Below are 57,671 nucleotides of genomic sequence, written 5' to 3'. Positions count from 1 at the left end.
GCGGGTGGGGTTGTCGGTGAACTCCATGAGGAGTTTGATGCCTTCACCGGGACCGGGAGAGAAGGTGTTCTTGCCCATGCCGCCGATGGTGACGAGCTTGCTCACGCGGTGCGGTTCGTCGATCGCGACCTTGGTGGCGACGATGCCGCCCATGGAGTTGCCGATCATGTGGACCGGTCCGAGGCCGAGGCCATCGAGGAACATCCCGACCGATGCCTGCGCCATCATCATCGGGTGGTCGGGGCCGGGATCGCTGACGCCGAATCCGGGGAACTCGAGAACGTAGCAGTGGAAGTACTCCGCGAAGTCCGCGAGAACGCCACGGTAGTTACGCCAACCGGTGACACCGGGGCCCGATCCGTGCAGCAGCAGGAGCGGCGGGCCGTCGCCGGCTTCGTGGTACCGGAGCACACCGAGATCGGTCTGCAGTTCCTTCAGAGTTCCCTCGTAGCTCAGTTCAGTCGTCATGGTCCGAACGGTGCCATCAGTACCGCTGAGCTGCTATGACCCGTCCCGATCAGCGAGACAAGTCGATCGAAATACGTCAGATCCAGTGGTCGGACGACGCTGCCAGCAGGCGATCCATCGTCTCCGCCGAGAACGTATTGGTCGGAACGGGAGGCGTCTTGCGGCCGCGGCGAGGAGCACCCAGTTCGGGGTACAACGTCCGCGAGACCTCACGAGCCGCGTCGACGACCAGCGGAGCAACTCGCTCGAGCTGAGCGGTCCGCATGTCGCCACACAACGCGATGCTGCCGACGGGACCCTCGTGTCCGCGAATTGCCGAAGCCACGCACGCGACTCCACGCGCCGACTCCCCGCGTTCGAAGGCCAGTCCCCGACGCTGACGGATGCGGTTCAGTTCCTGATGGAGCACAGCGACGTCGGTGATCGTGTTCTCGGTGCAGCGGGGAAGAGCCGACCCGAACAGAGCGTCGACGCGCTCGGGGTCGATCCATGCCAGCATCGCCTTGCCGCCGGCCGTCGAATGAGCGAGCACTCTGCCGCCGACGCGGGACGGCAGGGCCGCGGCAAACCGTCCGCCGACCTTGTCGAGGTAGACACTCTCGCGTCCGTCGAGCACCGACAGGTGAACGACCATGCCGGTCTGCAGGTGCAGTTCGTGCAGAAGCGGTGCTGCGGCTTCGCGGATCTGGCTGTGGCCGCCGTCGCCACCACCGAGGCCGAGTGCGCGGCGCCCGAGGCAGTAGCCGAACGATGCGTGATCGACCCAGTCCAGCTTGACGAGCTGATCGAGAATGCGGTGGACGGTGGACCGCGGCAACTGAGTACGGCACGCGACCTCTTCCAGCGTCAGCCGCGCGGCACGGCCGTCGAAGGCGTCGAGAATCAGCGTCATCCGCTCGACCATCGACGGCGGCAGATCCTTCTTGGGTTGCCCACCGGCAGTCTGGACGGTGGACAGTGTGTCGTTCATGTCAACGATGGTCATGGACGCCTCCCGAAAACTGGAATTGATTCTACCGACTATAACCCAGGTCACAGTTCCTGGAAAGTGAATCCACCTTTTCGATCCCGATCAGCGGTAATTCCCCTGCTGCCGCGCGAGCAGGAGGGCTATAAACGCCCGATGCACCTGGGAATCGTCACGCCGGTCCTGATTCAGCACCCGAGCACACGTTCGGAGTGGGAGGCGAGTGCCGACATCGGTGAGATCGCCACAGTGGCCGCTACGGCGGATCGACTCGGTTTCCATCATCTGACCTGCAGTGAGCACGTAGCAGTTCCCGAAGAGATTGCCACCGAACGCGGCGGAACCTATTGGGATCCACTCGCCACACTGGGCTATCTGGCCGCCCGCACGTCGCGAATCCTCTTGGCGACGCAGGTGCTGGTACTGGGTTATCACCACCCACTCGAGATCGCCAAGCGCTACGGAACACTGGATCGCGTCAGCAACGGACGCCTGATACTCGGGCTCGGAGTCGGAACTCTGAAACAAGAATTCGATCTCATAAATGCTCCGTTCGTCGACCGGGGAGCGCGTGCCGACGATGCTCTGGCAGCACTTCGTGCATCACTGTCGACGCCGAGTCCGGAGTATCACGGCGAGTTCTACGACTACTCCGGATTCGTCGTCGAACCCCATGCCGTCCAGAAGCGCGTACCCCTGTGGATCGGCGGCCGGACCAAGAGGTCGTTGCGCCGGGCCACCACACACGGCGACGGATGGGTTCCGTTCGGGCTGCGATTCTCCGAACTGAAGGAAATGCTCGACGCCACGACGCTCCCCGACGGATTCGACGTCGTCCTCCCCGCCGGCGCTCCGCTCGACCCCCTCGGCAATCCCGAATCCACGCTTCGTGCCCTCACTCGCGTCCGCGACGCCGGGGCGACCATCGCCAGTTGCTCGATCGGCGCTCGAAACGTCGAGCACTACTGCGAACAGCTAGAAGAACTTCACCGAATCGCCCTCACCGAGGGCCTCGCTTTCACCACTTCCTGATCCGTCAACCTTCCCGAGCAAAGGACGTACCCATGACCGACACGACCGCCCTGATCGAATCTCTGCTGGCCCGAGTGGAATTGCTCGAGGACAAGCTCGCGATCACCGAACTGCTGACCACCTACAGCCCCGCCGTCGACAGTGGATCAGCCGACGAGGTCGCGAACCTGTGGCTCGAGGACGGCGTCTACGACGTCGACACCGGCGCGATGCACGGCCGCGGCGAACTCCGGGCCATGGTTCACAGCGCCTCTCACCAGAACTGGATCATGAACGGCGCGGCGCACATGATGACGCCAGCGCACATCCGCATCGACGGCAACAAGGCCGTCGCAACCTGCCATTCGCAATTGGTCATCAAGGACCCCGAGAACCCGACGGGGTTCAAGGTCCTCCGTATCACCGCGAACCGCTGGGAACTGATCAAGACGGACGGCGAGTGGAAGGTCGAACTGCGTACCAACGCCCTCCTCGACGGACGGCCCGAGGCCCGCGCTCTCCTGGCCGCCGGGGTGACGGCCTAACCCCCTGTGCGCGGTTAAGGACCCTCTGCGGTCGCTAACCGCACACAGCTGTTGAAAGTTCGGCTCCCCGAACTCTATAGTTCACTTATTCGAACCAACAGGTCCGAGTACGTGTGACCAGGAGACCGATGAGCACCAGTACGCAAGAGCCGACGACTCCGCGCCGACGACCTACGGGGAGATCCATCGCTCTGCTCGGTCCGGCGTTCGTCGCGGCAATCGCGTACGTCGATCCGGGCAACGTCGCCGCCAACCTCACAGCCGGCGCGAAGTACGGCTATCTCCTCATCTGGGTGCTCGTCCTCGCCAACGCGATGGCCGTCCTGGTGCAGTATCTGTCCGCGAAACTCGGGTTGGTCTCCGGCAGATCCTTGCCCGAGATGCTCGGTCAGCGGCTACGCAAGAACAACCGTCGCGCGTTCTGGCTCCAGGCCGAGATGATGGCGATCGCGACCGACGTCGCCGAAGTCATCGGCGGCGCCATCGCACTCAACCTGCTCTTCAACATCCCGCTCTTCCTCGGCGGGCTGATCACCGGATGCGTGTCGATGGTGATCCTGACGATTCAAAGTCGGCGCGGACAGCGCACTTTCGAGTTCGTGGTCATGGGATTGCTGGCCATCATCACGATCGGCTTCCTGACCGGGCTCGCCTTCACCGACGTCTCCGGCAGCGAAGCAGTCGCGGGACTGGTGCCCCGCTTCGAAGGCACCGAGACCGTACTGCTCGCCGCCAGCATGCTCGGCGCCACGGTCATGCCGCACGCGATCTACCTTCACTCCGCATTGGCACGTGATCGCCACGGCCACATCAAACCCGGGCCACGGTTGCAGCGACTACTCAAAGTCACCCGTTGGGATGTCGTCGTCGCCTTGATCATCGCGGGCGGCGTGAACATCGGCATGCTGCTTCTGGCCGCTTCGGCTCTGCGCGGAGTACCCGGCACCGACACCATCGACGGCGCGCATGCCGCGATCGAGAATTCGCTCGGCCCGGGCGTGGCCGTTGTCTTCGCAATCGGGCTCCTCGCCTCCGGACTCGCGTCGACCTCCGTGGGATGCGCAGCCGGCGCCGAGATCATGCACGGTCTTCTGGCCATTCGCATTCCGGTGATCACACGCCGAATCGTCACTCTCATCCCGGCGCTGATCGTTCTCGGACTCGGCGTCGACCCGACGCTGGCGCTCGTGCTCAGCCAAGTGGTCTTGAGCCTGTGCATCCCCTTCGCGATCATCCCGCTGGTGCGAATGACCTCGGACCCCGAACTCATGGGCGACGCGCGAAATGCCCCGATCACGACCGTCGCGGCGTGGATTGCGGCGGGCTTGATCGTTGCACTCAACGTCGCTCTGCTGGTTCTGACGGTGACAGGCTAGAGCACCGGAGCCACCCAACGCGTCCCTCACAAACGCGCTGGACGGCTCCGGCCGGACTAGGAGGCTTGCTCGGCGAGAGTGGCCTTGGCCCAGCGGTAATCGGCCTTTCCGCTGGGAGAACGCCTGATCGACGGAACGTTCATGACGGTGCGCGGCACTTTGTACCGAGCGACCTGCGACGCGCAATGCTCACCGATCTCGGCAGCGTCCGGGACGTCGAAGCCTTCGCGGGTCGTGATGACCGCCGCGACGCGCTCACCGAACTTCGCATCCGGAATTCCCGCGACCAGAGCGTCGAGCACAGCCGGGTGACTCTTGAGTGCCTGCTCGACCTCCTCGGGATACACCTTCTCCCCACCGGTGTTGATGCACTGAGAACCACGTCCCAGCAGGACGATCGAGCCGTCGGCTTCGACACGTCCGACGTCGCCGAGCACCGACATCCGCACCCCGTCGATCACCGGGAACGTAGCCGCCGTCTTGACCGGATCATTGAAGTAGCCGACCGGCACGTGACCACTGCGAGCGATGTACCCGGTCTCGGGAGATCCCGGCTCCAGCGGCCGCATCCTTTCGTCCACGACGCGGGTCTCGTCGCGAGCCGCGATGCGCATCAAGCCGTCTTCGCCGATCTCGAGATTGCCGTCGACGCCCGACTCCGAGGAGCCGAATCCGTCGCGGATCACCAGGTTCGGGAGTATGGACTTGAGCTGCTCGCGCAGGGAGAGCGAGAACAATGCTCCGCCCGACGAGACCATTCCGACCGTGCTGAGATCGTAATCCGCAGCATTGGCAGCCAATTCGTCTGCGAGCGGACGCGCCATCGCATCTCCGACAACGGTGATGGAGACGGCCTTCTCACTCCCGGCGAGCTGCAGGGTCGTCTTCGCGTCGAAGCGCGCCATGAGAATTGCGTTGGCGCCCATGAAGAATCCGGTGAACAGCGAGTACGACGCTGCGCCGTGCATCAACGGTGCAGTGCTGAGCATGTTCATCGCGGGCACGTTCGGGACCGCGGCGTACAGAGCTTCAGCGGTGGTGTGCGGCGGACCGAACGGATTTCCGCCGGTGAGCGCCGCGAAGTAGAAATCCTCGTGACGCCACATGACACCCTTGGGCATACCCGTCGTGCCACCGGTGTAGATGACGAAGAGGTCGTCGTTGCTGCGGGGCGCGAAGTCACGAGTAGCGGGCTGCTCCGCGGCAGCGTCGGCATATCGAACGACGTCGACGCCTTCGATGTCGCGGACCACCGACCCACCGACGACAACGACGTGTTTAATTCCGGGCGCGGCCGGGAGGACAGTCTCCACGACGGGAACGAACTCCTCGTCCACGATCAGCGCTACCGACTGCGAATCGTTGTACAGGTAGGTCAGTTCGGCGTCGACGTAGCGATAGTTGACGTTGATCGGGACTGCGCGAATCTTGAGGCAGCCGAGCAAACTCTCGACGAACTCGATGCTGTTGCGCATGTGCAGAGCGACGTGATCACCCGGCCCGACACCGACGCTCGCCAAGTGGCGGGCAATGCGGTTCGATCCCTCGTCCAGTTCGACGTAGGTGCGACGACGGCCATCGCACACGAGTGCGGTGCGGTCCGGAATCAAATCCGAAATGCCCTCGTACAGATCTGCCAAATTCAGTGACACTACTGGTGCCTTCCTTGATGTCCGGCCCGGGGAGTTCGGGACCGACCGTACTGCGTTTTCGGTGAGAACTATCCGACCCTGGTGCCGACGAATGCGGCCAAGAACTGGGCGGATTCACCCGTTGCGCCACCAGAAGTCGCGAAAGCCGATCCCGCCGTGAGGATCTCCGACGGCGGTGTGGGATGGGGACGTTTCTGGGTGTCGACAACCATGGTGGCTCCGGGACAGGATCGGTGGTGACGCAAGGCGCGTACGCGGTGGGGTCGCCGCGTCGACCCAAAATGGCATGCGCCGCTCGTGACCCAGATCACCGCTCCCGCTCAGTGAGACTACTCGTCTTTCGGCCGATCTTCTGCTCAAAACTAGAACTAATTCTGATTTTGCTCGAATGATTTTTTCGGAACGACAACCGAACTCTCGACTTCAAATTAGAATGAATACTAATTTTGCTGAACCTACTCGCCAGACCGGATCGAAGGAGCACGACATGACGCAATCACTGAGCTTGGAAGGCAAAGTTGCCGCCGTCACCGGCGCCGGCGCCGGCCTGGGTCGCGCCGAGGCACTCGGGCTCGCCGCTGCCGGCGCAGCCGTCATCGTCAACGACATGGGCGCAGCGGCCAACGACGTGGTCGACGAGATCAAGGCAGCAGGCGGACAGGCACTCGCCATCACCGGCGACGTCTCCGATTGGTCACTCGGCGGGCGCATCATCGAAGAGGCCGTCAAGAACTTCGGATCCTTCGACATCCTCGTCAACAATGCAGGCATCCTGCGCGACAAGATGATCTTCAACCTGACCGAATCCGATTGGGACGACGTCATCCGCGTACACCTCAAGGGTCACGCCGCCACCTCACACGCAGCCGCAGTCCACTGGCGCGCAGCCAGCAAGGCCGCCGACGCACCGGTCTACGGCCGCATTATCAATACCTCTTCCGAAGCCTTTCTCTTCGGCAGCGCCGGACAGCCCAACTACTCGGCAGCCAAGGCCGGTATCACCGCGCTGACGCTCTCGAGCGCAGCAGGTCTCTCCCGCTACGGCGTCCGCACCAACGCGATCTGCCCCCGCGCCCGCACCGCCATGACGGCAGAAGCCTTCGGCGAGAACAACACCGGCGTCGTCGGCCTCGATCCGCTTGCACCCGAGCGCGTCGCGACCCTGGTCAGCTACCTCGCATCCCCCGATTCCGACGAGATCAACGGTCAGGTATTCGTCGTCTACGGCAAGATGGTGGCGTTGATGGAAGCACCCAAGGTCGAGAATCGTTTCGACGCAGCCGGATCCGCGTTCACGGTCGAAGAACTCGGTGGCCAGCTCTCGTCCTACTTCTCCGGCCGTGGGCCGTACGAGACCTACGCCGCCTACAGCGTCGCCGGCCTCGAAAAGATCGCACTTGCAGTCGACGAGACCGCAACAGTTTAAGCAGCACTGACGAAGAGGAGCGTTTTCATGAGGTTGAACGGCAAGGTAGCGATCGTCACCGGCGGCGCCGGTGGAATCGGTCGCGCCATCACCCGAGTCTTCGCCCGTGAAGGCGCGAAGGTCCTGTTCGTCGACATCAACGACGAGCAGGGCCAGGCCCTCGAACAAGAACTGGCCGGCTCCGGTAAGTTTCTGAACGTCGACCTTGCTGCTGCCGGTTCGGCCGAGCAGATCCGTGACGCTGCGCTCGCGGCTTTCGGCAAGCTCGACATCCTGGTGAACAACGCTCACGCGTCCCGTCAGGCTCCGTTGCTCGAAACCACGCAGGACATGTTCGACCTGTCCTTCAACACCGGTTTCTACCCCGTTGTCCACCTGATGCAGGCGTGCCACGACGAACTCGCGAAGACCAAGGGTTCGGTCGTCAACTTCGCATCGGGTTCAGGTTTGGACGGAATGCCCACCCAGACGTCCTACGCTGCGGCCAAGGAAGCTGTGCGAGGCCTGACGCGCGTCGTCGCCAACGAGTGGGCGCCGGAAGGCATTCGGGTCAACGTGGTCTGCCCGTTCGCTGCCACCGAAGGCGTCGTCAAGTGGCAGGAAGCCTTCCCCGAACGTGCAGCCGCATCGGTTGCCAAGGTACCGCTCGGACGCATCGGGGATCCCGAAACCGACATCGCTCCTGTCGTGGTGTTCCTGGCGAGCGACGATTCCCAGTACATGACCGGACAGACGTTGATGGCCGACGGCGGCAGCATCAAACTGCGCTGAGCCGAAATTCTTCTCGGTGGGACTCAGCTCACCGAGAAGAGCTTGGCAGCGTTGTCGTGCACGACGGCTCGCAGCCACTCGTCTCCGAGATCGAAGCGCGTAACCGCTTGCAAGGCCGTGAGATACGGGTACGGGATGTTGGGGAAGTCGCTGCCGAACAGGATGCGGTCCTGCATGTCGACGAGCCGTGACACGTCGGCCTTCGGGAAGGCACACTGCTCTTCCGTGAAGTCGGTGAAGGCCATGGTCGTATCCAGGCGAACGTTGCCGTAAGCCTCTGCCAGATCGAGGAATTCGCTGTACTCGGGCATCCCCATGTGCGCGACGATCAACGACAGGCGCGGGTACCGTGACAACAGCGAAGCAATGCGATCGGGCCCCGTGTACTCCCCCGGCGCCGGTCCCGATCCACAGTGGATCACGATAGGCGTCTCGGAGTCCTCGAGCTGACCCCAGACCTTGTCGAGCAGAGGGTCGTTCGGATCGTAGTTGCCGACCTGGATGTGGGACTTGAAGATTCGCGCACCCGACTCCAACGCCTTCCCGACGTACGACGCTGCCGACTCCTCGGGATAGAAAGTGGCCGTGTGCAGGCAATCGGGTGTTTGCGCGGCAAACTCGACGGCCCACTGGTTGAGCCACTCGGCCATCGCGTGCTTGTGCGGGTAGATCATGGACGTGAAAGCTCGGACGCCGAACTCGCGGAGACGGTGTACCCGTTCCTCCTCGGCAAGGCGGTAGGCGATGGGCCATGGTCGCCCGATCATCGGGCCCGCCGAATCGAAGTAACCCCACACCTTGTCCATGACGCTCTTCGGCATGAAATGGGTATGGACGTCGATCACGCCCGGAACACCCAACTCGCGCCAGAAAGCCCGAACCTCGGCGATCTCTTCCGGTCCGGTCGATGGGACCTCTTCGGTACACACGTCTGACACCCCTTTCGTTCGCTCGACCATACCGAGCGCCGTCGCGCTCACCGGGACAGGTCGTTGACGGCCCGCCATGAGCACCCGAGTGTGAACCCATCTTGCCGATCACCGTTGGAGGTTGAATGTCTCAGGCCGAGTCCGAAGTGGGGTTGATCAGTGCCGTCGAGGAACTGCTCGCAATCGAGGAAATCAAACGTGTCTTCGCCGCACGCCTACGCTGCATGGACACCAAGCAGTGGCACGTCTACCCGACCCTGCACACCGCAGACGTCGTCAGCGAGACGTGGGGCGGACTCCCGACGGACAAGCAACCCAAGACCGGTGACACCTCGAACCAGGTAGTGGGCATCGACAAACTCACCGCCGCAATTCGGAACATGCTCGACGGCGACATCCCCCTCACCACGGCACACCACGCACACACTCCCGAAATCGTGCTGACCTCGCCCACCACCGCAACCGGTATCTGGGCGATGGAGGACATGCTGTGGTGGAACGACGGCGAGAAAGAACTGCATCTACACGGCTACGGCCACTACCACGAGGAATACCGCAAAGAAGACGGCAGGTGGCTGATCAGCTACCGAACGCTCACGCGGCTCCGCGTCGACCAGGACCCCGGATTCTTCCGATTCATGAAAGCGCTGTGACGAAGTGACCAACCCGCTGTTCCAACCGCTCCGCATCCGTTCGCTCGAATTGTCCAACCGCATAGTCATGTCGCCGATGACGCGCACGTACTCCATCGAGGGCGTGCCCGGGCGCGACGTCGCCGACTACTACCGCCGACGCGCCGAGGGCGGAACCGGACTGATCGTCACCGAGGGCGTCGCGATCGATCACGAGACTGCTGTCGATCACGCCAATGTCCCCAACCTCCACACCCCTGCCGCTCAGGCCGGCTGGCGCAAGGTGGTCGACGACGTGCACGCTGCGGGCGGCAAGATCGTGCCTCAGCTCTGGCACGTCGGACCGCTGTGGGGTGCGATGACGCAAATGGACCCCTCACTCAAGCCGATGCGCCCCTCCGGCGAATGGGGCCCACTCGGCGTCACCTCGTACTCTGCTGCCTACGTCGAGCGCGCACAGGCGAGCACCGAAGCGATGACCGAGCAGGACATCCAGGACGTCATCGACGCGTACGTCCGCAGCGCCAAGCACGCCGTCGAACTCGGCTTCGACGGCATCGCGATCCACGGCGGTCACGGCTACCTCCTCGACTCCTTCTTCTGGGAGGGCACCAACCAGCGCGACGACGCGTGGGGCGGCGACCTGGAGCGTCGTACCAAGTTCCCGGCCGCCGTCGTCGCTGCGATCCGCGCGGCCATCGGACCGGATCTGCCGATCATCTACCGTTTCTCGCAGCACAAGCAGCAGGATTTCACCGCCAAGATCGCGGAAACTCCCGAGGAGTTGGGCGTCATCCTGGGCGCGCTGGTCGACGCCGGAGTCGACGTTCTCGACGCCAGCATCAGGCGTTTCGACGTCCCGGCCTTCGAAGGCAGCGATCTCTCGCTAGCGGGTTGGGCGAAGAAGCTGACCGGCGCTGTCACGATGGCGGTCGGCAGCGTCGGGATCGGAAAGTCGCTGCGGGACAGCCGCATCGAAGGCGTTGCGCCGGTGGTGGACAACATCCCACAGCTCGAGGAGCGCATCGGCAGCGGTGAGTTCGATCTGATCGCGATCGGCCGCCTCCATCTCGCCGATCCGGCGTTGGCGTCGACCCTGCGCGACGGTGGTCCGCTGCCCGCGTTCGATCGAGCGGTGCATGAGGGCAGCTTGATCTAGGGGCTCCGCCCCCTGTGCGCCTTTCCGGTAGTTCGCACTACCGACAAGGCGCACAGGGCCGAAGGCCTTTATGTTCGACCTATGACTACCTTCAACGCCTGGGTCGCCCGCGAAAGCGACGGCACCATCGACTTCGCCCCCGAAACCGTCGACGAGTCCTTCCTCCCCGCAGGTGAGGTCACCATTCGCGTCGAGTATTCGAGCGTCAACTACAAGGACGCGCTCGCGGTCACCCCGAAAGGCGGGGTAGTTCGCGAGTACCCGATCGTCCCCGGCATCGACGTCGCCGGCGAGGTCATTGCCTCCGAGTCCGACGCATTCGCCCCAGGCGACAAGGTCGTCGCACATGGTTACGAGATCGGGACCGCCCGCAACGGCGGCTACGCCGAGATCGCCCGTTTGCCTGCCGAGTGGGTCGTGAAGCTCGACGGCATTTCCACCGCCGACGCTGCTGCGATCGGCACGGCAGGATTCACCGCGGCCATGAGTGTCCAAGCCATTCTGGCCAGCGGAGTGACGCCCGCCGACGGTCCCGTCCTGGTGACGGGCGCGAGCGGCGGAGTCGGCACCGTCAGTGTCGACCTTCTGGCAAGCGCAGGCTTCGACGTGGTCGCCTCCAGCGGCAAGCCCGGCGCGGCAGACCTTCTGGTCTCACTCGGTGCGTCTTCGGTGATCGGCCGGCTCCCCGAGGATCCCGACGCCAAGCCTCGCCCGCTCGGAAAATCTCAGTGGGCGGCGGCCGTCGACTGCGTCGGTGGAAAGACCCTCGCTCACGTTCTGAGCACGATCAACTACGGCGGTGTTGTGGCCGCCAGCGGATTGACCGGTGGCGCCGCGCTGCCTACGACCGTGCTGCCGTTCATTCTCCGCGGAGTCTCACTGCTGGGCATGGACTCGGTATTGATGCCGATCGAACCCCGTCGCGCGCTGTGGGCCCGTCTGGGCTCCGACCTCGCACCACGTCATCTGCAAGAGATCACGAACCTCGTTGCCGTCCGCGACGTCGTCTCGGTGATCGATCAGGTACGCGAAGGCAAGTACACCGGCCGTGCGCTGGTTCAGGTTGCCGCCGGTTTCTGAACCGCTCAGAAAAGTGTGAACAGATCTGCCGGCTCTTCGGCCGTCGTGGACTTCTCTTTGTACGGAGAGTTCACGGCGGTCGGCTCCTTCTTCACCGGGGCAGCAAGCGGCACCGACGCGATGTCCCCCGAGACGATGGCGCGTGCGGCTTCGCCGGCCAGCTTGTCTGCCATCTCGTTGTAGTGGTTGCCCACATGCCCGCGCACCCAGCGGAAGCGCACCGGTCCGACACGATCGGTGATGGCTCGATCGATACTCTGCACCAATTCGAGGTTCTTGACCGCCCCGCCGCTCGCGGTCTTCCAGCCCTTGCGCTTCCAGCTGGGCAACCATTCGGAAGCGCACTTGATGGCGTACTGCGAGTCGGATTCGATGAGCAGAGGATCTGCACCGGGATGGGCGACGACGGCCTCGAACAGAGCACGCAACTCGGCAATCTGGTTGGTGCCGGACGCTTCTCCGCCGGACATGCTCGGACCCTCGTGATTGACCCACGCCCAGCCGATAGCCCCGCCGGGGTTTCGCAGACAGGATCCGTCGGTGCTCACGATGATCATGGCTCGGACAATACGTTGCGCCACCGACACACGCCTTAACGGAGGATGGACGGTGGCGATACGCTGACCTCGATGACGCCGCTATCTCCGGTCGACGAAGTCACGGTGACTTCTCAGCGACCACTCGATGCCGCGCTGACGCTCAGCCCGCATCAGCGCGGACCCGGCGACCCCGCACATCGGCGGTCCGCCGACGGAGCGATCTGGCGAGTTTCCCGCCAACTTTCGGGTCCTGTGACCTACCGCATCACTCAGTCGGATCGCCACTCGGTGCGGGTGCAGGCGTGGGGTCCCGGCGCCACGGAATTACTGATCGGCGCCGAAGCGTTGCTCGGTCTCGACGACGAAGCCGAAGATTTCGCCCCCGAACATCCCAAGCTCGCCGAAGCTCATCGACGCTTCCCGCATCTGCGCATCGGCCGCACCGGCCGCGTCATGGAAGCTCTCGTTCCCGCGATCCTCGAGCAACGCGTCCACGGCATCGACGCGTTTGCCGCGTGGCGCCGCCTGCTGACCAAGTTCGGTGAGCGCCCGCCCGGCCCGGCACCCGACGGAATGCGAGTTCCACTCACCGCGGACCAATGGCGTCGAATGCCGTCATGGGAGTTCCATCGCGCGAACGTCGATCCCGCGAGGTCCAAGACGATCGTTCAGTGTGCTCGCGTCGCCGACCGCCTCGAGCAGGCATCCACGTTCCCCCGGGCCGAAGCGACCAAACGATTGCGAGCGGTGCCCGGCGTCGGAATCTGGACTGCCGCCGAAGTGGCTCAGCGCGCCTTCGGCGATTCCGATGCACTCTCGGTCGGCGACTACCACCTCGCTGCCGTCGTCGGGTGGTCACTGCTGGGTGAACCGATAGACGACGCCGAGATGGTGGAGTACCTCGCGCCCCTTCAACCGCATCGATACCGCGCCGTGAGGCTTCTGCAGGTCAGCGGCCAAGCCGTCAAACCCAAGTTCGGTCCGCGAACTGCCGTTGCCGACCACCGCTGGCACTGAGCACCAGGAGATAAAGAATGTCGACCCGATACGCACACATCGCCTTCTCCCCCGCTGCGGTGGAGCGTCAGCGGTCGACCGGGAGTTTCACCGTCTACGGTTCGAAACTCGATCAGCCCGACGAAGGCCCGATGGAATTCGATTTCCGCGCTCAGGGATTCGTGAAATCCGTGGATTCCTTCTTCATGTCCACGGTGACGCCCGACGGGTGGCCGTACGTCCAACATCGCGGCGGCCCGCGCGGATTCCTGCATGTGTTGGGTCCGAATCGAATCGGATTCGCCGATCTTCCCGGCAATCAGCAATTCGTGACACTCGGCAATCTGGAAGCGAACAATCGCATCTCACTGTTCGTCATCGACTACCCGACGCGGACGAGATTGAAGATCTACGGGCGTGCGCAGGTGATCGAGGCGGACCAGGACCCTGCACTACTGCAACAGCTCTTGCAAGTTCCCGGCGGCACCATGACCGCAAAAGCCCAGCGTTCCATCGTCATCGAGGTCGAAGCGTTCGACTGGAACTGCAGTCGAAACATCACACCTCGCTTCGACAAGGAGCGCATGGACGAATCCCTCGCTCTGGCACGCCAACCCCTGCAAGCCGAGGTCGACCGGCTCACAGCCGAGGTCGAGGAATTGCGCGCGCGTTTGTCGAAGAACGAATGAGACTGGGCGGTTTCAGGGCACCCGGAGTCGGGTAGCCACCAAACACGGCCCGTCGCGCGGAGACGACGGGTCCCGTTGTGCCCGAGGAGGTCCGCACGATCGATCCAGACGGTGGAGTTCTGGCTAACGAACTGCACCGCCACCATTCACGACTGGTTCCACACAGACAGATTGGCCGTCCCCATGAAACTGTCCCGAACTCTCACCATGTCCGTTCTCGTTGTCGCCGCAGTCGGCGCCGGAGCCGGCACCGCGGTCGCAGCGCCCCCGAATGCGGGCTTCGATCCGTCCCAGCCCCTACTGACCCCGACCGCCGAGTCGAACAGCCAGGCGGCGCTGATGCTCTTCCCAGGTAACGATCCGAAGCAAGCCGCGTTCGACACGATGGCCAACGAGGTCAATATCGGCTGGAACAACGGCGGCTTGCAGTCGACGCTCATCGGAGCCAACCTCGGCGTCGGAATCGGCTGCCTGTCGATCTTCCCGAACTTCATCGCCGGCTGCATCGTCGGTGGAGTCATCGGCACGGTTGCCGGAGTCGGCGCGGGAATCACCAACGGAAACCCGAACGCTGCGCCGGCCGTCGAGAAGTTCTTCGCGACTCCTTGAGAGACGCTCAGCTGTGCGTGTGCCCGGGGGTGGGTGTCTCGTCGTGAAAATGTGTGGCGCCGATCGAATGCAACAGCTGGTGAACGGTGTCGTCTGCCAGTTGGTATCGCATCGATCGGCCGTCGCGCGTCGCGCTCACCCACCCCTGGCTACGCAGTAGGCGCAGCGCATGTGAGACCGCAGTGCCGCTCATCCCCAGCGCCACGGACAGATCCGTGACGCAGATCCCCGGTGCGTGGTGAAGGCAGAGCAGCAGACGCAGACGGTTTGCGTCGGAGAGCAGCTCGAAGCGACCGGACCAACTGGTGACGTCCAGACCCTCGAGTGCAGCCCTGGCGCGACGAACATCCTCGATGCTCAGCGCGCCGCTGGTGTCTGCTGCACCTGCATTCGTCAACCGACTGCCTCCGTAGAACTTCCGATCCCCCGCCGCAAGTGTACCCAGAAGCGAACCCCGTCAGGCGGACTCCACCACGGCCGCCATACCCTGGCCACCGCCGATACACATGGTCAACAGTGCTTTTCCGCCGCCGCGTCGGCCGAGTTCGTGAAGCGCGGTCGTTGCCATACGCGCACCCGTCGCTCCCACGGGGTGCCCTAGTGAGATGCCGGAACCGTTGACGTTCAGGCGATCGAGGTCCTCGAAGCCCCATTCCTTCACGACGCCGAGAACCTGGCACGCAAACGCCTCGTTCAGCTCGACCAGATCGAAGTCGTCAAAGCCTGCCCCTGTTCGAGCAAACAGTTTCGAGACGGCGGCAACCGGCCCGAGGCCCATCAGCCCCGGTTCACAACCGGCCGCGGCCCAGCTGTCGAGGAACCCGATGGGTTCCAGCCCCAGCTCGTCCAGACGATCCTCGGCGACCACCAACATCGCTGCCGCAGCGTCGTTCTGCTGGCTGGCGTTACCGGCGGTCACGACGCCTCCCTGTGTCACCGCACGCAGCCGTGCCAGGGTTTCGAGTGAGGTATCCGGACGGATCCCCTCGTCAGCACGAAACTGTGTGACGTTCCCTTTTCGATCAGTCTGTTCGACGGCAACGATTTCGGCATCGAATCGGCCGGAATCTCTTGCCAGTGTTGCTTTTCGGTGACTCTCGACAGCGAAGGCGTCCGACTCTTCCCGCGTGATCCCGCAGCGCGCCGCGACGTTCTCGGCCGTTTCGATCATTCCGCTGATCCGGCCGAATCGCCACTCGGGTTGCGAGCGCTCGCGGCCACGATCGAGGCGGTCGAACAGTTGCAGCCCACCGGATTTGGTTCCCCACCGCGCTCCGGTGGTGTAGTGCTCGATCCCGCTCATCGATTCGACGCCACCCGCGAGAACCACGTCGGCCGCACCCGTCTGGACCATCATGGCTGCGGTAACGATGGCCTGCAGACCCGTTCCACATCGGCGATCGGTCTGGAAGCCGGCTACCGAAATCGGCAACCCGGCTTCGAGCGCCGCCCACCTGCCGATGCACGGTGCCTCCGAATTGGCATACGACTGCCCCATCGCGACGTCGTCGATGCGAGACGGATCGATTCCGCTGCGACGCACGGTCTCCTTGACGACAGTGGCAGCCAAACTTTCCGCAGACACGTCACGAAGTGCCCCTCCGAACCGGCCCACCGCGGTTCTGACCGGCGCGACCAATGCTGCTCGTTTCACAACTGACCTCGAATCTCGTTCTGGAAGAATGGAAAAGGAATCAGGAGACCAACAGGCGCACGGTATCCGCCACCAGCGCAGGCTTACCCGCTCCTTCGATTTCGATCGTGTACCGCACGACAATCGTCGCGCCCTTCGCGGAGCGCTCGAAAGAAAGAATCTCCGCACCGGCTCGCACCGAAGAACCGACCTTGACCGGTTCGGGGAATCGCACCTTGTTGCTGCCGTAGTTCACGGTCATGGAGATTCCGTCGACACGCATCACCTGAGCACCGAGCACTGGCAACAACGAAAGAGTCAGATAGCCGTGGGCGATGGTGCCGCCGTACGGACCCTGCGCTGCCCGCTCGGGATCCACGTGAATCCACTGGTGATCCTCGGTGGCGTCGGCGAACTTGTCGATCCGATCCTGCGTGACCGGGAACCACGCGCTGTAGCCCAAGTGCTCACCGACAGCTGTCTCCACGTCGTCGATTCCATTGAAAATTCGCATAGTTCTCTCCTGAAAGGTGTTGAACAGCAAAGAAAAGCAACAGCGCCGCGGCGCAGTTCTAATGTGCGCCCCGGCGCAGTGTCACCCGATACGTGTACTGCTCCGGCAAGAAGTAGCTCACCGACAACTCGTTGGCAACGCCCTGCGCGTTGGAGTACAAACGGTCCACCCGCAACATGGCGTGGCCGATTTCGCAACCGACGTCCCTGGCAACGTCCGCCGTTGCCGGGGACACCGTGATCGACTGTGCTGCTTCGACGATCGGACTGTCGATCAGCGGCTCCAGCAAGCCGATCACCGTATTGGCGCTCACCGCACCGGCCGCCATGGCGGGCAGGTCGATGATCTGCCGAGCAACGGCCTCCGGCAGATGCGCCGTCGTCTGAACGAACGGAACTCCCTCGTGTATCCGTCGGAAGACCACGGTGTACACGACGTCGGTGTCGAGCCGAAGCCGACTGGCCGCCTCGATGTCCACGCGCCGTTGCAGCGGTGCCACAACTTCCATCGTCGTGTCCCGCGAAAGGTTCATGAGATCTTCGATGGATCCGAGATGACGGAGATAGCGGCCGCTGTTCTCGGTCACGAACGTGCCGCGCCCGGGTACTCGGTACACGATGCCCTCGGCAACCAGGTCGTGAAAGGCTCGGCGGACTGTCTGCCGACTCACGCCGTGATGCTGCGCCAGTTCGGATTCGGTGGGCAGTTGAATGCCGTCGCGGTAGGTACCGGCAGAGATCTGCTGACGAAGCTCACGAGAGAGGCGTTGGTACGCCGGCTCCGTCTCTCTTTCCTTACCGCTCATAGCGACATGATCCTACTTGCTCACCGCTCCGTCACAGACCGCCGCGGGCAACCAGCTGCGAAACGATCACGTTGCGCTGAATTTCGTTGGTTCCCTCCCCGACGATCATCAGTGGTGCATCACGGAAATACCGCTCGACGTCGTACTCCGTCGAGTAGCCGTAGCCGCCGTGGATGCGGACGGCGGACAACGCGATTTCCATCGCCACCTCGGAGGCGTACAGCTTGGCCATGCCTGCCTCCATGTCACAGCGCTCGCCGCTGTCGTACATCTGCGCCGCGTGCCAGGTCAACTGCCGCGCGGCGGTCAGTTTCGTTGCCATGTCGGCGAGGTAATTGCCGATCGACTGGTGCTTCCAGATCGGCTGGCCGAAGCTCTCGCGCTGTTGCGCGTAGGCAAGTGAATCCTCGAGAGCGGCCGTGGCGACGCCCAGTGCGCGGCAAGCCACCTGGATACGGCCGGTCTCCAGCCCCTTCATCATCTGGGCGAAGCCCTTTCCGGGAGCACCGCCCAGAATGGCCGACTCGGAGATGCGGTAATTGTCGAAGGACAGTTCGCAACTCTCGACGCCCTTGTATCCGAGCTTCGGGAGGTCGCGAGAGACGGTCAGCCCTTCGCCGTGCTCGACGAGGACGATCGAGATGCCCGCATGACGAGGGCTTGCGCTGGGATCGGTCTTGCACAGTAATGCGATCACGCCGGACCGGCGGGCATTGGTGATCCATGTCTTTGCGCCGTTGATGATCAGATCTGTGCCGTCACTCTTGGCGTTGGTCGTCATGGCCTGCAGATCGGAGCCTCCGCCGGGCTCGGTGAGCGCCATGGTTGCCCGGATCTCGCCGGTTGCCATTCGCGGCAGGTACTTCACCTTCTGCTCTTCGGTACCGAACAGCGAGATGAGCTTCGCGACCACCGTGTGTCCACCCATCGCTCCCGCCAAGGACATCCACCCTCGCGACAGTTCCTGCGTCACCTGCGCATAACAAGGCATCGACACCGGCGATCCGCCGTACTCCTCGGGAATCGCGAGGCCGTAGATCCCGATCTGCTTCATCTGATCGATCCACTTCTCGGGATACTCGTTCGCGTGCTCCACCTCCTGGACCGTGGGCTTGACCTCTCGGTCGACGAACCGGCGCACGGTTTCGATCAGAAATGTCTCTTCGTCGTTGAGCTTGAGCATGAATCCGCCTCGACTTGAAAAAGTTTGTACGGCCATATTTCGATATTGTTCGCGCAATGTCAATACCGGCCTTGACATCGATACGCAGCAACTGCCAGCATCGAGGCAGTTCGGTGCACATCAACGCCGTTCACGGCAGCTCATCTATTTCGCAACTGGCCGTACATTTGATCCCCAGATCGAGGTAATCGACACACATGGACGAGAACCACTACCGCGCGACCAGACGCCGCGCGTCCCTGGTCGCACCGGGTTCGGACGAGCGCAAGGCCCGCAAAGCACTCTCTTCGTGCGCGGACGAGGTCATTCTCGACCTCGAAGATGCCGTCACTTCGTCGAACAAGGACCTGGCACGAACCCTCGTGAGCTCCTTGGTGCTCGAGTTCGGTGGGGCGCGCACCATCTCGGTCCGAATCAACGGCCTGACCACGCCGTGGGCCCGCGACGACCTGATCGCCTGCGGCAGCCTCGAGGAATCGCTGACGAGCGTGATCGTCCCGAAGGTCGAGTCCGCCGACGAACTACTCGAGGCCGAGCGCATCCTCTTCACTGCCGGTGGGCACCACACCACCCTGCAAGCCCTGATCGAAACTCCGCTCGGCGTCCAGAATGCCGACTCCATCGCCCGCGCGACTCCTCGTCTCCAGGCCGCGATCATCGGATACGCCGATCTCGGTGCAGCGCTGGGTCGCTCACGCTCGGCACTGCCTGAACACTGGCTTGCCATTCAGGACAGAATCCTAATTGCCTGCCGCGCAGCCGGCGTCGCAGCAATCGACGGGCCCTTCCTCGGCATCACCGACGACGACGCTTTCCGACACGCCGCGCACTGGACCAGCGCTCTCGGGTTCGACGGCAAATGGGTCATCCACCCGGCGCAAATCGACTCGGCCACTATCGCATTCACCCCCTCGGACGACGCCGTCCGTGACGCCAGACGGGTACTGACCGCACTCGAAGAGGCCGAAAACCTGGGTTCGGGTGCCGCCCAGCTCGACGGCCAGATGCTCGACGAGGCAGTGGCCGTGGCAGCGCGTCGTACGCTTGCCCGAGCCGAAGGAGTCACTGTATGAGCGAGCACTACGCCGGAGGACCGTACTTCGACGACCTCACCCACGGACAGGTATTCGACGAAGCCCCCGCGGTCACGTTGACCAGTGGACTCGCCGCCGCCCATCAGGCGATCCTCGGCGACCGCATGCGCCTTCCGCTCGACGCACATCTGTCGTCGAGTGTCACGGGTTCCGCTGCACCAGTGGCGAATCCAGGTCTCGTCACCGACATCGCCATCGGCCAGTCGACCGTGGTCACACACCACGTCAAGGCAAACCTCTTCTACCGTGGACTGCGATTCCACCGCTTCCCGGTGCTCGGCGACACCCTGTACACACGAACCGAGGTGGTCGGGCTGAGGGAGAACTCGGCCAAGCCGGGACGCGCTTCCACCGGTCTTGCCGCGCTGCGGATGACGTCCACCGACCAGAACGGCAACACGGTCCTCGACTTCTACCGCTGCGCCATGCTCCCACTGAGCCCCGATCCGATCGAGGCGCGAGTTCGCCACGCCGACGACCTCGGGGCGATCGGTCCGTCCGAACCGGATCCGTACCTGTCACCTGACGGCTGGGACCTCGACACGTATCGAGAGCGAGTACCCGGCAGGCACTTCGAATCCGACCTGTTGGGTTCGGTGTTTCGCAGCAGCGGCGACGTCGTCTCCAGCGCCCCCGAGCTTGCCCGGCTGAGCTTGAACATCGCAGCGACGCACCACGACGAGCGCGTCGGCGCCCACGGTCGCCTCGTCTACGGCGGCCACACCATCGGGATTGCACTCGCCCAGGCAACCCGCGCTCTGCCGAACTTGGTGACAGTGCTCGGGTGGCACTCGTGCGATCACACCGGGCCCGTGCACGAGGGCGATACCCTCACCAGCGAACTACACGTCGAAGGCTCGTCGCCCCTCGAACATGGAACCGCAGTGCAGCTACGTTCACTCGTGTTCTCTCACAATGCTTCTGCAGCACACACCCCGGTCCTCGACTGGCGTTTCACTGTGTTGATGGCATGAGCACACACTTTTCCACCACGGAGGAACACAGATGAATCAGACCCTTGGCCCGTTGTCCGGGCTTCGAATCGTCGAGGTCTCGAGCTTTGTCGCCGCACCCCTGTGCGGACTGACTCTCTCCCAGCTCGGCGCCGAGGTGATCCGGATCGACCCGATCGGCGGTGCCTCCGATTACAAGCGCTGGCCAGTCACCGACAACGGTGAAAGCATCTACTGGACCGGACTCAACAAAGGTAAACGGTCACTGTCAGTGGACATGCGCGCCGAGCGCGGCCAAGAACTGATTCGGCAGCTGGTCACGGCTCCGGGACCCGGCGGGGGAATCCTGGTCACCAATGCCGGCGGACGCACCTGGATGGGCCACGACTCCCTGGCCCAATTGCGTAGCGACGTCATCACCCTCGAGGTTCTCGGACGCCGCGACGGCAGCCCCGGCGTCGACTACACGGTCAACGCCGCGTTGGGATTCCCACAGATCACCGGCCCCGCGGACTACGCCGGAGTTGTCAATCACGCCTTGCCGGCCTGGGACGTCGCGTGCGGGCTCTACGCCGCCCTGTCGATCACTGCCGCTGTGCGCCAACGTGACTCGACCGGACACGGCACGCAGATCACGCTGCCACTCGAAGACGTCGCATTGGCCACCGCGGGAACCCTCGGCTACCTCACCGAAGTACAGGTGAACGGCCGCAGTCGCGAGTCCGGCGGGAACGCCGTCTACGGCACGTACGGAATCGATTTCGTCTCCAGCGACAACGACCGGTTCATGATCGTTGCACTCACTACTCGCCATTTCCGTGACCTTGCGTCGGTCACCGGCACCGCGGCGGCTGTCGACGCCGTCGAAGCCGCCCTCGGAGCCGACTTCTCCACCGAAGCGGACCGCTACCGTCATCGAGAGGTCCTGACAGCCCTGTTCTCACACTGGTTCCGGGAACACAGCGCCGCCGAGATCACTGCCGCGCTGGACCAGTCGTCAGTACTGTTCGAGAGGTACCGTGGTTTCGAGGAGGTTGTGAAATCCGGTGAACTCGAGAACAACCCGATGTTCTCCGCACTCGACCAGCCTCGAATCGGAAGTTATCTCGCTGCCGCCAACCCGGCGTCGTTCGACGGCACGCATCTGAGCACCGGACCGGCCTCCGAGGTCGGCGGCGATTCGGTCGCGGTGCTCACCGACATCCTCGGAACCACCGCTGATCACGCCTCGACGCTCATTGCGGACGGCGTTGTCGGGGTTCCGGCGAACTGACCCACTCACGAACGTATTTCGGCCTCGGAACACAGTTCCGAGGCCGAAAACATGCAACGAGCAATTCAGAGACCAAGATCCTTCGCGATGATGGTCTTCATGACTTCACTTGTGCCACCGTAGATTCGCGTGACACGTGTATCGGCGTAGAGGCGTGCGATCGGATACTCCGTGATGTACCCGTATCCGCCATGGAGTTGGAGGCACTTGTCGATCACTCGACCTGCCGCCTCGGTGCAGAACAGTTTCGCCTTCGCTGCATCGGGAATCGTCAGCGTGCCACGGTCATGACATTCGAGTGCGTTGTCGGACACCAACTGGATGGCATCGACCTCGGTGGCACATTCGGCCAGAACGAATTTGGTGTTCTGGAATGCCGCAACCGGCTTGCCGAACACCTTGCGGTCCTTGACGTAGTCGACGGCAAAGCGAAGCGCTGCACTGGCAGTGGCGGCCGCTCCGAATGCGATAGTCAGGCGCTCCTGAGCCAGGTTGTGGGTCAGGTAGCTGAATCCGTCGCCTTCTTCTCCGAGCCTGTCCTCGACGGGTACCTGTACGTCGACAAACGAAAGCTCCGCGGTGTCGGAGGTCTTGAGACCGATCTTGTTGATCTTGCGCCCCACCGAGTATCCGGGCGACGACGTGTCGACCACCAGAATCGACAACCCGGTGCGTCGGTTCTCCGCTGTGCTGGGCGCGGTGCGGCACACCACCAGGACGCGATCGGCAAGTACCCCGCCGGTGATGAACGTCTTGGAACCGTTGACCACGTAGTGCGTACCGTCCTCCGACAGCTTGGCCGTCGTCGCGATGTTCGCCAGATCCGACCCTGTTCCCGGTTCGGTCATCGCGATCGCGAACATCAGATCTCCGGAAGCGAAGCCCGGCAACCAGCGACTCTTCTGCTCGTCGTTCGCGTACTCGAGCAGGTAGGGCAGGATCAGGTTCGTATGCACCGACTGCGAGCCGAAGGAAGCCCCGGCGGCAGCAACTTCCTCGGCGACGACGACGTTGAACTTGAGCGACTTCTCGCCGCCTCCGCCGTATTCCTCCGGCACCTGAATTCCGAGTACGCCCAGCTCTCCGAGTCGTCGGTAGAAATCGCGGGGCGGGTGACCGTCCTCTTCCCACTTCTCGTGGACCGGGGTTACTTCCTTCGCGATGAAATCGCGGACGGTAGCCCGGAATGCCTCGTGATCCTCGTTGAACACGGTGCGCTGCATGTATGAACTCCAGTCGGTCGAGGGAACAGGGTGATCCTGATCTCACCTTGCCTCAATGTTCCGCATCCGATCCAACACTCATCGGCTATTGCTCCGATAGGGCGTACCAATATGGTCTGACCTGCGATACATAGGCAACCGCTATCGTTCCGATCATCGACGCGACATTGCCCAAAGTGATCCAGAACACGTTGAATGGGTCAGCCGGCAAACACAACACCATCGATCGCTTCGAGGCCGCGCTTCGAGCACGATCGCATCCGCCCACCAGTCTCGAAGGGACGCCACGTGACCCCCATCGCGCCACAGCGTAACGACGTCCAGCCCGAAGCAACAGCAACGCCAGATTCGTCAGCAGTCCCCGTCTTCGGTACCCGCAAGCGTGCGTGGACGATGACCGGGCTCGTCGTCTTCCTCTACATCGTCAACTACGCGGACAAGGCAGTCCTCGGAATCATCGCTCAGCCCCTCGCTCGTGAGCTCGGACTGAAGTCTTCGCAAATCGGCATGGTCGGCTCGCTCTTCTTCCTGATGTTCTGCATCGGCGGATTCCTCGCCGGACCACTCAACAAGTACCTGACCCTACGTTGGGCACTGTTGATCCTGGCCGCAATCTGGTCCGTGGTCATGCTCCCCCTCGTTCTCGGCGCCAGCCTCGCGATGTTGATCGTCTCGCGCATGCTCCTCGGATTCGCCGAGGGTCCCAGCTCGGCGCTGATGCACACCGCGGCGTACTCGTGGCACCCGCCGGCCAAGCGCGGCCTTCCCGGCGCAATGCTCGCCGGATCCGCCTCTGTGGCAAAGATCGCCCTCGCGCCGGTACTGACCTTCATCGCCGTTCATTACGGCTGGCGCGCAGCGGTTCTCTCGCTCTCCGTTCTCGGTCTCGTGTGGATGGGTTGCTGGTTGGCCGGTTGGTCCGAGGGCCCGTACACGAGCAAGGCCGTCAAGGCGACAAAGACTGCGGATACAGAAGCAACCGAGGCAGCCACGAAGACGGTCACCGAGCCCAACGTTCCGTGGCGCAAGATCCTGCTCTCCCGCACCTTCGTCAGCTGCTGCTTCCTCATCGCCACCATCTACGCGCTGACCACCGTCGTTCTCACCTGGTTGCCGTCGTACTTCGAGGTCGGCCTCGGATACAGTGCGATGCAAGCCGGTTCGATGTTCGCGCTGCCCTCGATCGTCGGTCTCGTCCTCATGATCACCTCCGGTTCCGTCACGGACAAGTTGATCGGCCGCGGCTTCACTTCTCGCACGGTCCGCGTCATCGTTCCCTGCGTCGGCGTTCTGATCTGCGGATCGATTCTCCTGTTCCTGCCACAGATCTCCACTCCCATCGTCGCTGTCGCCATGGTCTCGATCGGCTACGGGTTCTCGGCAATCACCTTCCCGCTCATCAACGCTGCAATTTCGGAACTGTGCCCGCCGCAGCAGACTGCCGGAACGATGGGATTCTTCCTCGCCATCATGTCGATCGGTGGCCTGATCGCTCCTTACGCAACGGGAGTCATCGTGGACAACGCTGCAACCCCGGCCGACGGTTACGCCCAGTCCTTCCAGGCAATCGGCGTCATCGGAGTCATCGCCGCGGTTCTGGTCCTCGTCTTCGCCAATCCCGAGCGCGATCGCAAGCTCATCCGCGGCTGAGTACTCCACGTATAGCCATTCGCTAACAAAGCTATTCACCGAAAGACATTGCCGGGTCGACCCGCTCGTGATCGACTCGAGGCACGCCCCGACCGCACAGTCGCAGAACCGGGCACGAACAGCAGGAGAGATACATGCGAGATGCCGTCATCGTCGACGCAGTACGTACACCGATCGGCCGTCGCGGCCGCGCCCTCTCGGAGATCCATCCGGCCGAACTGTCTGCACATGTGCTGCGTGCACTCGCTGAACGGACCGGACTCGACGCGGCGACGGTCGACGACGTGATCTGGGGATGCGTCAGTCAGGTCGGCGAACAGGCCGGAAGCATCGCCCGTACAGCAGCACTCGCCGCCGGCTGGCCCGACAGCGTTCCCGGCGTGACACTGACACGGGCCTGCGGATCGAGCCAGCAGGCAGTTTCCTTTGCTGCGGCCACCGTCATCTCCGGGCAGAACGACGTGGTCGTAGCCGGAGGCGTCGAATCGATGTCGCGAGTTCCGATGGGAACCGCCAGCAAGAACGGTGAGCATTTCCCGGCTTCGGTACTCGAACGCTACGGTGTGGACAGTTTCAGCCAGGGGACCGGCGCCGAGATGATGGCCCGGAAATGGGCACTCACTCGAACGGCTCTGGACGAATATTCCCTCCGCTCACACGAACTCGCGGGCCGTGCCACCGATGCAGGAGCATTCACCGGGCAGATCACTCCGATCGCCGGCTTGTCCCAGGACGAAGGCATTCGGCGAGGTGGAAGTCTGGAGTCGCTCGCGAAGTTGCCCCCGGCCTTCGACGCCGACGGTGTCATCCACGCCGGCAACTCTTCTCAGATCTCCGACGGGGCGGGCGCCACACTCGTCACGACCAGCGAGTACGCCCGCGCACGCGGGTGGAAGCCGCTCGTCCGTATTCACACCGCAGTGGTCGCAGCCGACGACCCGGTCATCATGCTTACCGGTCCGATTGCCGCCACCGCAAAGGCATTGGATCGCTCCGGCCTGTCCATCGACGACATCGGAGCGTTCGAGATCAACGAGGCATTCGCCCCCGTCCCCCTTGCCTGGCAGGCTGAAACCGGCGCAGCCATCGATCGTGTGAATCCTCTCGGCGGCGCTGTCGCGGTCGGCCACCCACTCGGCGGATCCGGCGCGATCTTGATGACTCGCCTGGCACATCACATGCGCGACAACGGAATTCGATACGGACTCCAGTCGATGTGCGAGGCCGGCGGCATGGCCAATGCGACCATTCTCGAATTGATCTGACCCGACAACGCTTTCGGGCCGACACGTCATCCAGCAGGAAAGAAGAATTGATTCATGAAACTCGAGGGACTTTCCACCGCGATCACCGGCGGCGCTTCAGGTCTCGGCCTGGCTACCGCTCGACGACTGCTCGACGCCGGAGCGCAGGTCACATTGATCGATCTGCCTTCGTCCGACGGTAAGCAGGTGGCGGCCGATCTCGGAGCTGCCGCACAATTCGCCCCGGCCGACGTCACCGACAGCGAACAGTTCGCCGAAGCACTCGACGCGGCGCACGAGCGCGGCGGCCTTCGCGGCGTCGTCCACTGCGCGGGTGCCGGACGTCGCATGCGCATTCTCGACAAGGACGGAAAAGCCGGATCGGTCGAAGATTTCGAGTTCGTCGTCAAGCTGAATCTTGTCGGTTCGTTCAACGCACTCCGTCTCGGCGCCGAACGGATGGCGGAACTCGACGCCGTGGACGGTGAGCGAGGTGCCGTCATCATGACGGCGTCGGTCGCAGCATTCGAAGGTCAGATCGGTCAGATCAACTACACAGCGTCCAAAGCCGGCATCGTCGGTATGACGGTCACCGCTGCCCGCGATCTCGCCAGCCGCGGAATCCGCGTCAACACCATTGCTCCCGGCATCATGGACACTCCCCTGCTGGCGCGCCTGCGCGAAGACGTGCGCACGGCCCTCGAAGCCTCGGTTCCCAACCCCTCACGGCTGGGTCGCCCGGACGAGTTCGGCCAGCTCGCCGTCTCGATGCTCGAGAACGGCTATCTCAACGGCGAAACCATCAGACTCGACGGCGCTATCCGAATGGCTCCCCGGTGACGGGCGCCAGCGTGATCGCCAATCCACAACTGCGCCACAACATGCACTACCCGGATACGACCATGGCGTACTGGGCACCCAGCATGGCGGCACTGTACGGTGATCGCCTCGCCGTCGTGGACGGCGAGCGCACGTGCACGTTCCGCGAACTCGGTCAGCGCAGTGCGCAATTCGCCGGTGCACTGCGGCGGGCTGGGGTCGGCGTCGGCGATGTCGTGTTGCTACATCTCGGGAACTGTGTCGAGTTCCTGCAGGCCTACTACGGCTGCCTGCAGGCCGGGGCGACCGTGACATTGGTCAACCCGCTGCAGCCAGAACTCGGACTGCGCAAGCAGATCGAGGAGACGTCCGCCGTTGCTGCGGTCACTCAGAGTTCGCAGCTGCACGTACTGCTTGCAGCCTCTTCAGGAACCTCCGTACGTACGATCGTGATGGTTCAGGACACCGAGGGCACGCTCGATACACCGGAGTCGGTCGTCGCGTTCGACACCTTCATCGCCGATCTACCCACCGAATTCACCCCTGCCTCCGTTCGTAGCGACGACATCGCACACATCGCGTTCACCGGCGGAACCACCGGAGTCTCCAAAGGTGTTCGTGTTCTTCACCGCAACGTCGTCGGCAACATCACGCAGATGTGTGGGTGGAGAACCGGGCACGAGTTGGAAGCAGGTCCTGACGGTCTCGTCACGCCTCGACGCATCGAAGGCCTCGACGTGCTCGGTCCGACGCCGGGGACCGGGGCGACCATCGTCGTCTCACCTCTCTTCCACGCACATTCATTGCTCAACACGTCGTTCCTGTTGATTTCCGGTCTCACCCAGGTATTTGCCGGTCGGTTCGAACCCGGCCGCATGCTCGAGCTGATCGAAAAGCACGAGGCCACCTATCTCACCGGGTCTCCCGCCATGTGGCACGCACTGTCGGTTCATCCCGACGCCACGGTGCGCAACACCGACAGCGTGTGCGTCGTCTCTTCGGGCGCTGCCCCGATCGACAGCGTCACCCTCGCCGCACTCCGCCGGGCATTTCCCAAAGCGCTCGTCGTCGAGGGGTACGGGCTTACCGAGGCCACCTGTGTGGTCACGGCCGCTCCGCTGATCAACGGCTCGCAGTACCGGCAGAGCAGCGTCGGCCTCCCGATCTTCGACACCGAAATCCAGATTCGCGATCAGCTCGACCGAAAGACTGTTCTGAGCGAGAACGAACGCGGCGAACTGTGGGTGCGTGGACCTCAGGTCACCGACGGCTATCTCGGACACCCGGAAACCACCGCAGAACAGTTCGTCGACGGCTGGTTGGATACCGGAGACATCGCGTACCTGGACTCGGACGGATATCTCTTCATCTGTGACCGGGCAAAGGACATGCTCATCTACAAGGGGTACAACGTCTATCCGCGTGAACTCGAAGAGATTCTGGTTTCGCACCCGGCGATCTCGACTGCTGCGGTCGTCGGCCGCGAAGTGGGGAGCACCGGCCAGGAGCCCGTAGCCTTCGTGGTGATGATTCCGGGCGCCGAGTTCGACGCCGAGCAGATCAAAGCGTTTGTCGCCGAGCAGGTATTGCCGTACAAGAAGATTCGCGAAGTCGTCGAGGTAGAACTCCTCCCGACATCGGCTGCCGGTAAGGTCCTCAAGACCGACCTCCGCTCGAGACTTCTCGAATCCGTCGATCAGAAAGGCGGTTCCAGGTGACGACCTTCGCAGACCTGACGTCGCAACTGCGTGTCCCGGTTCTCGCTTCACCGATGTTCATCATTTCGACTCCTGACCTCGTCATCGCGCAGTGCACTGCCGGGATCATCGGGTCCTTCCCGGCACTGAATGCTCGTCCGCAGTCGGCACTTCGGGATTGGCTCAAACTGATCACCGTGGCTCGTGAGGAACATGATCGTGAGCACCCGGAGAATCCGTCGGCGCCATTTGCCGTCAACCTCATCGTCCACCGGTCCAACAACCGCCTGGAAGAGGACCTGGCGACCATCGCCGAGTTCGAGGTTCCGATCGTCATCACGTCCCTCGGCGCTCGCACCGACATCAACGACGCAGTCCACGCCTACGGTGGAATCGTCCTTCACGACGTCATCGACAATCGTTTTGCACGCAAGGCGATCGAGAAGGGCGCCGACGGACTGATCGCGGTGGCTGCCGGGGCTGGTGGTCATGCCGGTAGGCAGTCGCCGTTTGCCCTGATTCGTGAGATTCGTGAGTGGTTCGCCGGTCCGCTACTGCTGTCGGGTGCCATTGCTCATGGCGATTCGGTTCTCGCTGCGCTCGCGGCCGGTGCCGACCTTGCTTATGTCGGTTCGGCTTTCATCGCCACCGAAGAGGCCAATGCGGATCCTGCGTACAAGGAGATGATCGTGGGTTCAGGGGCCTCCGACATCGTCTATTCCAACCTGTTCACCGGAGTACACGGAAACTACCTGCGGGGCAGCATCGTTGCCGCCGGCTTGGACCCCGACAACCTGGCCGAATCCGATCCATCCGCAATGAGTTTCGCGACCACCGACACCGATACCAAGGCGTGGCGTGACATCTGGGGCGCCGGACAGGGCATCGGAGCGATCGACGCAGTCCTTCCGACGCATGCAGTAGTAGAGCGTCTCGCCGCCGAGTACGCTGCCGCTCGAGAACGTATCTGCCGACTCTAGTGCTGTGACCGGCGTTCGTCAGGCAGGCGTTCGTCAGGCAGGGATTCGTCAGGCAGGGATTCGTCGGACAGGTACTCGTGGACCAGGTTCACGAATACCTGTCCCACCGGCGACAGTGTCGAGGGGTCGAAGGTGAGACCGTACGCACGCAGGAATCTCGGCTCGCAGGCCCGTTCCACCACCTGACCTGGCATCGATTTGGCCACCGAGCGCTCGACCAACGAACCGCCGAGCCCGGCGATGACCATCGGGAGCCGCGACTCCCGTTGCTCGGTCACCACCGCGAGTTCCGTTCTGGTACCGGCCTTTCGGATCGAATCTTCTATCGCGTCACCCATCGCTGCCCCGCGAGGAACGAACACCATGGGAATCTCCGGCATTTCCGAAAGGCGTACCGGCCCCTCGGGTAGTTCGGTTCCCGCCGGGTAGACCAGGCGGTACTCCTGCTCCCCCAATTCGACGATCTCGAGGCCTTCTCCCGCCTCCAGTGGCAGATGAGCCACCGCGAATTCGCAGTGGCCGTCCCGGATGAGACTTTCCAGATTGTCCTCACGCTCGAGTTCCGAGAATCTGACTCGTGCTTGCGGATACCGTCGACAGAACTCCGCAATCAGATCGACGATCGTCCCCGAGGTCAGTGCCGGGAAAGCCATGATGTCGAGGCGACCGACGATGGCGCCATCGGATGCCGTCAACTGTTCAGCCGCCGCAGCTACGTCTCGCAGGACCTGTCGACTCGGGCCGACCAGGCTGCGACCGGCCGCACTGAGCACCATGCCGCGCCCGATGCGATGGAACAGCCTCACTCCCAGTTCACGTTCGAGCCCGCGCAACGCTTGTGACACGGTCGGCTGAGCAACTCCCAAAGCCGCTGCGGCGCCGTTGATCCCCTTGTTCTCGACGACCGCGAGGAAGTACTCCATCTGCCGGAACTCCACAGTTCACTCCTCTTCCTCGGACGGAACGGCGGAGGAAGCCATTTCCGCAGCCGTCGCGATGAATGCAGCGGCTGCCGGAGATTGCTCGCCCGAGCGATAGACGATGCCGACGTCGCGTGTCAGCGGCGGATCGAAGGAGAAGGCGCCGACGTCTGTCATCTGCTGCTGTGCAACCCTTCTCGGCACGACAGTGGCGCCGATCCCTCGACGCACGAGTTCCCACGTGGTCACAGGATGGACGCAGTCCACGACTACGTTTTCGGCGCCTTCGCTGAGTAGACCCCGGAACTGATTCGATTGATCACCGAGATCGACCACCAGCGGCAAACTGTGCAAGAGCGCTCGCGGAACCGGATCCGTCAACGGCGCTGCAAGCCGGCCGGACAACGACGCATGGGTGGCGAGTACCAACTCCTGAGTGGCAATCGGAGCCGTGACCAAACCTTCGTACCCGATACTCAGATCGGTGACGCCGACCTCGGCCGACCCTCGCCGTAACGCATTGTCGACCCCGGCCGGGCCGTACGTGTCGAGAACGCGCACGACGATCTTGGGGAAGTTGGCGCGGAATCGCCTGACCAACTCGACCATCGGATCGATCGAGAACGCCGAGTACGAGACGACGTCCACCCGGCCGAACTCGAGTTCGCGAACGGCGGTCACTTTCGCCTTCGCGCGCTCGACGTCGGCAAGGATTCTCCTGGCCGCGAGATCGAACGTGCGGCCCGCGTCGGTAAGAACCAACCGCCTACCGGTCCGGTCGAAGAGCGTGGCGCCGAGTCGACGCTCGAGCGTGCGAATTGCCTGTGACAGCGAGGGCTGCGAAATGTAGAGAGCCTGAGCGGCCTTCGTTATCCCACCGTGGTCGACAACAGCGACGAAGTAGGTAACGAAGTGCAGATCCACTCATCCATCATACGACCAGCGATCTGACGCTCACTCCACCCGAGTTACCCCGGGTACGGCCCACTCACCGGTGAAGACCGGCTCCCGCTTTTCCACGAAGGCACGAACCGCGTCGGTAGCATCCGTCGCAAAATTGACCGCCTGGGCCCTCGCCTCGTTGTCCAAGGCTTCCCGCAACGAGAGTGAGGTGTGATGTTCGAGCATCGCAGCAGACTGACTCAGTGCGGCCGGCGGACCGGCGGCGAGCCGCTGCGCCAGTGTGGACGTGTGTTCGTCCAGTTCGGCCGGTTCGACCAGATACGTCACCAACCCGAGCTCGTAGGCTTCCTGTGCGTCGATCGTCTCGGCGAGCATCACCAGTCGCTTGGCTTGTTGGAGGCCGACCAGTCTCGGCAGGATCCACGAACCCCCGAAGTCGACAGACAACCCCCGTTTGGCAAAGATCTGGCTGAACTTCGCACCCTTGGCTGCCACGACGAAGTCGCAGAGCAACGCCATGTTCCATCCGGCTCCGACGGCAAACCCGTCGACCTTCGCCACCAGAGGCTTGGGAAACTCGCCCAGTGCGATCGCCGTTGCGTTGATGACACGCATGCGATCGAGCGGGTGCGACGAGCCACGCTTGTCCAGATCGGATCCCGCGCAGAAGGTCCCGTCCGCGCCGGTCAGGATCACAGAGCGAATCTGCGAGTCCTCTTGAAGTTCGAGGACTGCTTCACGTAGAGCGATCCAGGCGTCGAGATCGAGAGCGTTGCGGCGTTGCGGCCGACAGAGAACAATCGTCGCGACAGCACCGTCACGTTCGATGCTCACGGCCGCGCGCTCGATCGTCTCGGCACTCATGAACCGCTCCACACGGGAGAGCGCTTCTCGGCAAATGCCGTGGCGCCTTCCTTGGCGTCACGTGAGGTGAAGACCGGATCGATGAATTCGCGTTGCGCGACAAAGGCGTCCGGATCGGTGTACTTGGCGGACATTGCCAGTACCTGCTTGGTCGCGCGCACAGCCAGTGGACCGTTTGCCGCTACTCGGGCCGCAAGCTCGCGTGCGACGGTCAACGCCTGTCCCGGTTCGGCGAGCCGATTGACCAAGCCATGATGATGCGCCACGGTGGCACTGAGCGGATCCCCCGTGATCGCGATTTCCATGGCCAACTGGTACGGGAGAATTTTCGGCAGACGTAGGAGTCCGCCGGCCGCCGCGGCAAGCCCCCGCTTCACCTCGGGCAGGCCGAATTTCGCGTCCGTGGATGCCACGATCAAGTCGGCCGCCAAGGCCAGTTCACAACCGCCGGCGAGTGCCCAACCTTCGACGGCTGCGATCAGCGGCTTCGACGGCGGAGACTCGGTCAGACCGGCAAATCCACGACCCGGCAGCGATGGTCGCTCCCCGCGGGCAAAACCCTTCAGATCCATACCGGCGCAGAAGGTTCCACCGGCTCCGGTCAGAATGCCGATGGTGAGATCGGACCGTTCCTCGAACTCGTCGATCGCGGCTGCAAGTGCCTTTGCGAGGTCCAGGTTGACCGCGTTCTTGGCCTCGGGACGATTGAGGGTGATGACGGCAACGCCGTCGGCGAAGTCGGTGAGCACGACGCTCATGTTCGGTTCCTACTTCCGTGATGAGATTCTTGAAAGGTCACTGCGCGCGAAGACTCCAGCGCACGGGCGTGCCGCCGGACGGTGTCACGATCTCCCGCTTGGCCAGAACAACAAGATGAGCATGGGTTTCGCGAACTGCCAAGCGAAGTAGTCGCGGCGACATCTGGTCGAACGGACGAGACCAGGAGATCGTGCGCGAGAGTTCCCAGGCCGTGGATTCGGGCTCAGCCTGCACCGCAGCCACGATCTCCGCCAATCGCTCCTCGTGGTGCCCCATCAATTGACGTGCACGATCGGCGATCCCACGGAATCGATATTCATGTGCCGGAAGCACTTCGCATTCGCCCAGTGTCGTCGTCGCCTCGAGCGAGAGAAGATAACGATGAAGCGGGTTCTCGAGTTCACCGGGAATCGTGGAGATGTTCGGGCTGATCCTCGGCAGCATGTGGTCGCCGCTGAACAACAAGCCTCTGTCCTCTTCCACGAAGCAGAGATGTCCGGGAGTGTGCCCCGGTGTCCATTGGGCCCGGAGATTCCAACCGGGTAGGTCGAGTGAATCCCCATCTCCCAGAACAACGTCGATGGTTTCGTGCTCAGCGAACCGCACCAGGTCGACCCGAGACGCGTCGAGCACTTCGGCCGGTGCACCGAGTTCGGACAACTGCAGGTTCCAGCCGGTGATGTCGTCGCGGGTCTGCTCGGGACCGTGGTATCCGAGGAGCGTCGCATCGGCCACGTGCATCGCAAGCGTCGCGCCGCTGACCTGCCGAAGACGCGGTGCCAGGCCGAAGTGATCGGGATGCAGGTGGGTGATTGCCGCATAGCGCACTTCGGAAACGTGGTATCCGATCGATGTAATGCCGTCGACGAGAGCCTGCCACGACTGTTCGTGATCCCAGCCGACGTCGATGAGGGCAAGTCCGTCGTCGAGCGCGAGTGCGTAGACGAGTACGTAGCGCAAAGGGTTGTCCGGCATGGGAACAGGGATCGACCACAATCCGTCCCGCACTTGTTCCACCGGTGGAAGAACTTTGTTCGCCCACGCCTCACGTTGTGCGACACCGACGTCTTCGGTCACGATCATGATGCTTCTCCGCTCGCGTTCAGCATGGTCCGCAGGCTCGACTTGAGCAGTTTTCCGCTCGCGTTGCGAGGTAGGGAGTCCACGAAATGGATCTGGCGAGGTTTCTTGTACGACGCCAACTTCGCTGTGCTGAAAGCGATCAACTCGTCGACGCTTGGCATGTCGGCACCGTCGACCAGTTTGACCACCGCGGTGACGGATTCACCCCAGCGCTTGTCGGGAACCCCGACCACCGCGACCTCGGCGACCGAGGGGTGTTCGGCCAGAACGGATTCCACCTCGATCGGATAGACGTTCTCACCGCCGGTGATGATCATGTCCTTGAGTCGGTCGGTGACGAACAGATACCCCTCGTCGTCCAGATGGCCGGCGTCCCCCGTCCGGAGGAAGCCGTCGTGGGTGAACAATTCGGCGGTCTCACGTTCACGTCGCCAGTACCCGCGAGTGTTGTTTCTACTGCGCGCGACGATCTCACCGGAATTGTTGGGCGGCAATTCCTCACCAGTGGTGACGTCTCGAATGGAGATCTCGACGCCGATCATCGGTTTTCCCGCAGAGCGGAGCAACTCCGAACGCGGTCCGCTTACGTGATGGTCGTAAGCACGAAGGACGGATACCGATCCCGTTGTCTCGGTCATCCCGTATCGCTGGACGAATTTGCACTTCAAGACGGTCATCGCATGAGCGAGGAGCGCCGGAGTGATCGGCGACGCCCCGTAGGCGACCACCTCCAGGCTGGTCAGATCGAAACTGTCGAGAGTGGGCAGATCTACCAGCGTCTGAATGACGGCAGGTACCAGAAATGCGTGGGTGACGTGGTGAGTCGCGATGGCATCAGCGACCTGAGCCGGCGCCAGGTCTCCGAGCAGCACCAAAGGGACCCCGGCCGACAAGCACGTACTCATCCAGCCGGCACCGGCGATGTGAAAGAGGGGAAGTGCGTCGAGTGCGACTGCATTCGAACCGAATTCGTAGACATCGAACCCCTCGGGCTCGTTGTACAGATTCCGGTGCGTGGCCACGACGCCCTTGGGCCGGCCGGTTGTCCCGGACGTGTACAGCTGCAGAACTGCTGCGTCCGGATCGTGCCCCTGTCCGGGGTCGACGCCGTTCCCGGAGGTCACGAACTCCGCCCAGGTTCGCGAATCCGGCAGGCCCCCTGCAGCTCCCACGGTTATGACCTCGATCTCCGGCAACGCTGAGGACATCGCCGCCGCCCCCGCGGCGAACTCGTCATCGACGATCAAGACGTCGAGCTCCGCGTCCTCGGCGATGTCGACGAGTTCGAGTGGGTTGAGCCGCCAGTTCAACGGGATGAACACTGCGCCCGCCTTCGCACACGCGATGAAGGTTTCCGCACCTTCGAGCCCCATCCGCAGTAGCGCACCGACGCGAGCACCGGCAGCGGTCACTTCTGCCAGCGCGCTCGCCAAGGTACTGGTCTCGCCATCCAGCTCAGCCCATGTCAAAGTTCGGTCGCCGCACGTGATCGCCGGTTCGGACGGCCGTGTCGACGCCGAGTGGCGTATCCGGTTGGGTAGGTGAAGCTCGCTCACATCACGCTCCTGTGTTCCAGGTACTCACCGAGCACGAACCGCGGTCGGTGGTACTGGAACAGTCGACCATCGCTATGGCCTGCGCCACAAAGACGAGAAGGCGCACAGAGCCATAGCTGAGACCTATGTCTGCAGGTCGCAGCAAGTCACCGCCGCCAAGGTCCGGTCATCTGGGAGAATTTGCCAGATGCAGGCACCCGGGATGGACATACGCAGCGCGCAGTATCTCGTCGCCGTCGTCGATCACGGCAGCGTCACCGCCGCCGCGGACGTCCTGCGTATCTCGCAACCGTCACTCTCGCAGGCCGTACGCAACCTCGAACGAGCACTCGGAGCCACACTCTTCGAGCGCACCACTCGCGGTCTGGCTCCCACCACAGTCGGACTGGCAATTACCGATTCTGCACGTGCGCTGCTCGCCGACGTTGCTCGGGCCGAAGCCGCGGTGGCCGCAGTAACCGCTTTACGCGCCGGCGAACTCGCCATAGCTGTTCAGTCCGATCTTGCCATCGACCCTGTTGCAGAGGTCGCCGGACGCCTCCATCTGACGGCACCCGGAATTCGGTTCTCCACGAACGCCGTCCCGAACGCACAGGACGTGCGCGCGATGGTCAGAGCAGGTACGTGTGAACTCGGGTTTCTCGAGACCCACCCGAGTACCGATGTCTCCGACGGGCTTCGAGAAATTGCCGTGAGTACCCAGGAAACGGTCTTGTCGATCCCCGTTCGCCTGGCCACAGACCTACCCGATCCGGTTCCGCGCGCCGTGGTTGCGCGCCTGCCGATGGTGGTCGAGGCATCGACATTTCGGCGCGGGCATTCGATCGACGACGATCTGGAGCTCACCAACGTCGTCGTGGAAGTACCTGATCGCCTTGCCGTCCGGGAAATGGTCGGGCAAGGTGTAGGCGCCGCGCTGCTGCCCAGATCGATCGCCGAACAAGACTCCCCAGCATCTGAGGTTCGCTCGCTTTTCCCGCCGATCACGCGGCAGACGATCTTGGTCTACCGCGACGGCCCGCTCTCGCCGGCCGGGTCTGCGTACATCGAGAACGTCTCCACACGTCACAAGCCGTCCACGAACAGCCTGCCCAACGGCGAGAGCGTCTCCGGATCGAACTCGATGCCGTAATTCAGTGAGATTGCGGGCTCCACCGGAAATATCTCCGCGCCGGACGCGACCGATCTCTCGGCCAACGAACGCTCCATGAATGCCATACCCAAACCCGCAAAGACGAACGCGCCGACGGTCTCCCGCTGCGCCAACTCCGTCGACATCCGAGTCCGGGCCCCGGCGGCCTGCAGGGACGACTCGATGGCTAGCCGCGCCCGCGAGTGTTTGAGCACACCCACCACGGGGAGATCGGGCAATGCCGTCAATGACACCGGCTCTCCCGCAGCGGGTTTCACACCATTCGGCCAGACGCCAGGATGAACCCCCGACGGCACTGCCAGCCAGTATTCGTTCACCCCGATCACTTTCGTGGACCGCGCCGACATGTCGGGTGGCCAATAGCTGAAGACCACCTCGCATGCGCCGTCTGCCAACACCTGCTCAGACGATGCATCCTGCGGCAGTTCACCGACCCGAACGGTCACAGCAGGCCATCGCTCACGAAAGTCCGCCACGATGCGTGCGATCGGACCTTCGAGACCATGTGCCGCGGAGCAGATGTCGAGCCGCCCACGAGGCTCGTCGGCCGTACCGATCGCGACGTTGAATGCGGCCGCACTGCTGCGCATCATCTGCCTCGCCGGCCCTACCAACGCCCGACCTGCCGCCGTCAGAACCAAGCCACGACCGACTCGGTGAAACAGTTCGACTCCGAGTTCACGCTCGAGACCACGAATACCCTGCGACAGCGACGGCTTGGTGACCGACAGATTCTGCGCAGCCGTCGACAAGGACTCCCCACCGGCAACGGCAAGGAAGTACTCGATCTGACGTAGGTCCACGGCATCGACTTTGCCACAAGCGCGGCCGACAGTACCGCAGGCAAGCGCGGACGGTGTTCATACACGCTTCACTAGTCGGACATACAGGACACACCTTTTTCCACCCGGCGCCACCTACCGTAATTGGTCCAGACCAATTACGTATGGGTCTGAACCACCGCGTCGAAGACAAGGAATCCTCGTGAGACGTACGACCATCGCGATAGCAGCCGTGACCGCGGCTCTCGCCGTTCCCGGCATCGCCCCCGCCGAATCCCACGCCGAACCCACTTGGGGCAGTTCGTCCTTCGAATGGGGTAGCTCTTCGGGCGAGAACAACACGCCACCCGCAGCTCCCGGCGTCAGCGTCCCCGGCGGACGGTACGAGCACCCCGTCGACCTGACCTTCACCGCCGAGCGCGGCGCCACCGTCCGCTACACCTTGGACGGAACGACACCCACCACCGACAGCCAAGCTGCCACACCGGGACGTCCGTTGCAGATCGCACAGGACACCAACGTCACTGTCGCCGCTTTCCGCGGCGATCACGCGAGCGCGGCCGTCTCGTTCGGCTACCTGATCAAGACCTCGGAAAAGCCGCTGGCTCAGGTCGTCGTGATGTCCGACGTCCACGTCGGCGATCACGCGAACAATGACAAGAAGTACGAAAGCTTCTTCGACACAATCGGTTCCATCTTCCCGAAACCCGACGCGATCCTCTCCAACGGCGACATGATCAACGACAACGGAGACGGCAAGGGGCCCGACCACAAGATCGTCGCAGAAATCTTCCAGGCAAACCTCGCCAGGAAGGGCATGAACGACACACAACTCCTGATCTCCAACGGCAATCACGATGCAAGTCTCGCGGCGATCAGAGCCGGATATCCGGCGGAGTGGTTCCCGGATTCCGGTGGCGGATACTACGAATCCGACGTCAGCGGTGTCCATCTCTTCACGGTCAACACCGAGACATACAACAATGATTCAGCGCAACGTAATTGGCTGAAGTCCCGCCTGACCGAAATCACCGCGGAATCCGGAAACCTGACCAAGCCGATCCTGGTCCAGGGACACCGGCCGGCAAGCAATACAGCCATGGACGGCCAACAGGCGTCGAATCCTCGACTGACCGAAGACTTGAGTGCCTTCCCTCAGGCAATCTTCTTCTCCGGGCACTCGCACCTGAACAACAACGACGACCGGTCGATCCATCAGCGCGACTTCACGTCGGTCAACGACGGCTCGATGTCGTACATCGAGATCGATCACGGCTACCAGATGGTGACCGAGTCCGGTCTCGCGAACCGTTTCGAATCACCCACTGCCCAAGCACTCTTCGTGGAGGTCTACCAGGACCGCACGGAAATCAACCGCATCAACATGGCGGCAGACAAGCACGACATCTACACCGGAGGCGCGTGGTCGGCCAACTGGCAGCCGCCGTACTCGAGCGCGGGCACGCTGAGCGGCTCGGGGTGGACGGTCGAACTCGACGGGTCGACCAACCAGCAGATCAAGGACAACTTCCGCTACACCTCCGGTGCACGAAACACGAATGCACCGGAATTCACCACGGCCACCCCGCTCTCGGTGAGCACCGGAGCGAACGGTGAAGCAGCGCTACGGATCGCGCAGGCGAAGGACGACCAGATGGTCCATCACTATGCCGTCGAGATCACGGACACAGCCACCGGGGCGAAGGTCGTCTCGTCGAAGGTGCTTTCCGACTTCTACTTCATGCCACGACCGAACAGCCTCGACATTCCGATTCCCGATGCAGCAGCGGGCACAGCATACGAAGCCCGTGTCGAAGCCGTTGACGCATACGGTAACCGGTCACCGGTGACGACTCTGGCCTTCACCCGCTGATTTTTACCCGTCCGCTTACTGATCTGACACGACAAAGCGGCACCGCGCATGTTCGCGGTGCCGCTTCTCGGCTCAGTTGTAGGTGCGCAGCAGGCCCTTGCTGATGATCTGCTTCTGGATGTCGCTGGTGCCTTCACCGATCAGAAGGAACGGTGCCTCACGCATCAACCGCTCGATCTCGTATTCCTTGGAGTAGCCGTACCCGCCGTGGATGCGGAAACTGTCCTGTGTGACCTCCGAGCAGAATTCGCTCGCCAGATACTTCGCCATACCTGCTGCGACGTCGTTGCGCTCGCCCGAGTCCTTGAGTCTGGCAGCATTGACCATCATCAGATGGGCCGCTTCGACTTTGGTGCCCATCTCGGCGATCCGGAATGCGATGGCCTGATGTTCGGCGATCGGTTTGCCGAACGTCTCTCGTTGTTTGGCGTAGGTGACAGCCAGTTCGAAAGCACGCTGGGCGATTCCGCACGCGCGAGCGGCGACGTTGACCCGGCCGACCTCGACGCCGTCCATCATGTGCCGAAATCCCAAGCCAGGGGTGCCACCGAGAACCTCTTCCGCTCCGATCTCGAAACCGTCGAAGATCATCTCGGTGGTGTCGATTCCCTTGTAGCCCATCTTCTCGAGCTTGCCCGGAATGGTCAGGCCCGGGAGTACCTCACCGAAACCTGCCGGCTTCTCGATCAATATCGTCGTCAGATTATTGTGCAGCTTCTCCGCACCCTCGTCCGTCTTGACCAGGACTGCCACCAACGTCGACGAACCACCGTTGGTCAGCCACATCTTCTGCCCGGCGATCACGTAATCGCCGGACTCCGTGCGCTTTGCCTTGGTCGATATCGCAGCAACATCTGAGCCCAGTGCGGGCTCCGACATGGAGAAAGCGCCGGTAATCTCCCCGGAAGCCAGACGCGGCAGGTACTTCGCCTTCTGTTCCGGCGTCCCGTGCGCGGAAATCATGTGGGCCACGATGAAATGGGTGTTGATGACACCGGACACGCTCATCCATCCGCGGGCCAGCTCTTCGACACACAGTGCGTAGGTGAGCAGTGATTCGCCGATACCCCCGTACTCGGGGTCGATGGTCAGACCGAACAGGCCCATGTCCTTCATCTGCTTGACGATGTCGGTCGGATACGTATCCGTGTGTTCGAGTTCCTGCGCCGCGGGGATGACCACCCGATCGACGAACTCGCGTACCGCCCCGACGATATCGGTCTGGGTTTCGGTCAATCCCGCCGTCTGCGCCAAACGAGTCACTGTTCCACCTGTCAGTCGGTACTTTGTGCTCTCCTGTCGACGAAACTGATTCGACTCCAGGAACTTTCATCCCACCACGACGTGTGTGCGGCAGAGACGCTGCATCCATTCAATCCCCGAACGGTATATGTGTCAAAGTCGATTTCGCATACGAACCGTATGGCGGAAACTATGTCCGAACAGGTCATTCCTGCTGTTGACAACCGCGCCACGCGTGCTGGATATTCGAGTGAGCAGGTCGCGGTGGGCCCTTCGATCGGCCCGTTCACGCGACGCATTCCCCACCTCTCCTCGAGACAGGCACATTCCATGCACGACGCAGTCATCTGTGAACCCGTTCGCACCCCGGTGGGCGGATTCGGCGGAGTCTTCAAGGACGTTCCCGTCACCACACTCGCCAGCACTGTTGTGCGTGGCCTCGTCGAACGAACCGGCATTGCGTCCGCCGATGTCGACGACGTCATCTTCGGTCAGGGTTACGCCAACGGAGAGGCCGCGGCCGTCGGGCGAATCGCGGCACTCGACGCCGGTCTCGACGTGTCCGTTCCCGGAATACAACTCGATCGCCGTTGCGGTTCGGGATTGCAGGCGATCATCTACGCCGCGATGCAGGTACAGACCGGGATGAGTGATCTGGTCATCGCCGGCGGCGCCGAGAGCATGAGCGGAACCGAGTTCTACTCCACCGACATGCGTTGGGGCACAAAGCGCCCTTCCGTCGAGTTCCACGACCGATTGGCCAAACCGCGCACGAACTCCGGCGGAGTCAACTTTCCGGTCGAAGGCGGCATGATCGAGACCGCCGAGAACTTGCGCCGCGAGTACTCGATCACCCGCGACGAGCAGGACCTATACGCGGTGCGATCGCACGAACGGGCCGTTCACGCCCAGGACAGCGGGTACTTCGACGACGAGACCATTCCCGTTTCGGTGCTCGGGCGCCGTGGTGAGCAGACAGTCGTCACCCGCGACGAGCATCCGCGCCGGGGGATTCAGCTGTCCGATCTTGCTGCACTGCGCCCCATTCGAGGTCGCGTCGACCCCGAAGCCACAGTCACCGCCGGAAACGCCTGCGGCCAGAACGACGCCGGAGCTGCGGCCATCGTCACCACTGCGGCCAACGCCGAACGACTGGGCCTGCGTCCGTTCGCGAAACTGGTCAGTTGGGGCGTCGCCGGTGTGGAGCCGAACCGGATGGGCATCGGCCCGGTGCCAGCGGTAGCGAAAGCCCTCTCCCGTGTCGACCTGTCGCTCGGCGACATCGACCTCATCGAAGTCAACGAGGCCTTCGCCGCACAGGTTCTCGCGTGCGCCAAGGCTTGGGGATTGAGCGCGCAGGACATCGAGGAGCGCTTCAACGTCAACGGTTCCGGGATCTCGCTCGGACATCCTGTCGGCGCTACCGGCGGGCGGATACTCGCCAATCTGCTGCGCGAACTCGACCGACGCCAGGCACGGTACGGGATCGAGACCATGTGCATCGGTGGTGGACAAGGGATTGCAGCGGTGTTCGAGAACCTGCGACGTGAGAAGCGTTAACCGATCGATCCGCCGCGGCGAAGGTCTGCGATCTGGTCGCCCGTCCGTCCCAGCTCGGCCAGTAGCGAATCCGTCTGCTGGCCGAGCGCCGGAACGTCACCCATACGCATTTCGACATCCGAGTACGTCATCGGAGGCAGCACGGCATCGATCGGACCGTTCTCGGTGCCCACTGACCGCCACCTGGCCCGCTTCTCCAGCTGCGGATGTTCCAGCAGACCGGCCATGTCGTTGAGTGCTGCGGCCGGAACACCGGCGGCGGCCAGACGCTGATCCAGGTCCGCCGTCGAGTACAGACGAGTCAGCGAACCCACCAATTCGTCTACCTCGCCGCGGTTTTCGACGCGCACGATGTTGGTGCGGTACCGCGGATGATCGACCAGATCCTCGCGCTCGAACACGTCCACCATCAGTGCACGCCACCCACGGTCGTTCTGGACGCCGATCAGGATCTCGCCGTCGCTCGTGGGGTACGAATCGTAGGGAACGATCGCGGCATGGCCGAGACCGACGCGCGGAATCTGCTTGTCCGCATACATTTTCATGTACATCGGATGCCCCAGCCACTCGACGGTGGAATCGAACATCGAGACCTCGACGAGCGCTCCTTTACCCGTTCGCTCTCTACGGAACAAGGCGCTCAGAATCGAAGTCAGCGCGTACATTCCCGCGGCAATGTCCGAGACCGGGATACCCGTCTTGGTGGCCGTCTCCGGTGTGCCGGTCACGGAGATCATTCCGGTCTCGGCTTGGACCAGCATGTCGTACGCCTTGCGCTCGCGCCGTGGACCGGCACTGCCGTAGCCGGACATGTCGATCACGACGAGCCGAGGGAATTCCTCGCGCAGTGCCTCCGCGCCGAATCCCAGTCGCGCAGCTGCATCGGGAGCCAGATTCTGTAGGAACACATCTGCGCGCGCGACAAGATCGAGAACGATCTGCCGGCCGGATTCCGACTTCACGTCGACAGCGATCGATTCCTTGGAACGGTTGAGCCACACGAAGTGTGACGCCTGACCGTGAACCGCCTGGTCGTAGTGACGCGCGAAGTCGCCCTCGCCGACGCGTTCTATCTTGATCACCCGCGCACCCATGTCCGCGAGATGTCTGGTGGCGAGCGGTGCCGCCACCGCCTGTTCGAGTGCAACCACGGTGATTCCGTCGAGCGGAAGATCCGAGTTCGGCTGTCCCATGTCAGTAGTCACCCTTGAATTCTCACACTCAGAAGTCTCTCACTCAGGATTCTTGCACTCGAACAGGACGGATCAGATGTGGCGGCCGCCGGTGATCTCGAGAACTGTGCCGGTCATGTAGCTCGAGAGGTCGCTCGCGAGGAACAGCACAACCGAAGCAACCTCCGAGGGCTCGGCCGCACGCCCCATCGGGATCTCGGCAAGCTTCTCGTTCCAGATCCGTTCGGGCATTGCCTCGGTCATCGCCGTGCGGACCAGCCCGGGCTGAACGGCGTTGACGCGAACGTTCTTGAACGCGACCTCCTTTGCCGCGGCCTTCGTCAGACCGACGATGCCGGCCTTGGCGGCCGAGTAGTTGGTCTGCCCGAGCATGCCCACCTTGCCGGAGATCGACGAGATGTTCACGATTGCGCCCTTCTCACGCTCGCGCATGCGGGCGGCGGCAGCGCGTGTTCCGTTCCAGGCGCCCTTGAGGTGTACGGCGATCACGTCGTCGAAGTCCTGCTCGGTCATCTTCCGCATCGTGGCGTCGCGCGTCATGCCGGCATTGTTGACCATGACATCGACTGGACCGAAGGCACTTTCGGCCAGATCGAGCATGGCCTCGACCTGTCCGGAGTCACGCACGTCGCAGGAAGCGAAGCGGGCGACCGACTCTCCACCGAGTTCGGCGACCGCAGCCGTTCCCACGGTTTCGTTGATGTCGCCGAGAACGACGGTCGCGCCTTCCTTGATGAAGGTGCGCGCAATTTCGAGCCCGATGCCCTGGGCTCCGCCGGTCACTACCGCAACCTTGCCGTCCAACAATCCCATGTCCACTCCGTTCGTGAGGTTAAAGCTCGTCAGGTAAATGTGTCAGCGCTGGTTGCGCTTTTTCGCTTGCGCCACGAGCCCACCGCCGAGAATCAGTCGCTGGATCTCACTGGTTCCCTCGTACAGGCGCAACAGGCGAACTTCACGGTAGATGCGTTCGACCGGCACACCTCGCATGTACCCGTTGCCACCGTGGATCTGCACGGCGAGATCCGCGACCTTGCCCACCATCTCGGTGCAGAAGAGCTTTGCCGCCGAGGGGCCGAGACGTCGATCCTCACCGCTGACGTACCGCGCGGCCACCTCACGCACCATCGCCCGCCCGGCCATGACACCGGCCTGTTGGTCTGCCAGCATCGCTTGAACAAGCTGGAAGTCGCCGATAGCGGTGCCGCCTTGTTCGGTGACCACGGAGAACGCGACAGATTCGTCGAGCGCTCGCTGCGCTGCTCCCACCGAGAGGGCCGCGATATGGACTCGTCCGCGTGCGAGAGACGTCATCGCTGCGCGGTATCCGGTGTCCTGGTCGCCACCGACGAGGGCCGACTCGGGAACCCGGACGTTGTCGAAGGTGACCTCGGAGGTCCAGGCACCTTCCTGACCCATCTTCTTGTCCTTGGGACCAACTGTGACTCCCGGCGTGTCGGCCGGCACCAGGAACACTGCAATTCCCGGACCATCGGAATCCGCCGGGCGAGTGCGCGCGAACACCACGAACAGCTGTGCCAGTGGAGCATTGGTGATGAACCGCTTGTTGCCGTCGATGACCCATTCGGATCCGTCCAGGACGGCCTTGGTCCGAAGACCGGCCGGGTTGGAACCTGCGCCTGGTTCGGTCAGAGCAAAGGAAGCCACGACGTCACCGGAGGCGATGCGCTCGAGCCACTGAGCCTTCTGCTCGTCGGTACCGAAGCCGACCAGCACCTGCCCGGCAATTCCGTTGTTGGTACCGAACATCGAGCGCAGCGCCAGGGACGTGTAGCCGAATTCCATTGCCAATTCGACGTCTTGGGTGAGGTCGAGTCCGAGCCCACCCCATTCCTGAGGAATCGCGTAGCCGAAGAGCCCGATGGCTGCGGCTTTCTTGCGTATGTCCTCAGGAATGGCGTCGGTGTCGGCTATCTCCTGCTCACGCGGCACGACTTCCTTGCGGATGAACTCCCGCGCAGTCGCCAAGATATCTGCGAAGTCATCTGCATCGACCTGCATTCCCACCACTCACCTTGCTGTTTCCGAAGTCCATGCCGTCCTCCGAAGTCAATACCGTGAGGCAATCGGAGTCAAAGACCTGAAAGCGAACCGAAGGTAAGGCAGAACCTATAACAAGTGTCAGACAGTGCGCAGTTCCCGCTTCAGCAGTTTGCCACTCTGGTTACGCGGGAGTTCGGCCACGAACCGGACGTGCTTGGGGACCTTGAACGGGGCGATTCGCTCCTTGACGTGGGCAATCAACGCCTCAGGCGTCAACTCGTCGTTGCCGTCCTTGAGCACGACGATCGCGGTGACCGCCTCGATCCACTTCTCGTCGGGCGTACCGATCACGGCGACTTCTGCCACGGCAGGGTGCGTGTAGACCGCATCTTCGACCTCGCGCGACGCGACCAGGATGCCACCGGTGTTGATGACGTCCTTGATTCGGTCGACGACGGTGATGAACCCTTCTTCGTCCCGCACGACAAGATCGCCTGAATGGAACCAGCCGTCGCGGAATGCCTCGGCCGTGGCTTCCGGGTTTTCCCAGTAGCCGTTGCACAGCTGCGGTGAGCGGTAGAGAACCTCACCGGACTCACCGTCGGCAACGTCGTTTCCGTCGGCGTCGACGACACGGGTTTCGACGAAGAACACTGCTCGCCCGCAAGAAGACGGACGATCAGCATGCTCGCCGGGCTGGAGAACGGTTGCCAGCGGACCGATTTCGGACTGGCCGAAGCAGTTGTAGAAGCCTATGTCCGGGTAACGCTCACGCAGACGATTGAGCACCGTGACCGGCATGATCGAGGCGCCGTACTGCGCCTTCTTGAGCGAAGACAGATCGCGGGTCTCGAGGTCCGGATGGTTGGCCAACGGTACCCACACGGTCGGGGCCAGGAACAGCGATCCGATCTTTTCTGCTTCGACGCGGCGCAGGATCTCCGGGATGTCCGGCGCCTGCATCAGACTGACCGTCGCACCGACGGACAGGTACGGCAGCATGAAGACGTGCATCCCTGCGGAGTGGTACATCGGCATGCAGATCAGCGGGTTGTCGTTCTTGTCGAGCCCGAGCGCGATCACCGAGGACACGTACTCGTGTACCAGCGCACCGTGAGACATCATGGCGCCCTTGGGCTTCGAGGTTGTGCCCGAGGTGTACAGCAGTTGCGCCAGATCCGTCGACGTCGCACGCGGTTCGAAAACAGGCACCTCGCCGGCCTCGCTGATCGTGACCACCGACAGTTCCGCGTCCCGCAGTGCGATCACGTGGTCGAGATCGAGGTCGGAGCGAACCGAGTCGAGCGTCGACGCCAATGCCGGATCCACCAACACCGCGCGGGCGCCTGATTGCGCCACGAGGTACCGGAGTTCCTCCCCCTTGAGCGCGTAGTTGACCGGAACGTGCACCAAACCCGCTCGTGCACAGGCAAGGAATCCGATTGCATAGGCGTCGGAGTTGGTTCCGTATGCCGCGACGCGGTCGCCGTGTTCGAGGCCCAGACCGAGCAAGTGGGCCGCGACCCGCGTCACCGCGTCGTCGAGTTCGCGGTAGGTGCGAGTGCGATCTTCGAAGACGACGGCTACGCGGTCGGGGTACTTGGCTGCCGAGCGCCGAAGCACTCCGTCGACGGTGTTGGTGCGTGGATCCAGGCTCATTCGCTCAGGTTATAGGACGTCCAACTAATCCGGAAGAGCGATCGTTACTTATTGCGCCATTCAGGCTTTCGCTTGTCCACGAAGGCCTGCATGCCTTCCTGAGCGTCGCAGGTCACGGCGTTGGTTGCCATCGTTTCCGCCATCGCCTCGTACGCCTGTGCTTGCGGCAGATCGATCTGGTGATAGAACGCCTGCTTACCGATCTTCACCGTCAAGGGGCTGGCCGTCGTGATCTTGGCGGCCAGTTCGCGCACCTGCCGGTCCAGTTCTTCGGGCGTGACGACGAAGTTCACCAGACCCCAGTCCGCAGCGGTGTCGGCGTCGATCGTCTGACCGGTGAGCAACATCTGTATCGAGCGCTTGCGCCCTACTGCCCTGCTCAGAGCCACCATCGGAGTCGAGCAGAACAGTCCGATCTTGACACCGGGCGTGCCGAAGACCGCGTTCGACGCAGCAACAACCAGATCACACGACGCAGCCAGCTGACAGCCCGCCGCGATAGCCGGGCCCTGGACTGCGGCAATCACCGGCTGCGGAATCCGCTGCACGGTCTCCATCATCTCGGTACAGCCGTCGAAGATCGCCCGCTCGTCTTCGAGGGTTCGCCCGATCATCTCCGTCAGATCGTGACCGGCAGAGAACACCGGGCCTTCGGCGCGCACGACGACAACCCGCACGCGCTCGTCTGCAGACAACTCGAGAAGGGCAGCCGTCACCTCGCGCATGGTCTCCGCCGAGAGCGGATTTCGCCGCGCCGGCCGATCGAGTGTCAGGAATCCGAGTCCCACCGATTCCTCGACGGAAATCTTCACTGCAGTGTCTTCTACCTGTGTCTGCGACATGTGTTCTCTCTACCAATCGAATCCGTCCCGGTCAACGAGACGAAACGGGCGTCGGTTCGCGCCGCGTCGATACGGTCCGGTCAATACTTCGCCACTACGAGGAGTGCCCATGAGCACCGATGCCGCCGTCACCACCGATCTCCACGAGATTCTGCGGGCCCAGCAGGAAGCAACTCGCGCCGCCGGTCTTCCGTCTGCGCAGATACGACGCGAGCGCATCCAACGCGTCGTCGATCTCCTGGTGGCGAACCACAAGGATCTGACCGAAGCGATCAACGAAGACTTCGGCGGCCGGATCCCGGCCTACTCGGTGATGAATGACGTTCTGGGGTCGATGGTTTCACTCAAGCATGTTCGTGATTCGCTCGAAGAGTGGATGATTCGCTCACCGAGAGCCACCGGAGCGATGCAGGACCAACTGGGCGCCACGGCGTACGTCTCGTACCAACCGAAGGGTTCGATCGGCATCATCGGAACCTGGAACGCTCCCCTTTTCACTCTTCTGAGCCCGCTCGCCTGCGCCCTCGGAGCGGGAAATCGCGCCGTCCTCAAACCGTCGGAGATCGTGCCCAACACTGCGGCCGTACTGGCCGAGGCGGCGCGTCGAACGCTCGACCCCTTGGAGGTCGCGGTGGTGACAGGTGGCCCGGAGGTCGCTGATCTACTGACGTCGCTGCCGTTCGATCACCTCGTCTTCACCGGCAGCACGACCGTCGGCAAGCTCGTCATGGCCAACGCCGCGAAGAACCTGGTTCCGGTCACCCTCGAACTCGGCGGCAAGTCACCGAGCGTTCTTGGACGAAGTGCCGATATCAGCTCTGCTGCATCGCGTTTGGCCATCGCGAAATCGACCAATGCCGGTCAACTCTGCGTCTCGCCAGATCTGATCTATGTTCCGCGCGAGAACACGGAAGGATTCATCGACGCGTTCACCGACCAGTTCACGGGACTGTTCCCCACGATCGCCGACAACGAAGACATGGTCTCGATAGTCAGCGACCGTCACCTCGCACGCATCGAGGGGTACATCGCGGACGCCGCAGAGCGCGGAGCGCGAATCATCACCGTTCCCGACGAAGAACTCTCCGCAGATACTCGTCGCCGCCCACTGCGAATCGTGGTCGACCCTCCGACCGACGCGCAGATCATGAAGGAAGAGATCTTCGGGCCGGCCGTCGTGATCCTGCCGTACGACGAACTCGACAGCGTTGTCGCCGACATCAACTCACGGCCGAAGCCGTTGGCGCTGTACTACTTCGGCACCGATCTGGACGAGAAGGAATCCGTACTCGAACGCACCGTCTCGGGCGGCGTCACCATCAACGATGCGATGTCACACCCAGGGCTGAGCGACGCACCCTTCGGCGGCGTCGGAGCTTCGGGCATCGGGCACTACCACGGCCGCGAGGGCTTCCTCGAGTTCAGTCACGCGCGAACGGTATTCGAAGCAGCGCAGCATGATCCACGCGGCGAGTGGGGAATGCTCCCGCCGTACGGTGAGGGTTTCGAGCAGATGATGCTGGCTCAGGTGACGCCCTAGTGCCTTCCGCCCCGCCTTTTCGGTAGTTCGCGCTACCGGAAAGGCGCACCGGCAAGGCCTCGGCTGAGGAACTCCACCAACTGACCCGGCTCGGTGTCCGCCGACTCGATCAGTTGGATCAGTTCTTTCTTGTCCTCTGCTGCAAGCGGTTCGATGCCACCGAAGGTGCGCATCGTGGAGCCGGCCGGAAGGACTCGTGCACACACGAGCGTGCCCGGCTCGAGATTGACCGAGCCCCACTCGTCCGTGACCTTCACCAGATGCCCGTTGCGGACGTCACTGAGAGTCACCGACTGCCCCGGCTCCGTCGAAGCGACCTTGTACACCGAGCGCGCAATCTTCAACCACTCGTCGGCCAGTTCCCGCTCGTCGGCGGGAAGCAGTTCTCCGCGACGCTCGACAAACGCCTCGAAGATACCGGCGTCGAACAAGGCAACGTCGACGGCCAAACCGCCCTCGACGGCCAGCGTCAGTGCTTCCTCACTGTTCCACTGCTCGGCACGGATGAGCGCAAGATCGAAGACGGCATCGAAGTACTCCGGAGTGCGCGAGAACAGCTGTGCCTTGACGTACAGCCAGTTGGCCCGATCGTCGAACGTCACCTCGGACTTGCCGAGATGGCAGACCTTGAACTTGCGACCGGAACCGCACCAGCACTTGTCATTTCGTCCGAGTTCGGGGTGCTCGGCCGGGGCATAGCGCTGAAGAACCTCGTGCAGAACCTCGGACTCGCCGCCCTCGATCCGCCCGAGAAGTGCCAGCGCGCGCGTCACATCGCTGCGATCGGCCGCCAGTAGCGCCAGATCGAAGATCGCGGGAGTCCAGTCGGGATCGAGATCGTGTGCAGTTTCGTACGACGCCTCGGCGGCAAGGATCTTGCCGAGACGATCCGAAGCCTTGCCCGCCAGCCAGTGCGCTGCCGGCTTGACACGACGCGACCCTTTTTCGGCGAGAGCAGTTGCAACAGAATGCAATACGGAATCGTGATCGTCGAGTTCGGTCAGCAGCTCCAACGCCGCCGCAGCCGCGGGCGGCTCGGCGATACCGGCGAAGGTCTGCGGATCCTCTTTGACCTGCTTGCGCGCCCAGTCCGAGACGTCCTCGACGGCTACGACTTTCGCGGCCATCACCAGATCGACGAAGGCAATCACCGACGCGGCTTCTTCCGGGTGCAGGTTCTCCCGAACCTCGAGCATGCGGGCCCGGTTCGCCAGGTGGTAGGCCTCGAAATCGAAACCGTCCACTGCGACGTAATCGCCGTCGCGGACGTACCCTGCCGCCTCGAGCATCTCGCCCAGCGGGGCGGTCGGCTGACGGAAGAGCGACGGCTCGTCGAGCATCAATTGCCAGACGATGGCATCGAGGGTGTCCGCACCGATGTCGGCAAGGACCGTCGCCAAACTCTCGCCGAATCCGGGTGCGGGATCGAGTACCTCGGGAATGGTGCAGAGCGTCAGCTCACGGTCTGCGACGAACAATCCGATCAAATCGCCTGCAGAACATTCGGCGAGAGTATCGGTGTCGAGGAGAAAACCCTCGTCGTGCGGGAACTCCGGATCTTCGATCCCCCGATCAGCCAACAGGTCGTCGTCGATCCCGCGGTGCACGACGCTGATGCCATGGACCTCGTCGTCGTCACGATCGAGGAAAACCCGCAGCATCATCAGATCGGGGTTGGCATCGAGGACGCCGGCCTTGATTTCCGCTTCGGTGAGCCGATGGGTCAGCACTCGATGCTCGAACAACGTGTCGAGTGCGGCGTACCGCTCCTCACTCAGGTAGCCGAGTAGCGGGTCCTCGACGTACTCGACGAACTCGGCCATGTCCTCGGCTGTACCGTGACCGGCATCAGCCAACAGGGTGCCCCAGTCCGCCGCTGTCTGCGGGCCGTGCTCACGCAACAACTCCATCGCGGCTTCGGCGATCAAGTCATTGGCATCCATCGGTTCGTTCACCTATCCAACTTTAACGGGGTCGACTCGATACATCGTCACCGGTCATCGGTCGAGTGATCGGCGCCTCCACGCGACGCACGCACCACTTCTTCGGCGTCGAGCTCCTCGGAAGCGAGAACCTCGAGGACCTTCGCAGCCTGCGATTCCGAAGCCATGACGACGACGCCCACCACAAGTGCGCCAGTGGGGACCGTCAGGACCCGGGCACTGATCACATCACCTGGCGTGCCGTCGAGCGAGTGCGCAACGGTCACGGACTCCTCGGACCCACGATCGAGCAACACGACGCCGGCGTCGGAAGTTTCGACCACCTCGTACACCGACCTCCGGGTTCCGAGCCACTGTGCGGCCGTGACAACCTCCGACTCCGGGAGCAGTTCACCGCGCCTGGCCAGGAAGTCGGCAAAGATCCCACCCTCGAACAGAGCCACGTCCAGTGCCGAGCCGTCGAAGATCGTGGCGGCGATCAGTTCGTCCTCGGACAGACTGTCGTTTTCGAGATCGTCGAGCCCGGTCACGATGTCGGCGTATTCGGAGGCAAACGCGAACAGGCATGCCTTCTTGTACAACCACCGACCATCCGACTCGACGGATTCATCCGCCTTTCCGAGGTGGCAGACCTTGTACTTGCGGCCGGAACCGCACCAACACTTGTCGTTTCGCCCGAGTTCAGGATGATCGACCGGGACGAAGTCCTGCAGTACGGCGTAGAGATTCTCTTCACTTCCGCCGTCGATCCGCCCGAGCAGTGACAACGCGCGGGTCGCGTCGCCGCGGTCCGACGCGAACTGAGCCAGCTCGAACAGGGCAGGACCCCAACCGGATTCGGCAAGGAGCGCCTTCTCGTAGTGCGCCTCCGCCTCGAGGACGCGCCCCAGCCGATCGACGGCCTTACCGGCGAGCCAATGCGCCGCCGCCCGGACCGACCGTGGACCTCGCTCGGCCAGTTCGGCCGCAAGTGCTTCGAGAATTGCGTCGGTCACCGGGTCCTGGTTCCGAAAACCGAGATCGAACACCGCTACCGCCGCACCCGGATCCGCGAGTGAGACAAAAGAATCCGGAGCAGCGCTCACATGACGGTGGGCCCAGTCCGCGATGTCGAAATCGGCGATGACGGCGTCGGTGTATCCGCGATCCGCCAGATCGACAAACGCGACGGCAGAGACTGCCTCGTCGTGGGTCAGGTCGTAGGTGCTCGCGACCAGGGCGGTCCGAATCTGCAGATCGTAGGCATCGAAGTCGAATCCCCGCCGAGCCAGTAGTTCTCGCTCGTGTTCGTACCCTGCTGCCTCGAAAAGCTCGCTCAACGGCGCAATGGGAACTGTGAACAGTGACGGGTCTTCGAGCAGGAGTTGCCAACACACGGAATCCAAGGCCTCGACGCCGTCTTCCTCGAAGAGTTCGCCGAGGGACGGTACGAGATCTGGTTCGTCCTCGATCTCCACCAGACGAAACGCAAGTCGTCCGTCTTCGACAGCCAGACCGACGAGATCACCTTCGGCACACTCGCCGAGGGTTCCGGCCGGGAGCATCACGACTCGTCGACTCCGGAAGTGGGCCGCTCCGCGATCCACGGCGGCTTCTTCCGCCGCGATCACACGGATCGCCCCGTCCTCTCCGTCGCCGTCACCGAATGCCAAGATCGGTTCCAGGTCGGGGCTCGCGTCGAGGATGTCGGACGCAATCTCCAGGGCGCTGAGTCGGTGAGTGAACACGAGACCTTCGAGGACAGTGTCGAGAGCAACGTACTTTCCGCTCGGTAGGTATCCGAGCATGGGTTCGGACAGATACTCGAGCACGTCGGCTACCTCGGTCGCCGATCCGTACTCCTCGAGATGGGTCGCCCACTCTTCGAGACTCAGCGGGCCTTGCTCGCGCAGAACAGCCAAAGCTGCGGAAGCAATGGAACCAGCGGCATCGTCGTCGAAATCAGTCACCCGCCAATGGTAGGCGACTTATTGCAGTCCGCTGAGCCCCTCGCCCAGCACGGTCGCACCGAGGATCGCCAGAATGACCGCCATCATCACTGCATTGTTCGCCGTCATCCACGCTTTCGCCGACACGAGGATGTCGTCGGCTCGCTTGCCGGAGAACACCTTCACCAGGATCGGCGACGCGATACCGACGCTCGCGATGATCGTGAAGATCACCGCGGCAACAATCTGTTGGGCAACAACATTCGTGGCGACTGCGATAGTGGCCGCACCGGATACCGCGAGCGCTGCATTCTTGGGATTGACCGCCGCGGACAAGAACGCCAACCCGAACGCCTTCCGCGGAGTCAACCCGTCGATGCTCTTCATCCACTTCGGAACTGTCGGATCACTTCCGTCCCTCGGACGCGCTCGCCACTGCTTGAACGCCAATCCGAACAGAACGAGCCCCAACACGATTCGTACGACGCTCGACCACACCGAACTCTGCGCCGACTCCGACTCCGACGCCGACTCCGACTCCGACTCCGCAAACGAATAGTCCGCGATCACGATGGTCACCGCAACGACTGCCGAGATTCCGAGGACCCACCCGAGTAGAAAAGATGCCGCCCCGCGATGTGCTCCAGCGGTGATCATGACGAGCACGATCACCGCCATGGGCATCGAGACGAAAAGCAGGCCGAGGGCAATCGGAAGAGACAGACCGATCGCGGCTAGCACCGAAAACCTCCAGTTGAATACACGATCGGTGATCGACTCGAAGTCGAAATCACGACGAGGGTGGCAGCATGACCTCGATGAGATGAGGACCGGGTTCCGCAAGCGCTGCGGCAAACTGCTCCGCCAACTCCTCCGCAGTGCTCGCCCGTGACGCGGGCACGCCCAATCCTTCGGAGATCTTCACGTAGTCCATGTCGGGAGACGACAGATCCAACATCGACTGTGCGACGACGCCGCCACCATCTGCACCGACTCGTTGCAGTTCGCCACGCAGGATGGCGTATGCGCGATTGTTGAGCAGAATCGTCGTGACATTCAGCTGTTCTCGCGCCTGCGTCCACAACGCGGTGATGGTGTACATCGCGCTTCCGTCGGCCTCGAAATTGATCACCGGTCGCTCCGGCGCGGCAATCGCGGCGCCCGTAGCCACCGGGATGCCCTGGCCGATGGCACCTCCGGTGAGGGTAAGCACGTCGTGGCGCGGCGCTCCGGCAAGGGCAATCGGGATCGCCCAACCGGAAGTGGCTGCCTCGTCGGAAATGATGGCATCATCCGGCAGGAGCGCGCCGATCACGTCGGCCCAGTTCCGTACGTCCAGAGACCCGCTCGGCAGCGCAGGCCGATTCACCTCCTGCAGAACAGGTTCGACTCCTGGTGCCACGAGTTCGGCCACTGCTTCGAGAGCGCCGACAACATCGTCACCGACGCTCGCCAGCGTTGTCACTGCTGCGCCGTCCGGGACCAGATCGCTCGGCTTTCCGGGATACGCAAAGAACGACACCGGCGAAACCGCGCCGGCCAGGACCAGCTGAGTTGTTCCGCGAAGTTGTTCGGTGGCGTGCTCGGCGAAGTATCCCAAGCGCTCGAATGACGGCAGCCCCGCGCCTCGTTGAAGCCTGGCCGGAAAGGTCTCGACCAGAATTTGCGCTCCCGTCGCGGCCGCGATCCGAGAAGCGGCGCGCAGTCCGGCCTCGGAGCAGGCTGCGCCACCCAGCAGCAGCGTGGTGCGTCCCTCGGCATTGACCGCGCCGACCACCGAGTCGATTTGTGCTGCAGAAACTTCCGCTCGCGGAGATATGTCCCGAGGACCCGCAATCACTCCACCTTCGCCCCACGAGACGTCGGCAGGGAGGACCAGCGTCGCGATTCTTCCAGCCGAATCCATCGACGCGGCAACGGCGTCGGCCGCATCGCTACCGACAGTCGCGGTGGATTCGGAACGTCTACTCCACCCCTCCAGCCATTCGGTCAGCGCGTCGATATTCGATTCGAGAGGAGCGTCGAAACCGTGGTGGTAGGTGGCGTGGTCACCGACGATGTTCACGATCGGCGTGTGGGCGCGGCGCGCGTTGTGAAGGTTCGCCAGCCCGTTCGCCATTCCGGGTCCGAGGTGAAGAAGTGTCGCGGCAGGCTTTCCGGCGATACGCGCGTAGCCGTCCGCTGCACCGGTGACAGCGCCCTCGAACAGTCCCAGTACCGCACGCATCTGCGGAACGGAATCGAGTGCGGCGACAAAATGCATCTCGGACGTTCCGGGATTGCCGAAGCACACTTCGACGCCCGAGTCGGCCAGGCTCTGGATGAGCGACTGTGCACCGTTCATTTCGATCACCTCTTCTTCATGAAAGCTGCGAATGCTTCTTGCGCTTCGTCGGATCGCCGCCGTCTCGCGAAATGATCCGACTCCACGTCGATGGTCTCCAGCAGGGCATCGAGATGTGGACGACGAAGCAGCATCTTCGTCAGCGCTACCGATTCAGCCGGGGAGTCTGCAATGCGTACTGCCCGGTCCAGCGCCACGTCGAGTGCGGTCCCGGCTTCCACGACCCGATTGACCAGGCCGGCTTCGGCAGCCTCGTCGGCGTCGAACATATCGCCGAGCATCAACAGTTCCGTCGCGCGTTTGAGGCCTGCGATCTGTGGCAACAAATAGCTCGATCCGCCCTCGGGCGAGAGTCCGAGCGGAACGAACGGCAAGCGGAATCGTGTACCTCGCCCCGCGAATGCCAGGTCGCAGTGCAACAACATCGTGGTGCCGATTCCGACTGCAAACCCTTCGACCGCCGCGACGATCGGCTTGCGTGCGGTGACGAGCGCGATCAACAAATCCTTGGCCTCGCCGCCGTCTTTCCCGGCGGTGTCCTGGAAACTTCCGATGTCGTTGCCACTGGTGAAGACACCACCGGCGCCCGTCAGCACCGAAACCCGCACTGCATCGTCGTCGTCGGACTCCCGGATCGCGTTCGTGAGTTCACGGTACGTCTTGGGGTCGAGCGCGTTGCGCCTCTCCTGGCGGTCCATCGTGAGCAACCGGACTCCCGGTGAGTGCTCCTCGATCCGAACAGTCATCCGTACCTCCGTCGTAGCCGAGAGTCTCGGTTCAAGCTACTCGGTCCGGAGTTCAGCGTTCGTAGCCCTTGCGCATATCGTCGACGATGCGTGGCCGGTCGAGTGTCGAGGGTTCCAACTCCCGCCTCGGGCGATCGCGTGGGAACACCGACGCCGACGCCAGCGTCGGCTCGTCGAGGAACCGCAGTTCCGGCAGATCAGCGGGCAGTCGAAGCTCAGGCGGCGTGGAACCTGCTTGCGCGAGCACATACCCCCAGTCACCGAAACTCGGCACGAAGACGTGGTACGGCGAGACACTCAGCCCGACAGCTGCAACCGTCGACACCGTTCTCCAGTACGCATCCGGTGTCGAGTACGGACTGCCGGACTGGACGACCATCAGCCCGCCCGGATTCATCGCGGCAGCAGCAAGTCCGTAGAACTCCATGGAGTGCAACCGGCCCAGTGCGGGAGTGTCAGGATCGGGGAGGTCGACGATGACCGCGTCGAAACCCGGTTCCGGGCTTTCTCGTAACCACCGGAACGCGTCGTCGAGAACGACATCCACCCGTGGATCCTCCAGCGCTCCCTCGTTCAGTTCACGAAGACGGGTATTCGCCAACTCGATCACGGCCGGATCGAGTTCGACCTGCACGATCTGCTCGACGCTGTTCATCCGCAGCACTTCCCGTGCAGCGAGGCCGTCACCTCCGCCCAGAATCAGCACCCGCCGCGGATCGTTCACCAGTGCCGGATACACCAGCGACTCGGTATACCGATGCTCGTCGACACTCGAGAACTGCAGGTCTCCGTCGAGAAACAGGCGCACGTCGTTGCCCCGCTCGGTAACGACGATTTCCTGGTACACCGACCGCTCGGCG

The 57,671-nt window shown here is 63.0% G+C and carries 54 protein-coding genes (2 of these 54 cut by a window edge); 23 read left to right on the top strand and 31 right to left on the bottom strand.

Going from position 1 to position 57,671, the window contains the following annotated elements:
* On the bottom strand, positions 1-468 hold the 5' portion of the coding sequence (locus tag DBV08_RS24840; RefSeq protein ID WP_124569215.1) for an alpha/beta fold hydrolase. Its footprint begins 402 nt before the window's first position; 468 of the gene's 870 nt are visible here — the first part of the coding sequence; its start codon is at positions 466-468; the stop codon falls past the left edge of the window.
* A gap of 76 nt (positions 469-544) precedes the next feature.
* Entirely contained in the window at positions 545-1,453 is a 909-nt protein-coding gene (locus DBV08_RS24835; RefSeq protein ID WP_095973173.1) for an IclR family transcriptional regulator, read from the bottom strand.
* 138 nt (positions 1,454-1,591) lie between these two features.
* Between DBV08_RS24835 and DBV08_RS24830 the strand changes: the two genes are divergently transcribed.
* From DBV08_RS24830 to DBV08_RS24820, 3 genes are all read left to right on the top strand, one after another.
* Positions 1,592-2,467, top strand: coding sequence for a TIGR03619 family F420-dependent LLM class oxidoreductase (locus tag DBV08_RS24830; protein WP_124569214.1), 876 nt, complete (start codon positions 1,592-1,594; stop codon positions 2,465-2,467).
* Between the two features lie 32 nt (positions 2,468-2,499).
* Complete coding sequence (locus DBV08_RS24825) at positions 2,500-2,991, top strand: nuclear transport factor 2 family protein (RefSeq protein ID WP_124569213.1); 492 nt, start codon at positions 2,500-2,502, stop codon at positions 2,989-2,991.
* Positions 2,992-3,119: 128 nt separating this feature from the next.
* Positions 3,120-4,367, top strand: a complete 1,248-nt coding sequence (locus DBV08_RS24820) for an Nramp family divalent metal transporter (protein WP_095973170.1) — start codon at positions 3,120-3,122, stop codon at positions 4,365-4,367.
* A gap of 56 nt (positions 4,368-4,423) precedes the next feature.
* On the opposite strand, the gene DBV08_RS24815 is transcribed toward DBV08_RS24820, so the two are convergent.
* On the bottom strand, positions 4,424-6,019 hold the full coding sequence (locus DBV08_RS24815; RefSeq protein WP_124569212.1) for an acyl-CoA synthetase: 1,596 nt from the start codon (positions 6,017-6,019) through the stop codon (positions 4,424-4,426).
* A gap of 68 nt (positions 6,020-6,087) precedes the next feature.
* Positions 6,088-6,231 (bottom strand): hypothetical protein, encoded by a 144-nt coding sequence (locus DBV08_RS32415; protein WP_172436752.1) that lies wholly within the window; start codon positions 6,229-6,231, stop codon positions 6,088-6,090.
* 275 nt (positions 6,232-6,506) lie between these two features.
* Here DBV08_RS32415 and DBV08_RS24810 point away from each other — a divergent pair, with 275 nt between their 5' ends.
* On the top strand, positions 6,507-7,445 hold the full coding sequence (locus DBV08_RS24810) for a 3-oxoacyl-ACP reductase (RefSeq protein ID WP_095973168.1): 939 nt from the start codon (positions 6,507-6,509) through the stop codon (positions 7,443-7,445).
* Between the two features lie 27 nt (positions 7,446-7,472).
* Positions 7,473-8,216 (top strand): SDR family NAD(P)-dependent oxidoreductase, encoded by a 744-nt coding sequence (locus tag DBV08_RS24805; protein WP_095973167.1) that lies wholly within the window; start codon positions 7,473-7,475, stop codon positions 8,214-8,216.
* Positions 8,217-8,239: 23 nt separating this feature from the next.
* Here the strand turns inward: DBV08_RS24805 and DBV08_RS24800 are convergent, their stop codons facing one another.
* On the bottom strand, positions 8,240-9,145 hold the full coding sequence (locus DBV08_RS24800; protein ID WP_172436750.1) for an amidohydrolase family protein: 906 nt from the start codon (positions 9,143-9,145) through the stop codon (positions 8,240-8,242).
* Between the two features lie 125 nt (positions 9,146-9,270).
* On the opposite strand from DBV08_RS24800, the gene DBV08_RS24795 reads away from it, so the two are divergent.
* The 3 genes from DBV08_RS24795 to DBV08_RS24785 all read left to right on the top strand — a co-directional run bounded on the left by DBV08_RS24795 (position 9,271) and on the right by DBV08_RS24785 (position 12,016).
* Complete coding sequence (locus tag DBV08_RS24795) at positions 9,271-9,798, top strand: nuclear transport factor 2 family protein (RefSeq protein ID WP_124569211.1); 528 nt, start codon at positions 9,271-9,273, stop codon at positions 9,796-9,798.
* A gap of 4 nt (positions 9,799-9,802) precedes the next feature.
* Entirely contained in the window at positions 9,803-10,936 is a 1,134-nt protein-coding gene (locus DBV08_RS24790) for a 12-oxophytodienoate reductase (protein WP_124569210.1), read from the top strand.
* Between the two features lie 81 nt (positions 10,937-11,017).
* Positions 11,018-12,016: an acryloyl-CoA reductase gene (locus tag DBV08_RS24785; RefSeq protein ID WP_124569209.1), complete on the top strand. Its 999-nt coding sequence runs from the start codon at positions 11,018-11,020 to the stop codon at positions 12,014-12,016.
* 5 nt (positions 12,017-12,021) lie between these two features.
* On the opposite strand, the gene DBV08_RS24780 is transcribed toward DBV08_RS24785, so the two are convergent.
* Positions 12,022-12,573: a ribonuclease H gene (locus DBV08_RS24780; RefSeq protein WP_007729467.1), complete on the bottom strand. Its 552-nt coding sequence runs from the start codon at positions 12,571-12,573 to the stop codon at positions 12,022-12,024.
* 45 nt (positions 12,574-12,618) lie between these two features.
* On the opposite strand from DBV08_RS24780, the gene DBV08_RS24775 reads away from it, so the two are divergent.
* From DBV08_RS24775 to DBV08_RS24765, 3 genes are all read left to right on the top strand, one after another.
* Entirely contained in the window at positions 12,619-13,572 is a 954-nt protein-coding gene (locus tag DBV08_RS24775) for a DNA-3-methyladenine glycosylase (protein WP_124569208.1), read from the top strand.
* 17 nt (positions 13,573-13,589) lie between these two features.
* Positions 13,590-14,240 carry a pyridoxamine 5'-phosphate oxidase family protein gene (locus tag DBV08_RS24770; RefSeq protein WP_095973162.1) on the top strand — a complete coding sequence of 217 codons (651 nt, stop codon included), beginning with the start codon at positions 13,590-13,592 and terminating at the stop codon, positions 14,238-14,240.
* A 111-nt stretch (positions 14,241-14,351) separates the two neighbouring features.
* Complete coding sequence (locus DBV08_RS24765) at positions 14,352-14,849, top strand: hypothetical protein (protein WP_003940625.1); 498 nt, start codon at positions 14,352-14,354, stop codon at positions 14,847-14,849.
* Between the two features lie 7 nt (positions 14,850-14,856).
* Here DBV08_RS24765 and DBV08_RS24760 read toward each other — a convergent pair whose 3' ends face one another.
* Genes DBV08_RS24760 through DBV08_RS24740 form a run of 5 tightly spaced genes read right to left on the bottom strand, consistent with a single transcriptional unit; the run spans position 14,857 to position 18,984 of the window.
* Positions 14,857-15,246 (bottom strand): metalloregulator ArsR/SmtB family transcription factor, encoded by a 390-nt coding sequence (locus tag DBV08_RS24760; RefSeq protein ID WP_095973161.1) that lies wholly within the window; start codon positions 15,244-15,246, stop codon positions 14,857-14,859.
* Positions 15,247-15,306: 60 nt separating this feature from the next.
* Positions 15,307-16,503, bottom strand: a complete 1,197-nt coding sequence (locus DBV08_RS24755; protein WP_124569207.1) for an acetyl-CoA C-acetyltransferase — start codon at positions 16,501-16,503, stop codon at positions 15,307-15,309.
* Positions 16,504-16,543: 40 nt separating this feature from the next.
* Positions 16,544-16,996: a MaoC family dehydratase gene (locus DBV08_RS24750; RefSeq protein ID WP_095973159.1), complete on the bottom strand. Its 453-nt coding sequence runs from the start codon at positions 16,994-16,996 to the stop codon at positions 16,544-16,546.
* 58 nt (positions 16,997-17,054) lie between these two features.
* Positions 17,055-17,801 (bottom strand): GntR family transcriptional regulator, encoded by a 747-nt coding sequence (locus DBV08_RS24745; RefSeq protein ID WP_124569206.1) that lies wholly within the window; start codon positions 17,799-17,801, stop codon positions 17,055-17,057.
* Positions 17,802-17,832: 31 nt separating this feature from the next.
* Entirely contained in the window at positions 17,833-18,984 is a 1,152-nt protein-coding gene (locus DBV08_RS24740) for an acyl-CoA dehydrogenase family protein (RefSeq protein WP_095973186.1), read from the bottom strand.
* A gap of 197 nt (positions 18,985-19,181) precedes the next feature.
* On the opposite strand from DBV08_RS24740, the gene DBV08_RS24735 reads away from it, so the two are divergent.
* The 3 genes from DBV08_RS24735 to DBV08_RS24725 are packed head-to-tail and all read left to right on the top strand — an operon-like array spanning position 19,182 to position 22,304.
* The gene (locus DBV08_RS24735) at positions 19,182-20,057 is read left to right on the top strand and encodes a CoA ester lyase (protein WP_124569205.1); all 876 of its coding nucleotides are present in this window, start codon (positions 19,182-19,184) and stop codon (positions 20,055-20,057) included.
* Positions 20,054-21,052, top strand: a complete 999-nt coding sequence (locus DBV08_RS24730) for a MaoC family dehydratase (RefSeq protein ID WP_124569204.1) — start codon at positions 20,054-20,056, stop codon at positions 21,050-21,052. Before DBV08_RS24735 ends, DBV08_RS24730 begins: the two co-directional genes overlap by 4 nt.
* A 31-nt stretch (positions 21,053-21,083) precedes the next feature.
* A complete protein-coding gene (locus DBV08_RS24725; protein ID WP_124569203.1) occupies positions 21,084-22,304 on the top strand; it encodes a CoA transferase in 1,221 nt (406 codons plus the stop codon).
* A gap of 65 nt (positions 22,305-22,369) precedes the next feature.
* Here DBV08_RS24725 and DBV08_RS24720 read toward each other — a convergent pair whose 3' ends face one another.
* On the bottom strand, positions 22,370-23,527 hold the full coding sequence (locus DBV08_RS24720) for an acyl-CoA dehydrogenase family protein (protein WP_124569202.1): 1,158 nt from the start codon (positions 23,525-23,527) through the stop codon (positions 22,370-22,372).
* A gap of 195 nt (positions 23,528-23,722) precedes the next feature.
* On the opposite strand from DBV08_RS24720, the gene DBV08_RS24715 reads away from it, so the two are divergent.
* The 5 genes from DBV08_RS24715 to DBV08_RS24695 all read left to right on the top strand — a co-directional run bounded on the left by DBV08_RS24715 (position 23,723) and on the right by DBV08_RS24695 (position 29,917).
* Positions 23,723-25,177: an MFS transporter gene (locus DBV08_RS24715; protein WP_172436749.1), complete on the top strand. Its 1,455-nt coding sequence runs from the start codon at positions 23,723-23,725 to the stop codon at positions 25,175-25,177.
* Positions 25,178-25,311: 134 nt separating this feature from the next.
* Positions 25,312-26,442 carry a thiolase family protein gene (locus tag DBV08_RS24710; protein WP_095973154.1) on the top strand — a complete coding sequence of 377 codons (1,131 nt, stop codon included), beginning with the start codon at positions 25,312-25,314 and terminating at the stop codon, positions 26,440-26,442.
* Positions 26,443-26,496: 54 nt separating this feature from the next.
* Complete coding sequence (locus tag DBV08_RS24705; protein ID WP_124569201.1) at positions 26,497-27,261, top strand: SDR family NAD(P)-dependent oxidoreductase; 765 nt, start codon at positions 26,497-26,499, stop codon at positions 27,259-27,261.
* A 41-nt stretch (positions 27,262-27,302) separates the two neighbouring features.
* Positions 27,303-28,958, top strand: a complete 1,656-nt coding sequence (locus DBV08_RS24700) for a class I adenylate-forming enzyme family protein (RefSeq protein WP_185564929.1) — start codon at positions 27,303-27,305, stop codon at positions 28,956-28,958.
* Between the two features lie 53 nt (positions 28,959-29,011).
* Positions 29,012-29,917, top strand: coding sequence for a nitronate monooxygenase family protein (locus DBV08_RS24695; RefSeq protein ID WP_206028855.1), 906 nt, complete (start codon positions 29,012-29,014; stop codon positions 29,915-29,917).
* On the opposite strand, the gene DBV08_RS24690 is transcribed toward DBV08_RS24695, so the two are convergent.
* From DBV08_RS24690 to DBV08_RS24665, 6 genes are read right to left on the bottom strand one after another with little or no spacing between them, the layout of a single operon-like run.
* Complete coding sequence (locus DBV08_RS24690) at positions 29,914-30,855, bottom strand: LysR family transcriptional regulator (protein WP_124569199.1); 942 nt, start codon at positions 30,853-30,855, stop codon at positions 29,914-29,916. The genes DBV08_RS24695 and DBV08_RS24690 overlap by 4 nt on opposite strands.
* 3 nt (positions 30,856-30,858) lie before the next feature.
* Positions 30,859-31,761: a LysR family transcriptional regulator gene (locus tag DBV08_RS24685; protein ID WP_124569198.1), complete on the bottom strand. Its 903-nt coding sequence runs from the start codon at positions 31,759-31,761 to the stop codon at positions 30,859-30,861.
* A gap of 30 nt (positions 31,762-31,791) precedes the next feature.
* The gene (locus DBV08_RS24680; RefSeq protein ID WP_124569197.1) at positions 31,792-32,604 is read right to left on the bottom strand and encodes an enoyl-CoA hydratase/isomerase family protein; all 813 of its coding nucleotides are present in this window, start codon (positions 32,602-32,604) and stop codon (positions 31,792-31,794) included.
* Positions 32,601-33,362 carry a crotonase/enoyl-CoA hydratase family protein gene (locus DBV08_RS24675; RefSeq protein ID WP_095973148.1) on the bottom strand — a complete coding sequence of 254 codons (762 nt, stop codon included), beginning with the start codon at positions 33,360-33,362 and terminating at the stop codon, positions 32,601-32,603. The genes DBV08_RS24680 and DBV08_RS24675 overlap by 4 nt, the downstream gene beginning before the upstream one ends.
* Before the next feature lie 37 nt (positions 33,363-33,399).
* Positions 33,400-34,446, bottom strand: coding sequence for an MBL fold metallo-hydrolase (locus DBV08_RS24670; RefSeq protein ID WP_124569196.1), 1,047 nt, complete (start codon positions 34,444-34,446; stop codon positions 33,400-33,402).
* Complete coding sequence (locus tag DBV08_RS24665; protein WP_124569195.1) at positions 34,443-36,002, bottom strand: long-chain-fatty-acid--CoA ligase; 1,560 nt, start codon at positions 36,000-36,002, stop codon at positions 34,443-34,445. Before DBV08_RS24665 ends, DBV08_RS24670 begins: the two co-directional genes overlap by 4 nt.
* A 187-nt stretch (positions 36,003-36,189) precedes the next feature.
* Here DBV08_RS24665 and DBV08_RS24660 point away from each other — a divergent pair, with 187 nt between their 5' ends.
* A complete protein-coding gene (locus tag DBV08_RS24660; protein ID WP_080909919.1) occupies positions 36,190-37,134 on the top strand; it encodes a LysR family transcriptional regulator in 945 nt (314 codons plus the stop codon).
* Here DBV08_RS24660 and DBV08_RS24655 read toward each other — a convergent pair.
* Entirely contained in the window at positions 37,068-37,958 is an 891-nt protein-coding gene (locus DBV08_RS24655) for a LysR family transcriptional regulator (protein ID WP_124569194.1), read from the bottom strand. The genes DBV08_RS24660 and DBV08_RS24655 overlap by 67 nt on opposite strands.
* Positions 37,959-38,139: 181 nt before the next feature.
* Here DBV08_RS24655 and DBV08_RS24650 point away from each other — a divergent pair, with 181 nt between their 5' ends.
* Positions 38,140-39,810: a chitobiase/beta-hexosaminidase C-terminal domain-containing protein gene (locus DBV08_RS24650; RefSeq protein WP_124569193.1), complete on the top strand. Its 1,671-nt coding sequence runs from the start codon at positions 38,140-38,142 to the stop codon at positions 39,808-39,810.
* Positions 39,811-39,882: 72 nt separating this feature from the next.
* Here DBV08_RS24650 and DBV08_RS24645 read toward each other — a convergent pair whose 3' ends face one another.
* Entirely contained in the window at positions 39,883-41,073 is a 1,191-nt protein-coding gene (locus DBV08_RS24645; protein WP_124569192.1) for an acyl-CoA dehydrogenase family protein, read from the bottom strand.
* 309 nt (positions 41,074-41,382) lie between these two features.
* Here DBV08_RS24645 and DBV08_RS24640 point away from each other — a divergent pair, with 309 nt between their 5' ends.
* Positions 41,383-42,612 (top strand): acetyl-CoA C-acetyltransferase, encoded by a 1,230-nt coding sequence (locus DBV08_RS24640; RefSeq protein WP_124569432.1) that lies wholly within the window; start codon positions 41,383-41,385, stop codon positions 42,610-42,612.
* Here the strand turns inward: DBV08_RS24640 and DBV08_RS24635 are convergent.
* The 5 genes from DBV08_RS24635 to DBV08_RS24615 form a co-directional block, all read right to left on the bottom strand.
* Positions 42,609-43,805, bottom strand: a complete 1,197-nt coding sequence (locus DBV08_RS24635) for a CaiB/BaiF CoA-transferase family protein (protein ID WP_124569431.1) — start codon at positions 43,803-43,805, stop codon at positions 42,609-42,611. The two genes, DBV08_RS24640 and DBV08_RS24635, sit on opposite strands and share 4 nt — an antisense overlap.
* A 72-nt stretch (positions 43,806-43,877) precedes the next feature.
* Positions 43,878-44,618, bottom strand: a complete 741-nt coding sequence (gene fabG / locus DBV08_RS24630; protein ID WP_095973140.1) for a 3-oxoacyl-ACP reductase FabG — start codon at positions 44,616-44,618, stop codon at positions 43,878-43,880.
* A 42-nt stretch (positions 44,619-44,660) separates the two neighbouring features.
* On the bottom strand, positions 44,661-45,827 hold the full coding sequence (locus DBV08_RS24625; RefSeq protein ID WP_124569191.1) for an acyl-CoA dehydrogenase family protein: 1,167 nt from the start codon (positions 45,825-45,827) through the stop codon (positions 44,661-44,663).
* Positions 45,828-45,947: 120 nt separating this feature from the next.
* Positions 45,948-47,468 (bottom strand): acyl-CoA synthetase, encoded by a 1,521-nt coding sequence (locus DBV08_RS24620; RefSeq protein WP_124569190.1) that lies wholly within the window; start codon positions 47,466-47,468, stop codon positions 45,948-45,950.
* Between the two features lie 44 nt (positions 47,469-47,512).
* Positions 47,513-48,310 carry an enoyl-CoA hydratase gene (locus DBV08_RS24615; protein WP_124569189.1) on the bottom strand — a complete coding sequence of 266 codons (798 nt, stop codon included), beginning with the start codon at positions 48,308-48,310 and terminating at the stop codon, positions 47,513-47,515.
* A gap of 109 nt (positions 48,311-48,419) precedes the next feature.
* Between DBV08_RS24615 and DBV08_RS24610 the strand changes: the two genes are divergently transcribed.
* Entirely contained in the window at positions 48,420-49,850 is a 1,431-nt protein-coding gene (locus DBV08_RS24610) for a coniferyl aldehyde dehydrogenase (protein ID WP_124569188.1), read from the top strand.
* A gap of 32 nt (positions 49,851-49,882) precedes the next feature.
* Here the strand turns inward: DBV08_RS24610 and DBV08_RS24605 are convergent, their stop codons facing one another.
* The 6 genes in view from DBV08_RS24605 to DBV08_RS24580 are tightly spaced (at most 52 nt apart) and all read right to left on the bottom strand, a layout consistent with a single transcriptional unit that may run on beyond the window.
* Entirely contained in the window at positions 49,883-51,805 is a 1,923-nt protein-coding gene (locus DBV08_RS24605) for an SEC-C metal-binding domain-containing protein (RefSeq protein ID WP_260395743.1), read from the bottom strand.
* 35 nt (positions 51,806-51,840) lie between these two features.
* Complete coding sequence (locus tag DBV08_RS24600) at positions 51,841-53,742, bottom strand: SEC-C domain-containing protein (protein WP_124569187.1); 1,902 nt, start codon at positions 53,740-53,742, stop codon at positions 51,841-51,843.
* 18 nt (positions 53,743-53,760) lie between these two features.
* Positions 53,761-54,462 carry a GAP family protein gene (locus tag DBV08_RS24595; RefSeq protein WP_124569186.1) on the bottom strand — a complete coding sequence of 234 codons (702 nt, stop codon included), beginning with the start codon at positions 54,460-54,462 and terminating at the stop codon, positions 53,761-53,763.
* A 49-nt stretch (positions 54,463-54,511) separates the two neighbouring features.
* Positions 54,512-56,065 carry an acetolactate synthase large subunit gene (locus DBV08_RS24590; protein ID WP_260395742.1) on the bottom strand — a complete coding sequence of 518 codons (1,554 nt, stop codon included), beginning with the start codon at positions 56,063-56,065 and terminating at the stop codon, positions 54,512-54,514.
* A 5-nt stretch (positions 56,066-56,070) separates the two neighbouring features.
* Positions 56,071-56,811 carry an enoyl-CoA hydratase/isomerase family protein gene (locus DBV08_RS24585; protein ID WP_124569184.1) on the bottom strand — a complete coding sequence of 247 codons (741 nt, stop codon included), beginning with the start codon at positions 56,809-56,811 and terminating at the stop codon, positions 56,071-56,073.
* 52 nt (positions 56,812-56,863) lie between these two features.
* Positions 56,864-57,671: the 3' portion of a polyamine aminopropyltransferase gene (locus tag DBV08_RS24580; RefSeq protein ID WP_124569183.1), read on the bottom strand. It continues 767 nt past the right edge of the window; only the last 808 of its 1,575 coding nucleotides appear in the window; its start codon lies off the right edge, out of view; the stop codon is at positions 56,864-56,866.

This window comes from Rhodococcus sp. KBW08, assembly GCF_003852455.1.
Classification (GTDB): domain Bacteria; phylum Actinomycetota; class Actinomycetes; order Mycobacteriales; family Mycobacteriaceae; genus Rhodococcus_F; species Rhodococcus_F baikonurensis.
This window is presented reverse-complemented; position numbering and strand designations above follow the sequence as displayed.

Bases quoted from the DNA above. Each gene is read 5' to 3' on its own strand.
- DBV08_RS24750 (WP_095973159.1), bottom strand. From the start codon at position 16,996: ATGCGAATTTTCAATGGAATCGACGACGTGGAGACAGCTGTCGGTGAG.
- DBV08_RS24770 (WP_095973162.1), top strand. From the start codon at position 13,590: ATGTCGACCCGATACGCACACATCGCCTTCTCCCCCGCTGCGGTGGAG.
- DBV08_RS24830 (WP_124569214.1), top strand. From the start codon at position 1,592: ATGCACCTGGGAATCGTCACGCCGGTCCTGATTCAGCACCCGAGCACA.
- DBV08_RS32415 (WP_172436752.1), bottom strand. From the start codon at position 6,231: ATGGTTGTCGACACCCAGAAACGTCCCCATCCCACACCGCCGTCGGAG.
- DBV08_RS24735 (WP_124569205.1), top strand. From the start codon at position 19,182: ATGGACGAGAACCACTACCGCGCGACCAGACGCCGCGCGTCCCTGGTC.
- DBV08_RS24785 (WP_124569209.1), top strand. From the start codon at position 11,018: ATGACTACCTTCAACGCCTGGGTCGCCCGCGAAAGCGACGGCACCATC.
- DBV08_RS24805 (WP_095973167.1), top strand. From the start codon at position 7,473: ATGAGGTTGAACGGCAAGGTAGCGATCGTCACCGGCGGCGCCGGTGGA.
- DBV08_RS24640 (WP_124569432.1), top strand. From the start codon at position 41,383: ATGCACGACGCAGTCATCTGTGAACCCGTTCGCACCCCGGTGGGCGGA.
- DBV08_RS24625 (WP_124569191.1), bottom strand. From the start codon at position 45,827: ATGCAGGTCGATGCAGATGACTTCGCAGATATCTTGGCGACTGCGCGG.
- DBV08_RS24795 (WP_124569211.1), top strand. From the start codon at position 9,271: ATGTCTCAGGCCGAGTCCGAAGTGGGGTTGATCAGTGCCGTCGAGGAA.
- DBV08_RS24725 (WP_124569203.1), top strand. From the start codon at position 21,084: ATGAATCAGACCCTTGGCCCGTTGTCCGGGCTTCGAATCGTCGAGGTC.
- DBV08_RS24610 (WP_124569188.1), top strand. From the start codon at position 48,420: ATGAGCACCGATGCCGCCGTCACCACCGATCTCCACGAGATTCTGCGG.
- DBV08_RS24775 (WP_124569208.1), top strand. From the start codon at position 12,619: ATGGACGGTGGCGATACGCTGACCTCGATGACGCCGCTATCTCCGGTC.
- DBV08_RS24615 (WP_124569189.1), bottom strand. From the start codon at position 48,310: ATGTCGCAGACACAGGTAGAAGACACTGCAGTGAAGATTTCCGTCGAG.
- DBV08_RS24585 (WP_124569184.1), bottom strand. From the start codon at position 56,811: ATGACTGTTCGGATCGAGGAGCACTCACCGGGAGTCCGGTTGCTCACG.
- DBV08_RS24660 (WP_080909919.1), top strand. From the start codon at position 36,190: ATGCAGGCACCCGGGATGGACATACGCAGCGCGCAGTATCTCGTCGCC.
- DBV08_RS24730 (WP_124569204.1), top strand. From the start codon at position 20,054: ATGAGCGAGCACTACGCCGGAGGACCGTACTTCGACGACCTCACCCAC.
- DBV08_RS24695 (WP_206028855.1), top strand. From the start codon at position 29,012: ATGTTCATCATTTCGACTCCTGACCTCGTCATCGCGCAGTGCACTGCC.
- DBV08_RS24590 (WP_260395742.1), bottom strand. From the start codon at position 56,065: ATGAACGGTGCACAGTCGCTCATCCAGAGCCTGGCCGACTCGGGCGTC.
- DBV08_RS24835 (WP_095973173.1), bottom strand. From the start codon at position 1,453: ATGACCATCGTTGACATGAACGACACACTGTCCACCGTCCAGACTGCC.
- DBV08_RS24745 (WP_124569206.1), bottom strand. From the start codon at position 17,801: ATGAGCGGTAAGGAAAGAGAGACGGAGCCGGCGTACCAACGCCTCTCT.
- DBV08_RS24780 (WP_007729467.1), bottom strand. From the start codon at position 12,573: ATGATCATCGTGAGCACCGACGGATCCTGTCTGCGAAACCCCGGCGGG.
- DBV08_RS24820 (WP_095973170.1), top strand. From the start codon at position 3,120: ATGAGCACCAGTACGCAAGAGCCGACGACTCCGCGCCGACGACCTACG.
- DBV08_RS24715 (WP_172436749.1), top strand. From the start codon at position 23,723: ATGGGTCAGCCGGCAAACACAACACCATCGATCGCTTCGAGGCCGCGC.
- DBV08_RS24810 (WP_095973168.1), top strand. From the start codon at position 6,507: ATGACGCAATCACTGAGCTTGGAAGGCAAAGTTGCCGCCGTCACCGGC.
- DBV08_RS24710 (WP_095973154.1), top strand. From the start codon at position 25,312: ATGCGAGATGCCGTCATCGTCGACGCAGTACGTACACCGATCGGCCGT.
- DBV08_RS24635 (WP_124569431.1), bottom strand. From the start codon at position 43,805: ATGGGACAGCCGAACTCGGATCTTCCGCTCGACGGAATCACCGTGGTT.
- DBV08_RS24620 (WP_124569190.1), bottom strand. From the start codon at position 47,468: ATGAGCCTGGATCCACGCACCAACACCGTCGACGGAGTGCTTCGGCGC.
- DBV08_RS24680 (WP_124569197.1), bottom strand. From the start codon at position 32,604: ATGAGTGCCGAGACGATCGAGCGCGCGGCCGTGAGCATCGAACGTGAC.
- DBV08_RS24720 (WP_124569202.1), bottom strand. From the start codon at position 23,527: ATGCAGCGCACCGTGTTCAACGAGGATCACGAGGCATTCCGGGCTACC.
- DBV08_RS24670 (WP_124569196.1), bottom strand. From the start codon at position 34,446: ATGATCGTGACCGAAGACGTCGGTGTCGCACAACGTGAGGCGTGGGCG.
- DBV08_RS24825 (WP_124569213.1), top strand. From the start codon at position 2,500: ATGACCGACACGACCGCCCTGATCGAATCTCTGCTGGCCCGAGTGGAA.
- DBV08_RS24675 (WP_095973148.1), bottom strand. From the start codon at position 33,362: ATGAGCGTCGTGCTCACCGACTTCGCCGACGGCGTTGCCGTCATCACC.
- fabG (WP_095973140.1), bottom strand. From the start codon at position 44,618: ATGGGATTGTTGGACGGCAAGGTTGCGGTAGTGACCGGCGGAGCCCAG.
- DBV08_RS24740 (WP_095973186.1), bottom strand. From the start codon at position 18,984: ATGCTCAAGCTCAACGACGAAGAGACATTTCTGATCGAAACCGTGCGC.
- DBV08_RS24700 (WP_185564929.1), top strand. From the start codon at position 27,303: ATGCACTACCCGGATACGACCATGGCGTACTGGGCACCCAGCATGGCG.
- DBV08_RS24705 (WP_124569201.1), top strand. From the start codon at position 26,497: ATGAAACTCGAGGGACTTTCCACCGCGATCACCGGCGGCGCTTCAGGT.